The organism is Pedobacter panaciterrae (assembly GCF_013204795.1).
Classification (GTDB): Bacteria; Bacteroidota; Bacteroidia; order Sphingobacteriales; family Sphingobacteriaceae; genus Pedobacter; species Pedobacter panaciterrae.
In genome coordinates this window covers 1-53,623 of record NZ_JABMKW010000014.1, presented here as the reverse complement: position 1 = coordinate 53,623, position 53,623 = coordinate 1, and the positions used below count along the sequence as shown (strand labels likewise).

Here is a 53,623-nt window from a genome sequence, read left to right as displayed (position 1 = left end):
TAAATGCGCCCCTTTTTTATGGATTAAATTTTTAAACAATCTCTGCTCCAAGTACGTCCTTAGAATAGGTTTTTAAATATTTCTTTAAAATCTGACGGGCAACGTGTATTCTTGTTTTTACTGTACCAATTGGAATATTCAGCATTTCAGCAATTTCATGGTATTTATATCCCTCAAAATACTTAACAAATGGAATATGATATTCTGGTTGCAAAGTAGCCAAAGCTTTATTAATGTCGCCTATTACAAACTTACTGTCGCTGGTATTTCTAGAAGCGCTGTAATGAAGATTTGCCGAAGAAATATCATCCGATTTCGTAATTAATGCGTTTGTTTTTACCAAACGGCGATAATTATTAATAAAGGTGTTTTTCATAATGGTAAACAACCATCCTTTAAGGTTTGTTCCTTCTTTAAACTTACTATAGTAAGTTACAGCCTTCAACATAGTATCCTGCACCAAGTCGTTTGCATCTTCAATATCTTTTGTAAAATTTAAAGCGAATGACTGTAAAGAGACCGAGTGGTCATTTAATTTGAGGTTGAATTCATTTTTTGTCATAATGTTTTAAGTTTTGGGTTAAAAAAGCAAACAAACAGAGTTTTATGAGTGGCGCTCACCAGTTTGTTTAATCTTACTCTCCAAAACATATACAACATATGTACCAAAAAATAGATATCCATGTTATGAAATTAATTTTCGATGCCTACAGTATCGAATGGAACGTTGTCACAGAATATTTACTTCTCTTTCTAATTGAACGCCAAACTTGGCATTCACATCATTTATAATTTGTTCTGAAAAACTATACACTTCCGTCCCGGTAGCAGCGCCATGATTAACCAAAACCAATGCCTGATTCTTCCATGTTCCTGTTTGTCCTACAACAATCCCCTTAAATCCACATTGTTCTATTAACCAGCCTGCTGCAAGTTTTATTTTACCATCTGGAGCCGGATAATGAACCACATTCGGATGTTCAGATTTAACTTTTTCAAATTCAACCCAGGTAATAACCGGGTTTTTAAAGAAGCTTCCGGCATTACCAATTGTAGAAGGATCAGGCAGCTTGGCAACCCTTATTTCAGAAACAACATTTGAAATATCTGCAATTGTGGGAACAGCAATGCCTTTACGATTTAACTCTTCCTGTATAGCTCCATATTGGGTATTAATCTTTGCAGATTTAGTTAATCTAAAACTAACAGATGTAATTATATACTGACCTTTCAGTTCATTTTTAAAAACACTATCCCTATATCCAAAATGACAATCTTCAAAATTGAAGATCCTCTTTTCAGAGGTAGTTATTTCATAAGCCACACAAGATTTAAAAACATCTTTTAACTCTACTCCGTAAGCACCTATGTTTTGTATCGGCGATGCTCCCACAGTTCCCGGAATAAGGCTAAGGTTTTCTATACCAGCAAAACCATTTAAAACACAGTACTTTACAAGATCATTCCAAACTACTCCTGCCCCAGCGGTCACAATAATATCATCCCCCTCTTCAACACTTGAAATCCCCGGTATACTAATTTTAACTACCAGGCCATTAAAATCTTTTGTAAACAATACATTGCTCCCCCCACCTAAAACCAATAAATTCTGCTGCTTAATAAGCTCCGATTTCAATACATCCTTAAGGTCTTGTTCAGAAAGGATTTCGGCAAAATAGTTTGCATCTACAGATATACTAAATGTATTGTAAGGTTTTAATGATTTATTCTTTTGCACGTCCAACATACAGGTTTCAACAGATTAAGTAAACACTACAAATGTAATTGATAAGCCCTGTAATAAACATGTTAAAATCAATATTTAAAAATTTTGACTATTTTTCATGAAATTTTACCGCAACAGGCACATTATACGATTATAGGGCGTTGAGGTAAGTTCAAGAACAGTAAGGGAGAACACTAATATTTGTATGGAAAATCAGGATAAGAAAAGAATTTTAATTATTGAAGCTGCGTTAAAAAGGTTTGCTCATTACGGATTATCAAAAACCACAATGACAGAAATTGCCAAAGACATTTCTTTTTCAAAAGCTCTTCTTTATTATTATTTTCCTGATAAGTTAAGCTTGTACGTAAGCTCTATCGAACACCTTATGCAAATCATGAGCAGAGACCTTGTTAAGTCTATTGATAAAACCACAACTGCTACCGAGGGTGTCCTTAAATTACTTCAAAAACGTCAGGCTTACATTCAGAAATACTATAATTTATTTGAGTCGAATCAGGTAATCAGCACAGAACTACCAGAAGGTCTTTATGAAAAATTCCAAAGGGCCCGAACCTTCGAGGCAATTATCATCGGCTCTCTTTTTAGCAGAGGAATAGCGAGCGGTGAATTAGCGATGGAAGATCCTAAATTAGCTACTGATATATTTATCGATGCACTGTCGGGAATCCACTTTAATATTCTGAGCAGAGATAAAATCATGTTCCCCGGAAAAGAGCAGTTCAAGCAAATTTTTGCAAAAGAGAAAATGCTTGCAGAGATTTTTCTGGCTGGTTTAAAGGCCAAATAACCTGATAACCTCCATCTTCACATCACAATTCTTACATCTGTAAAAGACTGTCAACCACAGCTTTCTTTATAGACCATCCTCTTTTTGTCATCATTTTGTCAGTTTAATGAGATTTTAACGCTAAAATTCTTCAAGTAAAATAATGGCAGTATTTTTGACTGTTGAATTAAAAAAGTCAAAAAGTAGAAAAGTAAAATGGTAGAAATTGATAAAAAAAGGGATGCTATAATTGAGGGGGCTATTAAACGTTTTATTCACTATGGTATTAACAAAACCACGATGAATGAGATCGCTGAGGATCTATCAGTATCAAAACCTTCATTATACTATTATTTCCCAGATAAAAACAGTTTGGTATTTGGTGTTATTGATAAGATATTCTCTGATTATTTTGAAATTATCGAAAAAGACAAATCAACCGAGATGTCTATTGAAGAACGCTTAACTGGCTTTATTGAAGTTAAACACCGCTTCTTTCAGAAATACTATATGCTTCACTTATCTGGAGGCAGCCCGGATTCATCCTTAAATTCTGATGAATTAAGAGAACATTTCATGAAAATGAAATTGAAAAATGAACATTTCCATGCCGATATCTTCAGAGCAGCAATGGACAGAGGGGAACTTGCCAAAGACGATGCTGACAAAATTGCAGAATTGTATCTTGAGAGTTTAGCAGGAATAACCTCTCTATGTATTTTACATGGCAACAAGGAGCTGTTCCCAAGTAAAAAAGAAATGAAGGCAATGCTTGAAAAACAAATAAACCTCTCGAATATCTTCCTTAAAGGATTAAAATAAACAGACGACTAATTATATTATATGAACACTATTATTAAACAGATAAAAACAATCCCACTATTATTACTGGGTTTGGTATTATCAAATACGGTTAGTGCACAACAAACGCTTAGCTTAAAAGATGCGTTAAATTACGCCATCCAGAATAGCGCAAATGTGCGAAAAGCAAAACTTGATATTGATGGGGGAAAATATAAAACCCAGGAAGTTAGGGCTCAGGCTTTACCACAAATTACAGGTAATACAGGCTTAACTTACAATCCTATAATCGGCCAGCAGGTGGTTGATTTTGGAGGACAATTACAGACGCTTAAATTCGGTCAAAAATGGAATTCATCTGCGGGAGTCCAACTTTCACAACAACTATTCAATCAACAGGTTTTTACAGGCTTACAGGCTGCAAGATCCAGTGAGGAGTATTATAACCTTACTGCCCAGCTTACAGAAGAGCAGTTAATAGAATTAGTTGCAGGCAATTATTATCAGGTGTTGGTAAACAGACAGCAAATGAATGTAATCGACACCAACATTAAGAATGTAAAAGTTATTGAAAATATCATTTCCAATCAGCACAAAAATGGTTTGGCTAAAAAAATTGACGTTGATCGTATCAAGGTTAACCTTACCAATTTGGAAACACAGCGTTCGCAAACTTTAAATGCTATTACACAATTGGAAAACCAGTTGAAATTTTCAATGGGAATGCCAGTAAGCACCAGCATTACATTGCCTAAAACAGAACTTACTGAAGTAACCCAATTACCTGAACTTGCAGATTCTATTTCTTTAGACAACAGAACAGAAATTAAACTTTTGGATATTCAGGACAAACTTTTATCGCTGCAGCGTAAGGCTTATGTAGCAGAGTATTATCCTAACTTATCTTTAAGTGGAAACTACACTTACTCCAGTCAAAATCAAGGTTTCGACTTCTTAAAGACAAGCAGTAAGGCTATTGGTTACGGTTCCTCAGCTGTGGGTCTAACCTTAAAAATACCAATTTTCAACGGATTCCTGACTCGTTCAAAGGTACGCCAGGCCGACGTAGATATTAAGAAAGCAAAAGAGGACAGAAGAGAGTCAACAAACTCATTAAACTTGGCTTATGAGAATGCTAAAATTCAGTTGCGCAATAACTTAAACACAATTAATGCACAAAAGAAAAATGCAGAACTGGCAGATGAGATTTACAGAAGTACGCAAAACAACTACAACAATGGTTTGGCGAACCTAACTGATCTACTGGACACAGAAAATTCACTTACTGAAGCTCAAAACAGCTACATCCAGGCGCTATTGAATTACAAAATAGCCGAAATACAATTAATCAAATCGAACGGAAATATTAAATCGCTAGCAAAATAGAAATGAAAAGAGTAATTATTATAATTGTTATAATCGTTGTCGCCCTTGGCGCAATAGCTTATGTTTTAAGCAACAATAAGAAGAAAAACGAAGCAAAAACAGCCTTTATTGCAGAAGGCGGTGGTGCTGTTGCTGTTCGAATTGCAAATGTAGATAAGAAAGTAGTTGATCTGGATTTTGCTGCCAATGGAAACTTTGTGCCTAAACAAGAATTAAACTTCCTTTCAGAAAATGCTGGCAGGGTAAGCAAAATTTATGTTGATGAAGGTGATCGTGTAACCAAAGGACAAATTCTAGCTCGCGTTGACGCTGAAATTATCAATACCGACAAAGAAACTGCAGAGGCAAACTATCAAAATGCATTGAGAGATGAGGCCAGATACAAAAGTTCTTACGAAACTGGTGGTGTAACGCAACAGCAGTTAGATCAGGCTAAATTAACAACTCAAAACGCAAAATTACGCTTGCAAGCTTCACAGCGCAAAGTAAGCGATGCAAATCTTAAATCGCCTATCAATGGTATAATTAATAAAAGATATATTGAAGTTGGGGCGTTTGTAAACACACAAGGAACTCAGTTATTTGAAATTGTAGATGTTTCTAAATTAAAGTTAAGAGTAAACGTTAACGAATCCCAAGTTGCTAATCTAAAAATCGGTGATAAAATTGACATCAAATCTTCTGTTTTCCCAACAGAAAAATTCAATGGCAAGGTTACATTCATTGCAGCAAAAGCTGATGCGACTTTAAACTTCCCGATTGAAATTGAAGTAGACAACAATACCAAAAACAGCCTAAAAGCAGGTATGTATGGAACAGCGGTATTTAACTTCCCTAAGCAAGCGCCAAGCATTTTAATCCCGCGTACTTCTTTTGTGGGTAGTGTAAGTAGCAACCAGGTATTTATGTTAGATAAATCAAATAACACTTCTAAAATTCGTAAAGTAGTTGCTGGCCGTATTTTAGGTGATTTTGTTGAAATCCTTGACGGACTAAACGAAGGAGAAACTGTAATTACAAGCGGACAGATTAACTTGGCTGAAGGTACTCCTGTCAGCATAGTAAAATAGGTCAATCCCGGCAGTTAATGATCGCGATATGCCAGTCGCAATAAGCAATAAAAAAAGAAAATGAAGATAACAGACATATCGATAAAAAGGCCCTCCCTGGTAATTGTAGTATTTACTGCACTTACTCTATTAGGGCTATTAAGTTACTTTTCGTTGGGCTATGAGTTATTACCAAAATTCTCAAACAACGTAGTATCTATTTCAACCATTTATCCTGGAGCTTCACCCGCTGAGGTAGAAAATACCGTAACTAAGAAAATTGAGGATGCGGTATCATCAATGGAAAATATCAAAAAAATAAACTCGGTATCATTTGAGAGTTTATCAACAGTTACGATTACTTTAACTGATGCAGCCAACATTGATATTTCATTAAATGATGCTCAACGTAAGGTAAATGCCATCCTTTCAGATTTACCTGAGGATGTGAAAACACCCTCATTAAGTAAATTCTCATTAGATGATTTACCGGTTATCACCATGTCGGCCTCTGCAGATATGGATGATATTAGCTTTTATGATTTAATTGACCAAAGGATTGCTCCGGTTATTTCCAGAGTAAGCGGGATTGCTCAGGTTAACCTAATTGGTGGATCTGAAAGAGAAATCCAGGTTTCTTTAGATGCAGATAAATTACAGGGCTATAATCTTTCTGTGCCTCAGGTACAACAAATGATTTTAAGCTCAAACTTAGACTTCCCTACCGGAAGTGTTAAAACAGAAAATCAGGATGTTTTGATCCGTTTATCTGGAAAATACAGAAACCTTGAGGAGTTAAGAAACCTTGTTTTAACAACATCAAAAGCTGGCGCTCAAATTCGTTTGGGTGACGTTGCCGATGTACAAGATTCTCAAAAAGAAACCGAAAAGCTTGCTCGTATTGATAGAAAAGGTGCTATTGCCATCCAAATTATTAAACAGAGTGATGCAAATGCGGTAGAAGTAAGTAAAGGTGTACATAAAATTATAGAGAAATTAAAAGTAGAATACGCCGCTAATAAACTCAACATTAAAATTGTTAACGACAGCTCCATCTTCACTTTAGAATCTGCAGATGCCGTTATTCACGATTTAATTCTGGCAGTTGTACTGGTAGCATTTGTAATGCTATTCTTCCTGCATAGTTTACGTAATGCATTAATTGTAATGGTATCCATTCCGGCATCATTAATTGCAACATTTATTGGTATAAGTTTATTTGGCTTTACCTTGAACCTGATGTCATTATTAGGTTTGTCGCTCGTGGTAGGTATCCTTGTGGATGACGCGATTGTGGTTCTGGAAAACATCCAGCGACACATGGAGATGGGTAAAAATAAAGTAAGAGCAGCTTCTGATGCGACAAGAGAAATTGGTTTTACAGTTGTATCCATTACCCTGGTAATTGTGGTTGTGTTTTTCCCTATCGCCATTAGTACAGGTCTTGTGTCGAACATTCTACGTCAGTTCTGTGTGGTTGTAATTATTGCAACATTACTTTCGTTGGTTGCTTCATTTACCATTGTACCTCTCCTTTTCTCTAGATACGGTAAATTAGAACATATTGAAGGCAAAAACATATTTGGTCGTTTTATCCTTTGGTTTGAAAAACAATTAAAAAAATTCACATTATGGGTTACAAACATCTTGACCTGGTCGTTAAATCATAAAAGACGCACCATCGCAGCCGTTGTGGTATTGTTTGTAGGGGCAATGTGGTTAGCTGGAGCTGGTTTTATTGGTTCTGAGTTTTTCCCTAAATCTGATAAAGGTGAGTTTTTAATTCAAATTGAATTGCCAAAAGATGCACCTCTGGAACAAACTAACTTTTACACACAAAAAGCGGAAGCATTTTTGGACAAACAGCCGGAAATTACTCAGCTAATTACTACTGTTGGTCAAGCCAGTGGAGATTTCGGTGGAACTCAGGCAACAGCCTATAAATCGGAGATCAATGTAAAGCTGGTTGAGCGTAATGAGCGCGAGGGTGTCTCGTCAGACATTTTCGCAACCAAAATGAGCCGGGCACTTGCTAAAGAATTGGTAGGTGCTAAGGTTAAAACTGTACCAATTAGTATTTTGGGTATTGCAGAAAATGCTCCGATACAATTAGTAGTAATGGGTTCTGACCTGGATAGTGCATTAAAATATGCAGAAGGTGCCCAAAAAGTACTTGCAACGATCCCAGGTGCAACGGAGATCAAATTATCTGTAGAAAAAGGAACTCCCGAAATTAACGTTCAGGTTGATCGTGATAAAATGTCGGCTTTGGGCTTAACATTGCAAACGGTAGGTTCTACCATGCAAACTGCCTTTGCTGGCAACACAGATGGTAAATACAGAAAAGGTGAATACGAATATGACATTAATATCCAATACCAGGATTTCAACAGAAAAAATGTTGACGATGTACGTAACCTTATCTTTGTAAACGCTAATGGCGAGCAAATTAAACTCTCGCAGTTTGCATCAATTACCGAAGGTTCCGGACCAAGTCAGTTAGAGCGTTTAAATAAATCGACCTCAGTATCTGTTAAAGCACAATCTATTGGTAGACCTACAGGAACTGTTGTTGCTGAATTTCAGACAAAACTGGAACAAATGCAAAAAAATGGAAAGTTAAAAGCCCCTATAGGTGTAAGTTATGCATGGGCAGGAGACCAGGAGAATCAGTCCGAAGGCTTTGGTACCCTGGGTATTGCCTTACTCGCTTCTGTTATTCTAGTTTATTTAATTATGGTGGCGCTATATGATAGTTTTGTTTATCCTTTAGTGGTAATGTTCTCTCTCCCACTTGCGTTAATCGGTGCCTTTCTGGCGCTTGCTTTAACAAATAACTCTATCGGTATTTTCACCATTTTAGGTTTAATTATGCTAATGGGTTTGGTGGCGAAGAATGCGATTATACTAGTCGATTTTACCAATCACATGAAAGCAGAGGGAAAGTCTACAATAGAAGCATTAATTTTAGCTAACCATGCACGTTTGCGTCCAATTTTAATGACAACCATAGCCATGATCTTTGGTATGCTTCCAATTGCCCTTGCAAGTGGTGCCGGTGCGGAATGGAAAAATGGACTGGCCTGGGTTATTGTAGGTGGTTTAACCAGTTCGTTATTTTTAACATTAATTGTTGTACCGGTTGTTTACCTGATTTTTGATATGATGTTAGATAAATTAGGCTTTAACAAAAAAGGCAAAACAATAGACGAATTATTGGAAGAGCCATACGAACATAAAGATGTTCTGGAATATGACCTTGCAGAGTAGTATTTCAAATAGATAATAATAAAAAGAGGAACCCTGAAAAGTTCCTCTTTTTGTTTTAATAATTAAAAACAATTATAATTGTTTTGTTGTATTTACAGGGAATATGTTGAAACACATGATATTACTGCTGCTGTTATGCGGCTTTTCATTCGGGATAAAAGCACAGCATCCTCCTGTTTTTGAGGGAATGTTGACTGATACAAGTACTATTGCATTAAATGATTTAAACATCAATCTTGTAAAATATAGTTATGGGAAACCAAAGATCAGTTTCCTTGCTATACATGATGATGAAGACACTGGAGTAAAAGCAGCTTTTGAATACATACAATTTAATGGGGGCAACATCATTGATTGCCAGTATGGCGGTGTAAGGAATTTTAAATTCGCAAAGGATGGCTTTAATTTCCAAACAGATCCTAACAGCATTTATACGCAGGAAGGTATTATTATGGGCCTTGAAAAGTACGGAAATGTAGATAATGATGAAGTTCTAATGCAACTAGAACGAACCGGCAAGCTGATTCTCGACTTTTACAATCCTAAAAAACTTGGGTACATTTTCACCTTACATAATAATGGAGATGGTGCGTTTGGTATTTCGTCGTATCTAGAGGGCTATGAGCTAGAAAGCGCTGCAGATTCTGTGTACATCAATTTCGAAATGGATAATGATGATCTGATTCTAGTAACCGACTTAAAATTATTTAATCGCTTAAAACAAGAAAAGGTAAATGTAATACTCCAATCTCCAGAAGCACCTGATGATGGTTCTTTATCCGTTTATGCTATGGGTAAAAATATTCCTTACATAAATGTAGAAGTACAGCACGGTCATCAGGAAGAAAATTTAAGACTTATTGAAATAGCCATAAAGGTCTTATACGAAACCTATCCAGCTTTAAAAGCAAAGGCCTTAGAATAATCTAAGGCCTTTGCTTTTATAATATGTCATTGCAATTAAATATGTATTGCTCTGTTTTCTGTAGCTGCCATAGCCGCTTCTTTAAGGGCTTCGGTGTATGTTGGGTGTGCGTGACAAATTCTTGCAATATCCTCAGCAGAAGCACGGAATTCCATCGCAACCACCGCTTCAGCAATCATATCAGCAGCACGAGGGCCAATCATATGAACCCCAAGAATCTCGTCGGTTTTAGCATCCGCTAATACTTTCACAAAACCATCAGTATCCATACTTGCTTTAGCTCTTCCACTTGCTTTAAAAGGGAATGAACCTGCTTTATATTGAACACCTTTTTCTTTTAATTGCTCTTCAGTATAACCTACAGATGCAACCTCAGGCCATGTATAAACAACACCAGGGATAAGGTTATAGTTGATATGTGGTTTTTGTCCGGCTAATCTCTCTGCTACATAAACGCCTTCATCTTCTGCTTTATGCGCAAGCATAGCGCCTTTAATTACATCGCCGATGGCATATACTCCAGGTACCGAAGTTTCAAGATGCTCGTTAACTGGAATTTTATTTCCTCTCTCTTCAGTAGTGATGCCAATGTTTTCTAAACCTAAGCCAGCAGTATAAGCGGTACGTCCTACAGCAACAATGCAGTAATCAGCCTCAAGTTTCACTTGCTCGCCTTTAGCATTATCAGCCGTTACAGTAACTTTTTTGCCCTTTGTAGTTGCACCGGTAACTTTATGGCCCATGTAAAACTCCATCCCTAAAGATTTCTTTAACACCCGTTGTAGTTCTTTGCCCAAACCAGCATCCATAGTACCAATAATAGATGGCATAAACTCAACAACTGATACTTTAGTACCCAAACGAGCATATACAGAACCTAACTCCAAACCAATTACCCCACCACCAATAACAATCATTTGTTTAGGCACTTCAGTAATGGTCAAAGCTTCAGTTGAAGTAATGATGCGTTTTTTATCTACAGGTAAAAATGGAAGAGCTGTTGGTTTAGATCCCGATGCGATAATTACATTTTTAGCAGTTATCGTCTCAGATTTACCATCAGCATTGGTAATTTTTATGGTATTCTTATCAACAAATGAACCTACACCTTCAAATGTGTCAATTTTATTTTTCTTGAAAAGATATTGAATCCCTGCAGTATTTTGAGCAACCACATCATTCTTGCGCGCAATCATCTGAGGCATGTCAACCTTTAAATCTTTAAGATCAATACCATGGGTTTTAAAAGTATGAGCAGCATTATGATAATGCTCTGAAGAATCCAACAATGCTTTAGATGGAATACAACCAACATTTAAGCAGGTTCCACCAAAAGTTTTATATTTTTCTATAACTGCCGTTTTTAGGCCTAATTGGGCACATCTTATTGCTCCAACATAACCGCCCGGGCCCGAGCCAATTACAACTACATCGTATTGCATATTAAAGGTTTTTTTTATTAAACAAAGTTAGTAAACCTGAGGCAAAATCTGACACTTATTAGCCTAAAACATTTCCATTTACTATATTTACTATTTATAACTTATTAACCCATAATGGCCCGTATTAAATTCCTTTGGCTTGTTGCTATCCACATTTTTACATTTTCAGCTGTTTTTGCACAGCAATCCGATTCGGCATATGTAAAAGAAAATTACACTAAGATTGAACGTAGTATTACCATGAGAGATGGTGTCAAATTATTTACTTCAATCTATATCCCAAAAGATAAGACAAAAAAGTACCCTTTTCTAATTAATAGAACCCCATACACTGTTGCACCTTACGGAGCAGACAAATACAAAACCAGTTTGGGCAACTTCCCTGCAATGATGAGAGAAGGATTCATATTCGTTTATCAGGATGTGAGAGGCAAGTGGATGAGTGAGGGTACGTTCGATGATATAAGACCACAGGTAGCCAACAAAAAAACTAAAAAAGACATTGATGAGAGCACTGATACCTACGATACCATTGATTGGCTTATAAAAAATATAGAAAACAATAATGGCACAGCTGGTATCTACGGCATTTCTTATCCAGGATTTTACTCTACCACATCTTTACCGGGAGCACATCCTGCTTTAAAGGCTGTTTCTCCACAGGCCCCTGTTACCGATTGGTTCCGTGGCGACGATTTTCACCACAATGGAAGTCTGTTTTTAATGGACGCGTTCAGTTTTATGAGCACATTCGGTGTTCCAAGACCGCAGCCCATCACTCCAGACAAAGGACCTAAAGGTTTCGAATTTCCAATACAAGACAACTATCGTTTTTACCTGGAAGCCGGATCAGTTAAAAACTTAAAAGATAAATACTTTGCCGATAGCATTAAATTCTGGAATGACTTATTTGCCCATCCTAATCTGGATACCTTTTGGCAGGCAAGAAACATCCAGCCGCATTTAGTTAATGTAAAACCTGCCGTTATGGTTGTTGGTGGTTTCTTTGATGCAGAAGATGCCTATGGTACCTTTGCAACCTATAAAAGCATCGAGAAACAAAACCCAAAAGCAAATAACATTCTGGTTATGGGGCCATGGTTCCATGGTGGCTGGGTACGCAGTACCGGAAGCAGCTTTGGTGATATTGAATTCGGACAGCCAACCAGCACATACTATCAGGAAAACTTTGAGCTGCCTTTCTTTAAGCACTACCTTAAAGGTCAGGGTGATTTTAATGCCGCAGAAGCAAACATCTTTGTAACTGGCAGCAACGAATGGAAAAAGTTTAGTACATGGCCGCCTAAAGATACCGAAACTAAAACGCTGTATTTGCAACCCAATGGGAAACTAAGCTTTGAAAAAGTTAAGAGAACAGATAGCTGGGACGAATACGTAACTGACCCTAATAATCCAGTTCCTTATCAGGATGGAGTTCAAGCTAAAAGAACGCGCGAATATATGATTGATGACCAACGTTTCGCTGCCCGCAGACCTGATGTTAAGGTATACCAAACTGATACGTTAACTGAGGATATCACACTAACCGGACCAGTATTGGCTAATCTGGTTGTGTCTACAACCGGCTCAGATGCAGATTATGTGGTAAAACTAATTGATGTTTATCCTGAAAACACTCCAAATCCGACAACAAACCCAAAAAACCTGATTATGGGTGGTTATCAAATGCTGGTACGCGGAGAGATTATGCGTGGGAAATATCGTAATAGCTTTGAGAAACCTGAGGCCATCAATCCAGGCGAAATCACCAAGGTTAATTATGCCCTGCCTGATGTTGCCCACACTTTCAAAAAAGGTCACAGGATTATGATACAGATACAAAATTCATGGTTCCCATTAGCAGATAGAAACCCTCAAAAATTCATGGATATTTACCAGGCTGAGCCAAGTGATTTCCAAAAGGCAACACACCGCATTTTTCACGATGTACACAATTCTTCCTCACTAACCGTAACCGTTCTAAAACAATAATTTAATGAAGAAGCTATTATTCAGTGCGATTGCGTTACTGTGTACAATAAATTTTGCAAAGGCACAATTACTTACCGGAGCCGAAAAATCTTTCAGGGCTGATAGCCTCAGAGGTGCGCTTACCCCGTTAAGAACCTGCTACGACATCAATTACTACCACCTTGATGTTAAAATTAACATCGATAACAAATTCATCAGCGGCAGCAATGAATTTAAATTTACGGCTACTCAAAACTTCAGCAAACTGCAATTTGACCTGTTCGATAACCTTAAGGTTGATAAAATTGTATTTAAAGGTACCGAGCTACCTTACAAGAGAGAATTCAATGCAGTATTTGTAACTTTCCCTACTGAGATTAAAAAAGGTGCTAAGGAAAGCTTTACTGTATATTATTCAGGCAATCCTGTTATAGCAAAGAACCCACCCTGGGATGGAGGCTTTATCTTTACCAAAGATAAGTCTGGAAATCCATGGGTTTCTGTAGCCTGTCAGGGCTTTGGCGCCAGCTGCTGGTGGCCCAACAAAGACCATCAAAGCGATGAGGTGGATAGCATGCTTATTAGTATAACTGTACCGAAAGACCTTCAGGATATTTCAAACGGGCGCTTAAGAAGCACTGTTCAAAAACCAGATGGCTACACGCAATACAACTGGTTTGTAGCCAACCCAATAAACAACTACAACGTAACCTTTTACATTGGCAAATACGCGCATTGGTCTGATCAGTATCAGGGCGAAAAAGGCAAATTATCTCTTGATTACTGGGCACTTAAAGAGGACAGTTTAAAAGCCCATCCCCATTGGGATACGGATGTGAAACCCATGCTAAAATCTTTTGAGCATTGGTTTGGCCCCTACCCTTTTTATGAAGACGGCTATAAGCTTGTTCAGGCACCACATCTTGGCATGGAGCATCAGAGTGCCGTTGCATATGGTAATCAGTTTAAAATGGGCTACCTTGGAAAAGACTTGTCCGCCTCAGGCTGGGGTTTAAAGTTCGACTTCATTATTGTTCACGAAAGCGGGCATGAATGGTTTGGGAACAATATCACCTCAAAAGATATAGCCGACATGTGGATCCATGAAGCCTTCACAAACTACTCTGAAACCCTGTTCACAGAATCAGAACATGGAAAACAAGCTGCATCAGATTATGTTGTGGGGATAAGACATAACATCCAGAACGATATTCCAATTATTGGACAATATGATGTCAATAAAGAAGGATCTGGTGATATGTATTACAAAGGTGCAAACATGATCCACATTATCCGTCAGCTGATCAATAATGATGAGAAATTCAGAAGCATATTAAGGGGATTAAATAAAACATTCTATCATAAAACTGTTACCACTCAAGAAGTTGAGAATTATATAGCAAAGAAAAGTGGTTTAAAACTGGATAAGGTATTTGACCAATACCTTCGTTATGCGAATATTCCAACTTTAGAGTATAAAATTGTAGGCTCAAAACTATCATACAGATGGCTTGCCGATGTAAAGAATTTTGATATGCCGGTTAAGGTAAGCCTAAAAGAAGACACCTTTTCCCTCCTCCACCCAACTACTCAATGGAAAACAGCTGAATTGGGCAAAGGCGTAACGGCAAATACTTTCAAAGCAGACCGGAACTTTTATATTAAACTTAAAAAATCATAGATTTTTTTTTAAGATGGTGCAACTAATTGAAGTTCTGTGCGTCATATAGAAAAACCTAAACAAAATGAAAAAAATAAGTTCAATATTAATCCTTGCATTCCTGGCATTGGGAACAGCAAGCCAAGCTTCCAATCTAAGCAGCAAATCGACATATTACTCAAATCAACAGAGACAAGTAAGCAATTTTACAGGTATCGAGATTGGTGGTTCTATTAATGCAAAAGTTAAGCTCGGCAATACAGAAAGTCTTAGATTAGAAGGAGATCAAGAGGCCATAGATAACCTTATTACCGAGGTAAAAAATGGCGTGCTCACCATTAAACCAAAAACAAAATGGAACGATTGGTTTAAAAAATTCAAAAACGCAAAAATCACAGCCTATATTACCGCAAAAAAGATCACGTCATTAGGATTGGGCGGCTCCGGAAGTATAGATGTTGAAGGAATGATCAATTCTTCTTCATTGAGTGTTGCCGTAAGCGGTTCTGGCAATATCAAAGCATCAGCAAGTGTAAATAATTTCGAAGGCGCAATCAGCGGTTCTGGTGGGTTGTCAATTAGTGGAAAAGCCAAGAGTTCAGAAGTTGCCATTAGTGGATCAGGTACATTCTCTGGAAAGGATTTCTCAGTAGAAACCATTTCAGCACATGTAAGCGGCTCTGGAAATATTTATATTGATGCACAAAAAAGCATTGATGCAGCGATAAGCGGGTCAGGAAATATAAGCTACTCAGGCAATCCTACAGTTCAAAAAACTGTATCAGGATCTGGTGGCGTAAGAAAAATATAAACACACACAAATAAATAAAAAACCCCAATGCTTAAAAACATTGGGGTTTTTCTATATAGTTTAAGCTATTAAACGCCTAACAATAATCTGGCTGGGTCTTCTAGCAATTGTTTAACCCTTACAAGGAAGCCTACCGACTCTCTTCCATCAATAATTCTGTGGTCGTAAGATAAAGCCACATACATCATCGGACGAATTACAACCTCTCCTTTTTCAGCAATCGGGCGCTCAATGATATTGTGCATACCTAAAATTGCAGACTGAGGAGCATTAATAATTGGAGTAGACATCATAGATCCAAACACACCCCCGTTAGTTATAGTGAATGTACCACCAGTCATTTCCTCAATAGTCAATTTGCTATCGCGTGCTTTAGTAGCAAGTTCAATAACAGTTTTCTCGATCTGAGCAAGGCTCATGCTTTCTGCATTTCTAATGATCGGAACAACCAATCCTTTAGGAGCAGATACAGCGATAGAGATATCAGCAAAATCATTATAAACTATTTCCTCACCATCAATTTTAGCATTTACGGCAGGGAAATCTTTTAATGCCTCACAAACAGCTTTAGTAAAGAAACTCATAAAGCCTAAGCCTACACCAAATTTCTCTTTGAACTGATCTTTATACTTGCCTCTCAAATCCATTATCGGCTTCATATTAACTTCGTTAAACGTAGTTAACATTGCAGTCTCGTTTTTAACCGTTACCAATCTCTTAGCAACCGTTTTACGCAATGGCGACATTTTCTCTCTGCGCTCATTTCTAGAACCTGCAACAGCAGTAACCGCAGGAGTAGCTTTAGCAGCAGGAGCCGCAGCTTTTGGTTGAGATTTCTCTGCAGCAACAGCATCTTCCTTAGTAATTCTTCCATCAACACCTGTTCCTTTTACAGAAGCAGGATCAACGCCTTTTTCAGCAAGGATTTTTCCGGCAGCAGGAGAAGGAGTTCCTGTAGCATAATTCTCACCACTTTTTTCGGCAACCGGGGCAGCAGCCTTATCTGCAGCTGCAGCAGGTTTTTCTTCCTTAGCTGGTTCTTCTTTAGCTTTAGGTGCAGCGCCACCATCTTCAATTTTGCAAACTACAGCACCAATGGCAAGTGTATCGCCTTCGGCAGCTACTGTTTTTAAAGTTCCGGCTTGTTCTGCAGTTAATTCAAACGTTGCCTTATCAGATTCCAATTCAGCAATTACTTCGTCCATCTCAACTACATCCCCATCGTTTTTTACCCAACGTGATAAAACAACTTCGGTTATCGACTCGCCTACTGGCGGAACTTTTATTTCTATACTCATAACTGATGTATTATTTTTTCTAATCTACATTATAAACTTTATTCACTGATTTTTTAGCAATCTTTTTCTCTGTTTCAGTAACAGGAGCTTCAAAAGCTTTAGCTAAAATATAAGCCTGCTGATCTGCGTGTTGTCTTGCAAATCCTGTGGCAGTACTACTGCTTTCTTTTCTTGAAATCAGTTCAATATCACTAAAGATAGTTCTTCTTAATTTACGCAACAAATATGGCCATGCGCCCATATTCTCAGGTTCTTCCTGTACCCAAACTGCTTCTTTAGCATTTTTGTATTTCCCATATACAGTTTCCATTTGCTCCAATGGAGTTGGATAAAGCTGCTCAACACGAACAATAGCAACATCCTTGATCTGATCTTTCTGTTGTTTTTCTAACAACTCATAATAGATCTTACCAGAACAGAACAATACTCTTCTAACATCAGCTGCTTTAACATTTTCATCATTAATAACCTCCTGGAATTTACCATCAGTAAACTCAGTAAGTTTCGAAACACACTGAGGGTGACGCAATAAACTCTTAGGCGTAAACACTACCAAAGGTTTTCTGAAATCACGTTTAAACTGTCTGCGTAATGCGTGGAAAAAGTTAGCCGGAGTAGTACAGTTGGTTATCTGCATGTTGTAATCAGCACAAAGTTCCATAAAACGCTCAATCCTTGCTGATGAGTGTTCCGGACCTTGTCCTTCATAACCATGAGGCAATAACATTACCAAACCGTTCTCACGTTGCCATTTCGTTTCAGCACTTGCAATATACTGATCTACCACTATCTGCGCTCCGTTAAAGAAATCACCAAACTGAGCTTCCCAAATGGTAAGCGCATTAGGATTAGCCATTGCATAACCATATTCAAAACCTAGTACACCGTACTCAGATAAATGCGAATTGTAAATATCAAATGGAGCTTGTTGGTCAGAAATGTTTGCCAATGGGATATATTCTTCCTCAGAATCTTCAAGAGTTATAACCGCATGTCTGTGAGAGAATGTTCCACGCTCTACATCCTGTCCGCTTAAACGTACTCTTTTTCCCTCAGCAAGGATAGTACCATATGCCAATTGCTCACCCATTGCCCAATCGAACACATGAGTAGTATTTGCCATTTTACTACGTTCTTCAAAAAGCTTCTCTATTTTCTTAAAGAACTTTTTATTTGATGGAAGCGTACTTATTCTTTTAGCTACCTCAAGCAGCGTTGATTTTTTAACAGAAGTATTTGGAGAAGTTTCAAAATCTTTAGGTGTAGCTAAACGCATGTCTGACCATGCACCGCCAAATTTCACCTCATGATAAGTAGAAGTTATTTCTTTAGCTTCATTCAAACGTTCCTGTAATATACCACGGAACTCTTTTTCCATTTCCTTGGCTAAACTTGCTTCAAGCTTACCCTCACCAATCAGCTGCTGAATATAAATATCGCGTGGATTAGCATGCTTCTCTATGCTTTTGTATAGAAGCGGTTGAGTAAACTTAGGCTCATCGGCCTCGTTATGGCCAAATCTGCGGTAACATAAAATATCAATGAACACATCATTTTTATATTTCTGACGATATTCCATTGCCAAATTAATAGCATAAACTAAAGCCTCAGGATCGTCACCATTCACATGGAATACTGGCGACAATGTTACTTTAGCAATATCAGTACAATAAGTACTGGTACGGCCATCTTTATAATTGGTAGTAAAACCAATCTGGTTGTTTATAATCAAGTGAATTGTTCCACCGGTTTTATAACCATCCAGACCAGCCATCTGAATTACTTCATAAACAATACCCTGTCCTGCAACAGAAGCATCACCATGTATCAAAATTGGAGCAATGCGTGCGTTGTCGCCACCATATTTAAAATCAATTTTAGATCTGGTCATACCCTCTACTACCCCATTCACTGTTTCCAGGTGAGAAGGGTTAGGGCATAAACTCAAATGCACACTGTTACCATTATTCGTAGTAACATCAGTTGAGTAACCCAGATGGTATTTCACGTCACCTCCAAAAGGAGATTCCGCACTATAACCCTTGCCTTCAAATTCAGCAAAGATGTCCTTATAGGTTTTCTGCATGATATTGGCAAGAACGTTTAAACGTCCTCTGTGTGCCATACCAATTACAAACTCTTCAATTCCAAGTTCCGCTCCTTTTTCAATTACCGAATCCAGGGCAGGAATTAAAGCTTCAGCACCTTCAAGAGAAAAACGCTTCTGACCAAGAAACTTAGTTCCAAGGAAATTCTCAAAGCTAACCGCTTCATTCAATTTCTTTAATATCCTTCTTTTCTCATCAATAGAGAAGTTTGGAGTATTACGTGCGCTTTCCATTTTCTCTTCAATCCATGAAAGGATTTCAGGCGTACGTACATATTTATATTCTGCACCAATAGAGCGACAATAAGTTTGTTTTAAAAAAGCAATTATATCACTAAGCTTAGCTGCTCCAATACCAATCTCAATTCCAGAGTTAAATACAGTGTCCAGGTCTGCCTTTGTTAATCCAAAGTTTTCCATGTCCAAAGTAGGCAAATGATGACGTCTTTCTCTTACCGGATTGGTTTGGGTAAATAAGTGGCCACGCTGACGATAGCCATTGATTAAATTAAGAACATTAATTTCCTTTAAAAAATGCTCAGGAGTCTCTGAACTAACCGATGTTCCGGAAGACCCTCTTCCAAAATCAAAGCCTTCAAAAAACTTTTGCCAACCAAACTCAACAGAATTAGGATCTTGTTTATAAGACTGATATACGGATTCTATGTATTCGGCATTTGCGCCGTTGAGATAAGATAAATTATCCATTATGTGTGAATTGCTATAAGTGTTGCAAAATTAGGTTTTTTTACCTTAATAAACAGGTAAATTTCCTTATAAATCTTCAAGAAATTCAACCATATCACAAACATTTTTCAATGGTGTCAGTTGATCCTTCACAAGAATATCAAATTCTGATATCAAACTCCCTGCCACTAACAACGGCACGTTCAAATTATCCATCACCTTTCCTACAACTTTATTAATATCCTTGCCTAAATTTAAGGAGGTTAGCACAATAAACGAATAATCTGGTTTATACGCTGCAACAATTTTTTTCAGATCAGAATATGGTATCTCCGAACCAAGATAAAGAGTTTCCTGCCCACAGCTTTTCAATAAATATCGGGCAAATAACAAACCTGCTTCATGCATCTCTGCCTCAGGCAAAAAAAGCAGAAATCGTTTCGGCTCTTCTCTATGTGGTTTTTCAACTTTATCAATCTCAACAATTATACGATCCCTTATCAGGTTAGAAGCAAAATGCTCATGAGAAGGATCGATTGCGCCCGTTTGCCAAAGCATCCCAACCTTCTTCATAAAAGGGAACAGCACAAGATCCATGGTTTTAATCAATCCCATTTCATCAATGCAGCCTGCTAAAGTATTAGAAAAAACTTCTTCATCGTAATCGATAGTCGCGTTAGAAAGACTAAGCATCTGAACCGAATCATTGTTCCAATCTGCCTTAAGCTGAGTAACCAGATCAGAAATCTGCTTCTTACTCATTTTAGCTATTTTGCTAATCTTGTAGCCATTCTCATTAAGCGCAACAATATTTAAAAGGGACTTCAAATCCTCCTCGTCGTAATACCTGATGTTGGTTAATGTCCGCTTAGGCGGTACAAGATTGTACCGGATTTCCCACGCCCTGATGGTGTGCGCCTTTATGCCTATAAGGCCTTCTATATCACTAATTGAGAATTTTTTCACACTATATTGAACAACAAATGTTAAACAAGTTTGTTTAAAAAACAATTTTTGTTTAACATTTTTTTTATTAACTGTCCAAAAGCAGCATTTATTAAACAAGAATATCAGACAAGAGAGGCAGCATCAGGAGATACTACATCCAGAATTTTCATTTGTTTATCAAGGTCAAATGTGTTCTTTGATTTAAGGTCAAGACCAGCGCCTGCAACATTTGCCCAATTACCCCAGTTACTCGCAGGAGCATAATCCACTAGCTTTTCTTCAAAATATGCAGCCCCAATTGTCCAATGAATTTTTAAAACATGAATCAGAAAAGTAGCAACAACTAAGCGGCCTGCATGAGGAATAAATCCAGAGTCATTTAGCTCTTTCATGTATTTATCAACAAGCAAATGCCCCGTCTCCCCATCTTTCCATTTTTTCACCAAAGTCTCATCAACCTCAACAGGCGATAAAATCAGTTCTTCAAAATCTGGCTCCTGGAAAAACTTAATCCCATGTTTTTTAAACATAAATCTAAAGTAATCGCGCCAAAGCAAGCCCAATAAGATCTGATTAAAATTAGGATTGGCACCAAAGCTCGCCTCGGCCTCTTTAACCATCCAATAAACCTTTCTTGGCGAAAGACAACCGAACGAGAGCCATCCCGAAATCCTAGAAGAAAACCCCTGTTTATCCGCCGCAACTTTTGAGCTATATTTGATATAAATATCTGATCCGGGTTCAAGTAACTTTGTTAGATGTTCCAGTCCATCTAATTCCCCCCCTTTAGCCTCATCATCAAAGTTCACAAACCCAGCCTCAGCAAATCCTAACTCCAATAACGACGGCAGCGCACCCCAATTTTCATTTTCAACAAAATCAATCTCTAAAGGAGATTCATGACAGGATTTCACAATCGCATCACGCTCTGTTTTCTTTTTAAACTGAGTAAATACATCTGGAATATCTTTAATTGGAAAAGGCAAATCTTCCTTATTATAAAGTGTATGCCCAATAAAATGTTTAAGATTAATCCTTTGTTTCCACAAGGCATCCTCTACATAAGTAGATATTATAGTTTCTTCCGGACCAACTTCTCGGTGATGATAAACCTCAGAAATTTCTAACTGCTCAACAATAGCCGGTATATGCTCTTCAGGTTTACCCTGTATCAGCAATATGTCCCCACCTAATTTTTGAAATGCTGTTCTTAATGATGAAACACTTTCTAACAAAAACTGCGCTCTGCGTGCTCCTGTTTTTTCTGTTTCGAACGAAGTACTCTCAAAATGTCGGGGATCAAAAAAATAAATAGGTAAAATACAGTCCGATTTAGCAATTGCTTCAACTAACATTTCATTATCATGTAAGCGAAGGTCATTCCTGAACCACACCAATATTTTCTTAGACTTCATTAACTTGCAACTGAGTTTTGTGTACTATTTACAAAAATATACGATTTTTTATCCGAATAAGAATCACAACCCCAATATTTACACTAGCGAAACAAATCAAAGGCATAAAAAGCGCTTTTCGCAAAACTTAAAGTTAAAACAATAGGTTATTGAAGTATGAAGAACCAAATCTTGATTACAGGAGCTACCGGTATGCTAGGCAAAAAACTAATAAATGCGCTACATGAATCCGGGCATAGAGTTTCTGTGCTAACAAGGAAAGCCACCAGCATAAAAAACGCAACTGTTTATTTATGGGATGTTTACAAACAGACTATAGATCCAAACTGCCTGCAAGGCATAGATACCATTATTCATTTGGCAGGCGAAAACATTGCAGAAAAGAAATGGACAAAAGAACGTAAACAACAAATTATAGATAGTAGGGTAATGTCTGCCCAATTGCTTTATAAAACCATTAAAGAAACACAGGCCCCTGTAAAAACCTTTATTTCAGCCTCGGCCATCGGTTATTACGGAAACCGCGGAGATGAAATATTAACTGAAGAATCTGGAAGCAGCACAGGATTTCTTTCCAGGTGTTGTAAATTATGGGAAGAGGCAGTTGATGAAGGCGCCTCACCAGATCTGCGAATAGTTAAATTCAGAATTGGTTTTGTTCTTGGTAAATCAGAAGGCGGTCTGGCAGCATTAGAAAGGCCCATCCGCTATTTTGTTGGCGCCCCCTTAGGTAGCGGGAAGCAATGGACCCCATGGGTACACATTGATGATATTGTAAATATGTTTCTTACGGCAGCAGAGAATCCATCATACCAGGGTGCTTACAACGCTTGTGCGCCTTTTCCGGTTACCAACGAAACTTTAACAAAAGCGATAGCAAAAACAATAAAACGTCCGGTATGGCCAATACATGTACCGGAAAAAGTACTGGAAATGATTCTCGGAAAAATGAGTATCCTCCCGCTCATAAGCACAAATACATCTGCACAAAAACTTCTGGATGCAGGTTTTATATTTAAATATACCCACCTGGAAGATGCATTAACCGATATTTACAAGTAGTGAAAGAAGAAATAAGCGTTTGCTGGTTCAGAAGAGATTTAAGGTTAGACGACAATGCAGCACTTTACGAGGCGTTAAGAGGGCCATACCCCGTCCTGCCTCTTTTTATTTTTGACACAAAGATTCTCAAAAAACTTTCAAACCGGGAAGATCCAAGAGTAACCTTTATACATCACACCTTACAGGAAATTCATTCCGAACTTGCAACACAGGGATCTACCATAGCAGTTGAATATGGCACGCCTGAAGAGGTATTGATTCAAATTTTAAAAAACTACAATGTAAAAGCTGTTTATACCAACCATGATTACGAACCCAATGCAATTGAAAGAGATGATGCACTGGCAGAATATCTTGCATCTGAACAAATTGAGTTTAAAACATTCAAAGACCAGGTCATCTTTGAAAAGAACGAGATTTTAAAGGCCGACGGAAAGCCTTACACCGTTTTCACTCCCTATTTCAACCAATGGCGGGCAAAGCTTAATGAATTTTACATTAAGTCATATCCCATAAACAACTACTTCAACAATCTTCTTAAAATAGCCTCTCTTCCATTACCTACTTTAGCAGAAATCGGATTCAAAGAGTCGAGCCAAAAGTTCCCCTCAAAACGTTTCGGCAGCAAACTTACCGATTATGAAGACAAGAGAGATTTCCCAGCTGTTGATGCCACTACACATATCGGCATGCATCTTCGCTTCGGCACAATAAGTATCCGCGAGGCTGCACAACAAGCATTAAAACAAAGAGCAAACAAGTGGCTATCCGAACTTGCCTGGAGAGATTTTTACATGATGATCCTCTGGCACTTCCCCAGAATCGTGCATCAGTCCTTTAAACCTGCTTACGACAACATCCAATGGCTAAACAATGAATCAGATTTCGAAGCCTGGTGTGAGGGTAAAACCGGCTACCCACTGGTAGATGCAGGAATGAGACAACTCAATCAAACCGGCTATATGCATAACCGGGTACGCATGGTAGTAGCCTCTTTTTTAACTAAGCATCTATTAATAGACTGGCGCTGGGGCGAAGCCTATTTTGCAGAGAAATTATTGGATTACGAAATGGCCAGCAATATTGGAGGATGGCAATGGTCGTGCGGATGTGGAAACGATGCCGCACCATACTTCCGGGTATTTAATCCGGAACTTCAGGCCAAAAAATTTGATCCGGATCAGGCTTATATCAACCATTGGCTACCTGAATATAAACAACAAAAGCATGTACAACCTATTGTTGAACATGCTTTTGCAAGAGAAAGAGTGTTAAAAGTTTTTAAGGATGCCCTAAATGAATAGACACCAAATTAGTTGGTAACATCAACAATTTCAATATCAAAATCTAAACAGGCATTAGGAGGGATAGTTCCAGTTGAGCTACCGGCAGTTCCATAAGCCTCTGAAGATGGAATGAAAATCCTAACTTTTGCGCCCTTTGTAAATTTCGTCAACACTTCCCAACCAGAAATAACTTGCAGTAGTGTGGTTGAAAATGTTCCATCAGTATTAGAATCAAATGAGGTTCCATCAAATGTGCGACCTGTATACTTGGCTTTCAAAGTAGTATTAAGATCAATAACTTCGGTACCTGTACCGGCCTGTATAACTGAATAGTAAACTCCGGTAGATGGGTCTTTTGTAGCGGTTAAACCTTTTGATTGTATGAACTCTCTGATTCTTCTATCATCCAATAACCTTTGAGACTTTTCAGGGTAAGTAGTAACAGTGAATTCAATATTTTCATTTGATGGAATATTTAAAACAGTTGTTCCGTTTTTACCAAAGGCCAGGTATGAAGGCAATAAAATTCTAGCAACACCACCCGGCTTAAGGGTCTGCAATACTTTTCTTAAACTTGGAAGCTGGATGCCCACAGATCCAACACTAGTACCGCCAGAATAAGAAAAAGAACTGGCATACCCTACATATGTTCCTAAGTTAGAGATAGCGGGTGTAGTGTGATAATTAGTACCGTTCAATAACGATTTTACAGATACAGAATACAAAACAGAATCGGTAGTCTTAAAAAGCTCTCCGGTTCCTTGTGTCTTAATCTGATAATAAAATCCTGTTTTATCAGGATCTTCTATTGCATCGGTGATATTATTGCTCGAGATGTAATCTTTTATTTTAGTATCATCTATACTTTGAATGGACTCATATTCCTTTTTACAAGAATTTAGAAGAATCAAACCCACTAGAAGAAAGGTATATGAGGTAATTTTTTTTAACATACTATTTTTGTTTATCTACTTTTTTAGCAACTTTTTTATAATCAATAATAAAATATAATACAGAATTTGCCGGTACTCCGGGAGTAGGGTAATTCTTATATGCCAGTTTTGAAGGCACCAGTAACTCTATCCGTCCACCTGGCTTAATTAAAGACAAACCTATTCTCCAGCCCGGCATTACACTTTCCCGAATAAACTTAAACGGATTATCAGCGGTAGCCCGACTAAAAACTGAATCGGTCATTAAGCGGCCTTCATACTCTACAGTTAAAGTATCAGTCGGGGCACGATCGTCGGCTCCTGTACCAGCAGAATCAATTCTGTAATAAAGCCCGCTCGTATCTTTTGTTAAAGTAACCTTATTTGCCACTGCCCAGTCCTTAATTATCGTTTCATCAATCTCAAACTGAGCTTTTTCATCATAGACTTCAGGTTTTGTACACGCGGCTAAAACACCAACAATGATAGCTATCCCTAATAAAAGCCTATTTCTTAACATAATGCACAAAAATAGTCTTTTATTGGCGATAGAACAATTTTTAACCAATTTTAACAATTGACATAAAAAACGCCCCTAATATTTTAGGGGCGCCCAGTTTATTTATGAAATGTTACTCCTAGTATAAAATAAGTTAGTAACAGTACCTATTTGCAGCTATTAGCTGCTGTGCCACACTTTGGCGAACATTTTTAACATTAAACGGCTCTGCTTTAGTAAATCTGCGCAAGCCAACCATCATCATCCTCAGTTCATCGCCTTCGGCAAACGCCCATAGCGCTTCTTTACCAGCCTTTTGAACCGCATCAACCGCTTCCACAAAGTAGATGCGCATTAAATTCAACTGCCCCTCACATTGCTTTTCACCTCTGATACTTACCAGTTTCTCCGTTCTCAACATTGCCGATTCAGCTACATACACATAGCTGGCCATATCAGCAATATTCATCAGAATCTCTTGCTCTTTAGACAAGCTCATCATCAACTTCTGAACCGCAGCACCAGCAACCATTAAAGTAGCCTTTTTAAGGTTTTTAATGATTTTCTTTTCTGTAGCAAACAAAGTATCATCCTCTTCACCAAAATCAGGGATGGACATTAATTCACCTGCAACAGCAGTTGCCGGAGTCATCAAATCCAGTTCGCCCTTCATTGCACGTTTCAGCATCATATCAACAGTAAGCAATCTGTTTATCTCGTTAGTGCCCTCAAATATCCTGTTAATCCGCGCATCCCGATAAGCCCTGTCCATAGGTGCCTCGGCCGAGAATCCCATACCACCATAAATCTGCACACCTTCATCAACAACATAATCCAACGCTTCAGATCCCCATACCTTCAAAATGGCGCACTCAACTGCAAACTGTTCTGTAGATTTTAATTTCGCCTTACCGGCATCCATGCCACCCGCAACCAGGGTATCATATGCATCATCGATATTCTGACCTGCACGGTAATTAGCCGACTCCACAGCATAAACTTTAGAAGCCATCTCGGCCAGTTTATGACGAATAGCTCCATATTTAGAGATAGGTCTTTCAAACTGAATACGCTCATTCGAATAATTAATAGCCGTATCTATTACAGATTTAGAGGCACCAATAGCCGCAGCTGCCAGTTTAATCCTTCCAATGTTTAAGATATTTACAGCAATTTTAAACCCGTTTTCGCGCTCAGATAACATGTTTTCAACAGGTACAGGGCAGTCGTTAAAAAACACCTGTCTGGTCGAAGAACCTTTAATACCCATTTTATGCTCTTCAGGGTTCATGGTAATGCCACCAAACTCACGCTCAACAATAAATGCGGTTAGGTTTTTATCGTCATCAATCTTGGCAAACACAATAAACACATTAGCGAAACCACCATTAGTGATCCACATTTTCTGACCATTGATCAAATAATGTTTACCGTCAGCACTTAGTTTGGCTTTTGTTTTACCAGAGTTGGCGTCAGAACCAGAATTTGGTTCAGTTAAGCAGTAAGCTGCTTTCCATTCGCCAGTTGCCAGCTTAGGAATATATTTATCTTTTTGAGCAGCATTTCCATAATACAGAATAGGCAGAGTACCAATTCCGGTATGTGCAGAAAGCGCAACAGCAAAAGAGTGACCGGCACCAATAACATCAGCTACCAGCATCGAAGTATTAAAATTCTTCCCAAAACCGCCGTATTCTTCAGGTATAGATACACCCAGAATCCCCAGCTCTCCTGCTTTATCCATTAGCGAAGGCATTAATCCTTCCTCCTGCGTATCAATACGATCAAGATTTGGATATACCTCTGCAGCAAGGAAATCACGACAAGTCTGCGCAATCATTTTTTGCTCTTCATCAAATTCTTCAGGAATAAATACATCCTGATAAGCGGTTTCTGTTATCAAAAACTCTCCGCCCTTAATAGTCTTTTTGTCTGTAGTTTCCATAATACCTATAAGATTAAAGCATTTCAAAAATACCGGCCGCACCTTGTCCGCTACCCACACACATAGTTACCATACCGTATTTTTGTTTTCTTCTTTTTAATTCATTAAACAACTGCACAGATAGCTTGGCACCAGTACACCCTAGTGGGTGACCAAGTGCAATAGCACCTCCGTTAACGTTTAAAATATCTTTATTGATACCCAATTCTCTAACAACCGCAAGCGACTGAGAAGCAAAGGCCTCATTCAATTCAATCAATTCAACCTGATCAAGCGTCATACCCGCTTGTTTCAAAGCTTTAGGGATGGCATAGATAGGCCCAATTCCCATGATACGCGGCGGAACACCAGCTATACCATAGCTAACCAAACGTGCAATAGGCTCAACACCCAGCTCTTTCATTTTCTTTTCAGAAACCACCAAAACAAACGCAGCACCATCTGATGTTTGCGAAGAATTACCGGCAGTAATACAACCATCAGCTGCAAATACAGGTTTTAATTTAGCCAGCTTCTCTATCGAAGTATCGGCCCTTGGCCCTTCATCAGTATCCACCACATAACTTCTGGTTTTCTTTTTCATATCAGCATCCAGATAGTTTTCATTTACCGTAATTGGTAAAAGCCCATCTTTCAGATGACCATTTTTAATCGCTTCAACAGCCTTCTGATGCGACTGATAAGAAAATTCATCCTGATCTTCCCTGCTCACATTATACTCACGCGCAACCGCCTCAGCTGTTAAGCCCATCCCCCAATACCAATCCGGATTAACCCTGGCAACCTCGGCATTCGGAACAACTTTCCAACCACCAAAAGGCATACCCGACATCACTTCAACCCCACCGGCAATAATGCAATCGGCCATACCGCTTTTAATTTTAGCAACCGCCGTGGCAATAGTTTCCAGGCCTGAAGCACAATATCTGTTAATGGTAACACCCGGTACTTTATCCGTATCTAAACCCATCAGCGATATCATACGACCAATATTTAGTCCCTGTTCTGCTTCAGGCGTAGCATTACCTACAATCACATCATCAATTTGCTCATTATCCAGATTGGGTATGGATGCCACCAAATGTCTGATTACTTCAGCTGCCAGATCATCTGCCCTCGTAAAACGAAATACACCACGAGGGGCTTTGCCTACTGCGGTACGATATCCTGCTATAATATATGCTTCTTGCATGTCTTAGTCTTTTTTAATCAAAAAATTAATTTCTTAATGGCTTGCCTTTAGTTACAATACTTTGGATACGTTCAAGCGTTTTCCTTTCACCGCAAAGCGATAAAAACACTTCCCTTTCCAAATCCAGTAAATACTGTTCGGTTACTTCTGTTGGCGATGAAAGATCACCTCCACACATCACCCAACCTAATTTTTCAGAGATCTTTTTATCATGCTCGGAGATGTAATGGCCCGAATACATGGTATTAGCACCTGCGTAAACAATACCTAAACCCTGTTTACCCAATACCTTAATATCTTTTCGTCTAACTGGCTGGGTATAACCCGCATCGGCAAGTTCAATTGCCTTAGCCTTAGCATCAGCAATTAGCCTGCTCCTGTTCATAGAAATAGAATATTTACCTTTTTGCAAGTAACCCAGCTCAAAAGCCTCAACAGCCGAGGTAGAAACCTTAGCCATACCGATAGTTAAAAACCTATCCTTAAGCACATTCTGAACAATCTGATCATCATTATATTCATCAGATGCCCTTAAAGCAAATTCTTTGGTACCGCCCCCACCGGGTATAACTCCTACACCAAACTCAACCAAACCCATATAGGTTTCGGCATTAAGCTGCACATGATCGGCATGTAAGCTGAACTCGCAACCACCACCAAGTGTAAGGTTATGTGGCGCGACAACTACCGGAATAGAAGAATACCTGATGCGCATAGAAGTATTCTGGAACGTCCTTATCGCCATATTCAACTCATCCCACTCCTGCTCAACCGCCATCATAAAGATCATCCCTACGTTGGCACCGGCCGAGAAGTTTGCACCATCATTTCCAATCACCACCCCTCTGTAATCCTTCTCTGCCATATCAATTGCTTTATTAATGGCCTGCAAAGTATCGCCACCAATGGTATTCATTTTAGAATGAAACTCTACGTTGATAATTCCATCGCCCAAATCAATAATCGATGCACCGGAGTTTTTCCAGATCACCTTGCTGCCCCTTAAATTATCAAGAATAATGAACGCCTCTGTACCCGGAACTGCTTTATAGCTTTTGGTAGGGATATCGTAATATTTTCGAACCCCATCCTCTACCTTGTAAAACGATGTATTACCGGCAGCAAGCATCTCATGAACCCAGGCCGCAGCCTCGTGTCCATATTTTTTCATGCCCTCAATAGATTCTGCTATGCCTACAGCGTCCCAAACCTCAAACGGACCTAAATCCCATCCAAAACCGGCACGCATGGCATCATCAATTCTGTATAGTTCATCAGATATCTCCGGAATCCTGTCAGAAACATATTCGAACAAACCAAAAAACGAAGCTCTGAAAAGCTCGCCCGCTTTGTCTTTACCTGCAGCAAACACTTTCATCCTGTCTCTTACGTTCTCAATCGGTTTGGTCAAATCCAGTGTAGCCGATTTAACTTTTACCTGCGGTCTGTATTCCAGTGTTTTTAAATCAAGGGCAAGAATCTCTGTTTTGCCATCTGCAGTCTTTGTTTTTTTATAAAAACCCTGGTTGGTTTTATCACCAAGCCATTTATTGGCTTCCATCTTTTCTACATAAGCCGGAAGCTTAAAAAGATCGTGTGCTTTATCATCCGGACAATTATCATAAAGTCCTTTGGCAACTTTAATCATGGTATCTAGCCCTACTACATCGGTAGTACGGAACGTTGCCGATTTTGGTCGGCCCAAAGCCGGACCAGTATATTTATCTACCTCTTCTACCGTCAGCTCCATCTTTTCAACCAGATGTAGCAACGCCATAATAGAATACACACCAACCCTGTTTGCTATAAATGCAGGCGTATCTTTACATAAAACGGTGGTTTTACCTAAAAACTTATCGCCATAATGCATCAGAAAATCTACCAGTTCAGGTTTGGTATGTGGAGTAGGTATAATTTCAAGTAACCTTAAATAACGAGGAGGATTAAAGAAATGCGTGCCGCAGAAATTCGCTTTAAAATCGTCACTTCTGCCCTCGGCCATCATATGAATAGGAATTCCAGAAGTATTGGAAGTAACCAAAGTACCCGGTTTACGGTGCTGTTCTACCTGCTCAAATACTTTTTTCTTAATATCCAGATTCTCTACAACAACCTCTATTATCCAATCGCAACCTGCAATTTTAGACATATCATCATCAAAATTACCAGTAGTAATTTTGTTAAGTACTTTTTTGGAATAAACTGGCGAGGGATTGGTTTTTACAGCGGTTTGTAAGGCTGTATCAACTATACCATTTCTTGGCCCCTCCTTTGGCACAATATCTAACAACAAGACCTCAACACCTATATTTGCAAAGTGACAGGCAATACGCGACCCCATAATTCCGGATCCCAATACCGCTACCTTATTTATCTTTTTGTTTATCATTTCCATCAGTATATTTTTACTTTTAATGATTGTCAAGCTGTTACCTGGCTAGCCTTTATTTTCCCTGTTTTCTTCAGGTATTTTATAAGCTAAAGTCAGTTTATTTAATTTCTGTAAGGATAGTATCAAATTGTTCTTCTCGTGAGAGTTTAGGTTTTCATTTAAATACTCATTAAATGAAATCACAACCCCTTTTGCCAGCTGTCTTTTCTCGCGGCCAAAATCAGTAAGATAAACTTTAACCGATCGCTTATCCCCGGCAGAAGTTTCCCTGTATATTAACCCCAGTTCTTCCATATTGTTTAGCATCCTGGACAAACTCGTTGCCTTGACCCCAAGCAGACCTGCAAGCTGAGACACCGCCGTCCCCTCTTTGTCTATATTAATTAATACATAACCAATTGCCTGCGTTATTCCGAATCCGGATGCGATCTGGTTATAGGTGTTGGCCATGTTTTGCCACACTACCTTTAAAAAATAGTCTATTGTCTCCTGTTGTTTCATTAAATACTATGCTTGCATAACAAAGCTATTGAAATAATAATTAGTTTGCAAGTATAATTTACAAAATATTATATCATAAAAAACCCCACTCTAAAACAATAGAGTGGGGTTTTTAAACTTAATACTGTTTCAGACTAGTAAAGCGTAAACTCTACCCTTCTGTTTTTCTGACGGCCTGCTGCAGTTTTGTTGCTTGCAATAGGCTGACTCTCGCCATATCCAGTTGCCTCAATACGAGAAGCATTTGCTCCCTGAGACACTAAATAAGCTTTTACAGATTCCGCTCTATCTTTAGATAATCTCATATTTAAAGCATCAGATCCTGTATTATCAGTATGGCCTGCTAATTTCAAACTAAAGTTTTTCTCAACCAACAGTGCCGCAACACGATTCAATGTAGCATATGATTTAGATCTGATTGTAGCTTTACCCAAATCAAATTCTAAGTTTTTAATTGCATCAGCAACAACCTTACGATCTGCTTCTGTAATAACAACTTTTTCAACCGGTGCCGGTACTTTTAACGGACATCCAGATCCATCAACTACAGTTCCTGAAGGAGTATCCGGACATTTATCCAATTTATCGGCAACACCATCACCATCTGTATCTTTCAACAGATCGTTCATTTCGCCTCTTAATTTCTGGTTCTCAGCTTTCTGAGCTTCAAGATCGCCTTTCAAAGCATTGGCAGTTTGCTTAGCCTGTAAAGCCTCATCATAAGTTAAAGCTACAGGATTATGCCATGCAAGTTGTTTCTGACCGCTACCCAAAGCAAATTCCAAACCACCATAAGCGTATGAGTATTTATCATTGCTTCCACGGAAGTAACCATCAAGATCGTCATTATCAAGATAGTTCATAGTCCATCCCAAATCAAGGTTTATCCTGTCAGACAGTTTAAATTTAGCACCAACACCAACCGGAATAACCAGTTCATTAAGTGTTTCACCATTTTTGTAGTCGGTTAAACCAGCACTACCGGTAGAGGTTTTAACCTTGTAACCAGCAACACCAGCACCAGCTGATGCATATAACTGCAATGCATTGTTTTTATTGAACATATCAATATTAAACAAATTCACTACAGCATTTAAGCTTGCTGAATAATCCAGAGTAGTTTCGAAAGCACTGATAGGACTATCATTTACTGCACCACTTTTGTATGGTTCTGAATTATCACCAGTCAATTTACCTCTTACCCCATCTAAACGCAATGAGAAATATGGCGTAAATTGTTTTTTAATATATAATCCGTAACCGAAGTTGCTTTTCCAGTTAGAGAAATCATTTTTTCCTCCCAAAGGAGAAATTGGAGCTAATGCACCGCCATTTATACCAATAGACCACGTATTTAATTTATTTGCATCGCTAGTTGTTACCCTTGTAGAATCCTGAGCCTGGGCTACACCACCAACAAGCAGTGCTGCAACAGCTACGGGTAAACATTTAAATAGTCTTAGTTTCATAGATCGAGTTTTTAAATAATTATCAGAATCTTTTTAATTCCTGTTCAATTATTCAATACTCAGGCCAAACAGCCAAAACCACCTTTAACAATGTTTAAGAGGTAAAGCCACTGTGCTATATACTATACAAAACTACCATGCTGCAATGCTGTCATCGCCGCGGGGGTCGGCACCACCCTGATAATATCCCCACTTGGTTTTCAATATCGCATCCACCCTGCCAATTGGGCCGCGAGGGATAATATTATACCCTTTAGCCTTAAGTTTTAACATAGTTAAACTATCGAGTGTGTTTTCTTCAGTATAAACCTCATCGGGCAACCATTGGTGATGAAACTTTTTAGCCGATACCGCCTGTTGCATACTTTTATCAAACTCTATTACATTTAATATCGTTTGAAAAACCGAAGTAATAATAGTAGAACCACCAGGTGTGCCTACAACCATAAATAGTTTACCATCTTTTTCAATAATAGTTGGGGTCATAGAGCTTAGCATCCGCTTGCCTGGTGCAATGGCATTGGCTTCGCCACCAACTAACCCATACATATTAGGTGTTCCGGGCTTTACGGAGAAATCGTCCATTTCGTTGTTCAACAAGAAACCCGCTCCTTTTACAACTACAGCCGCACCATACGACCCGTTTAATGTGGTAGTTATAGATACCGCATTTCCATCCCTGTCTACAATAGAGAAGTGTGTGGTTTCCTCATGCTCCCTGCCATTTAAATTCCCTTCTTTAACTTCTGCACTTGGGGTAGCCTTGTTCCAGCTAAAATTGCTCATCCTGTTTTTGATGTAAGCATTATCTAAAAGCTGCTGTTCCGGCACTTTAAAAAAATCAGGATCTCCAAGATAGGCAGCCCTATCGGCATATACCCTGCGTTCGGCCTCAACCACCAATTGAACTGTGGAATCAGCATTTAAACCCCATCTTTTTAAAGGATAAGTCTCTACCGATTTAAGCAACTGCAACAAAGCAATGCCACCACTTGATGGCGGAGGCATTGTAATAATTTTATATTCTTTGTAGTTACCTATGGTGGGCTTACGCCAAACTGCCTTGTAGTTTTTAAGGTCTTCTTTAGAGATAATGCCTTGTCCGCGTTGCATTTCGGCTATTAAACTATCGGCAACAGCACCTTCATAAAACCCGGCGCGACCATGATCTCTAATCTGCTCCAAAGTATTGGCCAGCTCTTGCTGCTGTAAAACATCACCTTCTGTCCAATCGCCTGCTTTCAAAAATGCGGTACCATCTGGATTGAACTCGGTAAACGTTTCCTTTAATCCGTTAAGCTCTCTGGCTTGTCTGGCACTTACTTTAAAACCGTTTCTTGCCAATTCTATAGATGGCTCAATTAAATCAGCCCATTTCAGTTTACCATATTTTTGATGTGCTTCGACCATTCCGGCTACAGAGCCCGGAACACCGGCAGCCAGGTGGCCGTATAAACTTTTATCGGTAATGGCATTACCGGCAGAATCCAAATACATGTCTCTTGATGACAATGCCGCTGCTTTTTCTCTAAAATCTAAACTATTGGTTTCTCCAGAAGCAGCGCGATAAACCATAAAACCCCCGCCACCAAGATTACCGGCATTCGGATAAACTACTGCCAGGGCAAACTGTACGGCAACCGCAGCATCAACCGCGTTACCACCTTTTTTTAAAATACCCAGGCCAACCTTAGAGGCAAGCGGACTTGCAGAAACCACCATTCCGTTTCTATACTCGTTGCTGTTATACTTTCCAAGCTGTCCTCCAACACACCCAGATAGCATTAACCCTGTAATTAAAGCTAATACAATGTTCCTATGCGTGTTTCTCTTCTTTGTAATTCTCTGCGTCGGCATAAATTTTTTCTATAATATCTTTATTCTTTTCCAGAATAACTTTCCTTTTCAAACTAAGCTTAGGGGTAAGCTCACCACCATCAATACTCCATTGTTTTGCCAGCAAGGCGAAGCGCTTAACCTGCTCCCACTTACCAAATTCTTTACCAGACAGCTCTACAATTTGCTGGAACTTTTCTACTACGTTCGGATCCTTTGCCATTTCAGCATCGGTGGTATAGCCAATTCCCTTTTTCGCTGCCCAGGCCTTTAACGCCACAAAATTAGGAACAATTAAGGCAGATGGAAACTTACGATTTTCGCCCAATACCATCACCTGCTCCACCAAAGGTGTTTCCTTAAATTTATTTTCTATCATTTGAGGTGCCACATACTTGCCGCCTGCAGTTTTAAATATCTCTTTTTTACGGTCTGTGATTTTCAAAAACTTGCCACCCACAAGCTCGCCAATATCTCCGGTATGGAACCAACCATCTTTATCTATCGTTTCGGCAGTCAGGTCATCGCGCATATAATAGCCTTTCATAATGTCGTGGCCACGCGCCAAAACTTCTCCGTCTTCGGCAATCTTTACTTCTACCCCTTTAATTGAGGGCCCCACAGTACCAAACATGGTATTACCAAAGTGGTTTACTGTAATTACCGGTGATGTTTCCGTTAATCCGTAACCTTCAAATACTGGCATATCCGCAGCCCAAAAGATTCTTGCCAATCGCGGATTTAATGCCGCACCGCCCGAAACAATAACGATAATGTTGCCCCCCAAGGCTTCCTGCCATTTTTTAAATACGAGTTTTCTGGCAATGCCTAATTTAAAATTATAGAACCAACCGCTTTCAATTTCATACTTCTCTGCCAGGGCTACCGACCAAAAGAAGATTCCCCTTTTAATACCGGTAAGCGCTTTACCCTTTTCCATGATCTTTTCGTATACCTTTTCCAATAATCTTGGAACGGTAGAGAAAACCGTAGGTTTTACAAACTGAATATCGGCCACAATGGTATCCATACTCTCGGCATAATAAACAGATGTGTTGGTATACATGTACAGGTAAACAACCATTCGCTCAAAAATATGAGACAGGGGCAGGAAGCTCAAACCCGTTGTAATTCCTTCTGGCAAAAGCACCGCGGAGTTCTCGAAATTTTTAACCAGGTTATCGTGCGTAAGCATCACTCCTTTGGGCGTTCCGGTTGTTCCCGAAGTATAAATAAGAGTTAAAATATCTTCTGGTTTTATTTGATTTCGATACTCATCAAGATTATGAGTTTGTTTTGCACCATCATCTAACAATGCAGACCAATTATTGGCACCCGGCACGTCATTAAACGTATATACTTTTATATCAGTAGCCAGTTCTGCACATACGTTTTTTAATTTTTTATAAAGGGCTTCATCGGCTGCAAACACAACCGTAACGGCTGCATTTTCAAGAATAAATTTGATATCGTGTTCTGCAAGCGTTGGGTAAAGTGGTATCTGATAGGCGCCTATTTGCATAATAGCGAAATCGGTGATGTTCCACTCAGGTCTGTTTGGCGAAATCACTGCCACTCTGGATTCTTTTCCCAACCCGATACCAATTAATCCGCGGCTCAATGCATCCACAGTATCACAAAACTTTTGGGTACTGTATTTTACCCACTTTCCGTTTATTTTACCACTAACAAATTCTTCCTTTGGAAATTTCTCTAAATTGTATTGAAGCAAGTCGAATACTCTTGTTATCGTTACAGCCATGGTACTTCGCTTAATATTTATATTATAGGAATTTGGTTCACAAAGGATATGCCCATATATTCTCCCTCTACGCCCCTTGTTTTCCAAACTTAACTAAAAATAATCAATATTATTTTACAATTGCAGTGTGATTTGGGTCATTTTTAGGAGGCGGATAAAGAACAATTCATGATTAGAGCAGCTCTCAACATTCTTCCCAATTCAGACCGCACTGTTATCTCTCTGCTCGTTCGCGATGTCGGAGTATGATATAAATCATTCAAGATCATCTGATAGATTTCTCCAAATTTTCTTTTCCTGAGCTAAACATCGCCGGCAAATCAAAGTAGAAAAGACTGTAGTTATCGTATAGCAATGCCATCAGTCCTACATTTAAATCTCCGTATGATAAGGACAATTTGCTCTTTTTATAAAACAACCTCACTGAAAACCAGTATTTATAATCTGAATGTCATGCCGTGGCACAATAGTTGTTATGATGCTTTCATCTAATAAAAAGTTAAAAACAGACATTATGAAAAAATTAATCTTTACTCTATTTTGTTGCACTGCATTGCTAGCATTAACATCAAATGTGGCTAATGCTCAAAGTTATAAAACTGCACTAGGTATGCGTATTGACGCTGGCGACGGTTCAACCGGTGTTGGTTTTAATGTAAAACACTTCTTCTCTAGAAACGGTGCAGTTGATGCCAACCTTATCTTTTTTGACGGAAACGTTGTTGGTTTAGGTGCAGAATTTCAATATCAGGCTCCAATTGCAGGTGCAAGAGGATTAGACTGGTACTTAGGTGTTGGTCCGAATTTCTTGTTTGGAAAACACTCAACTGCAGTTCAACTTAGACCTACCGCTGGTTTAGATTTTAAAATCCCAAATGCACCAATTGACTTTGCATTTGACTGGCGCCCAATGTTTACCCTTAATCAAGGAACAGAATTTACCGCAGCGCGTTTCGGCATTTCATTACGTTACGCGTTTTAGATAAAACTACACTTCTTCCGTATTGAAAAACAGCAAGGGCTGCGAATATGAATTCGCAGCCCTTGCTTTTATATGTAATTAAACAGGAGTCTCTCGACCAAGAAGTAGCGACGAAACGATTCACATAATCAAGAGATCTCTCCTGTCGTCGAGGACGGGGATGTGCTCCATATTATGCGCCCAATTCCCTTAAAAAATGCTTGCTAAGAAGAGGTCTAGGAATCATTGCGCTTTTTCAGCGCATTTATTCCAGACGCTGAATAGTAAGTGTTTTTTAACCTTTCTTTCCCAAAAGCCAACGATTTCTTACAGCCTTTTCTCCTTCGCTTGGATTCTCATTAACCGTAGTTATCAATTTAACATTCGGATTAGCCTTTAAGGTAAGTTTAATATCCCTTACCAAACCATCTCTTCTAATAGTAACGGTAATCACATCGCCAACATTTTTACTGGTAACTACCGGCATTTTCTCAATAGCAACCTCAACAGGCACGCCATCAACAGTTACAATCTGATCATTCACATTTAAGCCACCATCCCAGGCAGCAGAATTACGCGAAACAGCCGATACAATAATATCACCCTCCACCTTTTTAGATGCCACACCTAAATACGGAATAATTTTACCTTCATTTTCGTCTACAACACTAATACCCGCATAGCCAAAGTATTTTTTGTACTCAATAGCATCCGTTCCATTTACATATCTGGCCCAGAAATCAGTAAAGCTGATGCCGCTAATTTTCTCTACCATAGCCTTAAATTCAGCATCAGTATAACCTCTGCCTAATTTTTTATAGTACTCATGGTACATGCTTTTCATTACATCATCCAAACTCTTGGCTCCTTTAGTAGCATGGGCAATTTCAATGTCCATAAGCATACCAACAACCTCACCTTTACTGTAATAAGAAATGGTGGCGTTGTTAGAGTTTTCATTAGGACGATATGCTTTAATCCATGCATCGTAACTCGCTTCGGCGGCCGACTGAACTTTTGCGCCCGGTGTGTTTACCACATTGGCAATAGCTGTTGCTAGCGCCTGTGCGGTCTCATCAACAGTAAAAAAGCCAGCACGATGCGTTAGTTTATTCTCATAGTACGATGTAAAACCTTCGGCAACCCAAAGGTTTGTAGTGTAATTTTCATTGTCGTAGTCAAATGGACCCAGGGCTACCGGACGTAAGCGTTTTACGTTCCAAAGGTGATAATACTCGTGTGCAACAAGATTTAAAAAATCTTTATATCCTTTTGGATCAGCATATTTATCTCTGGATGCGCCAAGTACGGTAGAATTTAAATGCTCCAGACCACCACCTCCAACGGAGCGGTTGTGTACTATAAAAGTATAGTGTTTATTCGGGTTCTCGCCATAAATAGCGGTTCCCTGCTCAACAACCTTAGCCATATCAACCTGTAGCTTTTCCTTGTCGTAATTACCACCTCCATACATAGCCACTTCATGTTTAACACCAGATGCAGTGAATTCAAAAACATCCTGGTTACCTACTTCAATAGGGCTATCGAACAAAAGATCGAAGTTCGATGCCGTATAAGTAAACGGTTTTCCGCTTACCGGCTCTAAGCCTGTAGATACCTTTTCCCAACCTTTAAACGGGTTCACTTTAACAGTGCTTGGTAAGTTTAGCATGCCATCAGGATACATAAATATTCCGGTGCTTGATAAAAAAGCATGACTTTCATCAACAAAAGAGGTACGTACAGATACTTCAAAAGCATACACGCGGTATTTGATTTTTATGTTTTTTGCTTTAGCGGAATAAATTCTCCAGGCGTTTTTTCTTACTTTCTCGAACTTAACAGGCTTATCGTTTGCAGTAGCCGAAAAGCCCTCTACATTTTTTGCAAATTCGCGAACCAAGTATGATCCTGGTGCCCATACAGGCATTTTAACGTCTACATAATCCTTAGTTAATCCTGAAATGTTCATTTCCATTTCAACGTAATGTGCCTGTGGTTCAGTGAAATTTACCTCGAACCCAATCTTTACCTGCGACTTAGCTGTCATACTTATTGATAGTAATACGATTAATCCTGCTAATGATGTTTTCATCAAAAATTCTTTATTAATATAAGTTAGTTGTTTTTGCTGTGCCAAACTTAGATAAAAGTGCTTAAAATAGTGTATATTTTACCTACCGTTTAATATGCTCGTAAGTAAAATATTACGTTAATGGAGCTGTAACATCCTTAATACAAGCCTTGTGAGGCGCCATATTTGAATATTTTTGTACGCTAACAAAGTCAACACAGCCAATATGAAGCTCAAGTATATCGTTTATGCCCTAATTGTTTTAGGGTTTCTTTATTTTATTTATTACAGGATTTCGGCCAATAAGGCGATCGAAAATTCAGGTGGCGGAAAAGGCGGAGGCAAGGGAGCCAAAGGCGGCGCGCCAACAATGAATGTGAATGGCGTAGTAGTAAATGCTGCTGCTTTTAACAATGATCTTGAAATAACAGGGGCTGTTGAGGCCAACGAGGCTGTTACTTTAAAAAGTGAGGTATCTGGATTGGTTACCGCAATTAATTTTAAGGAAGGTACTAACGTAAGTAAAGGTACGCTGCTGGTAAAAATTAACGACAGGGATATACAGGCTCAGTTACAAGACGCACTTACTAAAGAACGATTATCGGCTACTAACGAAGCCCGGGCAAAACAGCTTTTGCAAAAGGGAGCAATTAGTCAGGAAGAGTATGATACCTCGCTTGCAGATTTGCAGTCGCTTAAATCGCAAACGCAATTGGTCCGTGCACAATTGGCAAAAACATCTATATATGCCCCTTTTAGCGGGAAAATTGGGTTGCGCTCTATTTCGGTTGGAGAGTATATTACCCCTGCCAGTGTTATTGCAAACCTGCTTAGCATAGATCCTATTAAAATAAACTTCGCGGTTCCTGAAAAGTATGTAGGCCAGATCAAATTACACTCTGAGATCTCATTTAGAACAGATGGATCTGCAAAATCTTACATCGGGAAGGTATTTGCTATTGAACCGGGAATAAATTCACAAACAAGAACATTACAGATTAAAGCATTGGCGGCTAACCCGAATAACGAGTTGCTGCCGGGTGCTTTTGCAAGGATTAAATTAGCGCTTACCACTTTAAACGATGCTATTTTAATTCCTAATGAGGCTATAATTCCTGTACTTGATGGGAAAACGGTATTTGTAAGTAAGGGCGGACAGGCACAGCAGATTTCTGTTGAGGCGGGTACGCGTACGGCAAAAGCTATCGTGATTACTTCGGGACTAAAAGTTGGAGATACAGTTTTAACCACAGGTGCCATGGCTCTTAAAACAGGGACGCCGGTACATGTAACAGTTACTAAAAACTAAGAGCGACAGGATGAGTATTTCAACCACGAGTATAAAAAGGCCGGTTTTGGCCATTGTAATGAACCTGATGATCCTTTTGTTTGGGGTTATCGGCTATAACTTTTTAGGAGTTAGGGAGTTCCCTAATATTGACCCTACGGTGGTTTCTGTGCGAACTTCTTATCCGGGTGCCAACTCTGATATTATTGAATCGCAGATCACTGAACCGCTTGAAAAATCTATTAATGGGATTGACGGGATCAGGAATATTTCTTCATCAAGTAATCAGGGTAGTAGTAATATTACCATAGAGTTTAATCTGGATAAAAATATAGACGATGCAGCCAATGATGTGCGCGATAAGGTTTCGCAGGCGGCAAGAAGTTTGCCTAAAGATATCGATGGCAATCCGGTTGTAAGTAAGGCTGATGCCAACTCTGATGCGGTAATTACGATGACGGTGCAAAGCGATAAGCGGAATGTAATGCAGCTAAGTGATTACGCTGAAAACGTGATTTCTGATAGGCTGCAAACCATAACCGGGGTTAGTAGTATACAGATACAGGGGCAAAGGAAATATGCCATGCGTATTCGTATAGACCCTAATAAACTGGCTGCCTATGGCTTAACATCGCAAGATATTGTTACTGCGTTAGACAGGGAAAACGTAGAGTTGCCATCTGGTAAAATTACGGGTGCAAGTACGGAACTGGTGATAAAAACCTTAGGTAAATTAACTGACGAAGATGAATTTAACAACCTGATTCTGAAAAATGATTCGGACAATGTAGTGCAGTTAAAAGATGTTGGCTACGCGGTTCTGGGTTCTGAAAACGAAGAAACTGTTTTAAGGGAATCTGGAAAGCCTATGGTTGCTGTTGGCTTGGTTCCGCAGCCGGGAGCTAACTACCTTGACATTTCTAAAGAGTTTTACAAGCGGTTTGAGCAGCTGCAAAAAGATATTCCACAGGATATAAAACTTAATGTTTCGTTGGATACAACCAGGTTTATCCAGAGCTCTGTTACTGAGGTTGCGGAAACGATTATCTTGTCGCTGATTCTGGTTATTCTGATCATTTACCTATTCTTTAGGGATTGGGCAATTGCAATGAGGCCGCTGATAGATATTCCGGTATCGCTGGTGTTTACGTTTTTTATCATGTACATTTTTGGGTTCTCGATTAATGTATTGTCGCTGCTGGCAATTGTACTGGCAACGGGTTTGGTGGTTGATGATGGTATTGTGGTTACAGAAAATATCTTTAAAAAGGTAGAAGAGGGCTACTCCCCTTTTGAGGCCGCAATTAAAGGTTCTAACGAGATCTTTTTTGCTGTTATTTCAATTTCAGTAACCTTAGCTGCAGTGTTTTTACCGGTTATATTTTTGCAGGGCTTTGTAGGCCGGCTGTTTAGGGAGTTTGGGGTGGTAATTGGGGCCGCCGTGCTCATATCGGCATTTGTATCGCTTACTTTAACACCGATGCTAAATGCTTACCTGATGAAAAAAAGCGGGCACAAAAAATCCAAATTCTACGACATGACGGAGCCATACTTTGTGGCCATGAATGATTGGTACGAAGAAAAACTAAACAAGTTTTTGGACAGAAGGTGGTTGGCAATTCCTATTATTTTGGTTTGTTTGGGTCTTATTGTTTTGTTTTGGAAGATATTGCCTAAAGAAACCGCTCCTTATGACGACAGAAGCGCGATTAACATGAACCTTACTCTACCTGAAGGCTCTTCTTTTGCCTATACTGATGATTTTGTGGGTAAGGTTTCCCAAATGGTTCAGGATTCTGTGCCTGAAAAGAAAGTGGCTATTACGGTTACCTCGCCGGGCTTTGGTGGTTCGGCATCTACAAATAGCGGGTTCGTAAGAATGGGCTTAAGTGACCCGGGAGAAAGGCAACGTTCTCAGGCTGATATTACTAATGCTTTAACCAAGATTACCAGAAAATATACTGAAGGAAAAGTGGTTGTAACGCAACAGCCTACTATTTCGGTTGGTCGTAGGGGTGGTTTGCCTATCAATTATATTATACAGGCTCAGAATTTTGAAAAGCTAAGAGAAAAAGTGCCTTTGTTTATGGATGAGGTGGCTAAGGATCCTACTTTTACAACTTCTGATGTGAATTTGAAGTTTAATAAGCCCGAAATTGACTTAACTATTGACAGGGCTAAGGCCAAAAACCTGGGGGTTTCTGTTGCAGATATTGGTTCTGCTTTACAATTGGGCTTAAGCGGTCAGCGCTTTTCTTACTTCTTTATGAACGGAAAGCAGTATCAGGTTATTGGTCAGTTTGAGGTTGGCGACAGGAAAGATCCACTTGATCTTAGTTCTGTATATGTTAGAAACGATAAAGGTGAGTTGATTCAGATTGACAACCTGGTTTCGAGTAAAGAAGAGAGCAGTCCGCCACAGCTATTCCGAAATAACCGCTTTACCGCAGCAACTGTTTCGGCGGGGTTGGCTCCGGGCAAAAGTATTGGAGAAGGTCTGGATGCAATGGACAGGATATCGGCTAAAATACTTGACGAAACGTTTTCTACAGATTTAGGCGGTGAGTCGAGAGATTTTAGAGAGAGTTCATCTAATACTTCTTTTGCCTTTGGCCTTGCGTTATTGTTGGTTTACCTCATTCTTGCAGCACAGTTCGAAAGTTTTAAAGACCCTATTATCATTATATTAACGGTACCGATGGCTGTAGCCGGTGCATTTTTATCCCTCTGGTTGTTTGGCCAAAGCTGGAATATATTTAGCCAGATTGGCACCATTATGCTGATCGGACTGGTAACTAAGAATGGTATTTTGATTGTTGAATTTGCCAATCAGCTTAAAGAAAAGGGCAAGAGCGTTCATGATGCAATCAGAGAGGCTTCGGTATCGAGGTTAAGACCTATTTTGATGACCAGTTTGGCTATTGCCATTGGTGCGCTTCCTATTGCAATGGCATTAGGTGCCGCTGCAAAAAGCAGGATGGGTATGGGTATTGTGATTGTTGGTGGTACTATATTCGCGCTGATTCTTACGCTGTTTGTTATCCCTGCTATTTATTCGTTCTGGTCTAAAGAACACAAGGAAAATTCAGAACTAAAAGAGTCTTTAATAGCTGCGTTGAAAACGGAAAATGTATAAGTGGCCATTTACAAAGAGAAACATGAAAAAGCTTAATTTTATTTTGATCATACTTCTTGCAGCCTTTGTACAAAATGCAGCTGCCCAGGAGAAACTAACGCTTCAACAGGCAATTACCATCGCTCTGCAAAATAATTACGACATAAAATTGGTTAACAATGATTTGCAGATTGCAAAGAACAACACCAATATTGGCAATGCCGGTTTTTTACCTGGGGTTACAGGGAGTTTTGCAACGGACGGGAGTAGACAAAATACAGTACAAACCACTTCTACTGGTGCTGAGAGAGTTGCCGATGGTGTTAGGAATACAAGCATGAACTACGGTGTTGCGCTGGATTGGACCATTTTTGACGGCTTTAAGATGTTTGCTACTTATGATAAATTAAAGGAGTTGCAAAAACAGGGCGAGGTAAATGCAAAAGCCGCTATATTAACTACAATTGCTGATGTAATTAATTCATATTATGCAGTGGTAAAACAGCAACAGCTTGTTGTTGCCAATGACAGTGCATTGGATATTTCGAGATTTAGATTAACCATTGCTGATAACAAACTGCAGCTGGGTAAGGGTTCGAAACTTGATGTTTTAGCTGCTCAGGTTGACTACAATACCGATACATCTGCCTATTTACAGCAAAAAAACCTTTTGCAAACATCAATGATTACGCTTAATCAGGTTATGGCCAGGGCTATTGATACTAAATTTACTGCGGAAGAGGATATGGACATTGATTACAAACTGAATTATACCCTGTTGCAGGAGCAAACGTTACAGTTGAATCCTGATCTACAGAATGCTTTTATTAATAAAAAGGTGGCTGAACTTAGTTTAAAAGAGGTAAAGGGACAGCGTTATCCGGTAGTTGGTGTAAATGGTGGTTATGCATTTTCGAGAAGCGCCAACCCTACTGGGTTTAACCAGAAATTTAGAGGTCAGGGTATCTCTTATGGCTTAACGGCAAGCATGAATATCTTTAATGGTTTTTTACAGCGTCAGAATGAAAGAAATGCTAAGGTGCAGATCAATTCATCTGAAGTGGAGCTTGAAAAAACCAAGCAAACTATTAACGCCCAGCTGCTAACTGCTTTCGAGAATTATAAAACAAGCCTGGATTTGTTAAAGGTTGAGACTAAAAATGTTGACATTGCCAAGCAAAATCTAGATATCACTTTAGCAAAGTACAGGCTAGGAAGCATTGCCCCTCTGGAACTTAGAGAGGCCCAAAGAAACGCTATAAACGCAATCACCAGGTTTTTAGATGCTCAATATCAGGCAAAACTTACAGAAATCAGTTTAAAAGAGATAAGTGGCACTTTAAATATCCAATAAGATTAGTATTTTTATCGCATGATTCTAGTAGCAGACAGTGGTTCTTCTAAGACCGATTGGATGGGTTACAGCCCCAATGAAAAAATCAACTTTAGTACGCAAGGAATAAACCCTTATTTCTTAAATGCACATGATATTTTCAAATTGTTTTCAAAGAAGAAAGAAATTGCCCCTTACGCTGATAAGGTTAAAGAAATCTATTTCTTTGGTGCAGGCTGCTCGTCGCCTGATAAAATTGAGGTGATCTCTAACGGGATTTCTTCTTTCTTTACCAAGGCTTATGTGTCAGTTGAGCATGATTTAATTGGTTCGGCATACGCCACTTGTGGTGATAAAAAAGGACTGACTTGTATTTTGGGTACTGGCTCTAATATTTCTTATTACGACGGTAAAGAAGTTCATAACGGGGCACATGGCTTGGGTTATGCTCTTGGTGATGAAGGCTCAGGCACCTATTTTGGTCGCAAACTGATCACAAGCTATCTATATCATCAGATGCCTGCTGATCTTGCTGTTGAATTTGCCGATACTTATCAAATTGACAAGGAATCTGTTATTACCAATCTTTATCAAAAACCAGCACCAAATATCTACCTGGCCTCGATAAGTCGTTTTATGGCTTCTCATCCTGATCATCCTTTTATTATTAATATTTTACGTGAGGGTTTCCAGGAATTTGTAGATTCCAACATTAAGGATTACCCTAATTATAAAAGCCTTGATACTCACTTTGTAGGCTCTATTGCATTTTACTATCAGGATATTTTAAGAGAGGTTTGTATTGAGAATCAGGTAAAAGTTGGTAAGATATATCAAAAACCTATTGAGGGTATTTACAACTACATCTTAAGAAAAGAAGGCATCATGGTTTAAGCTGCGCTTTATCCTTTTTACATCATAGACGGCTCCTGCCGCAGGCAGTAAACCGAACTCGCATCACTGGTACTTCGGGATCATCTTCTTAGGCCGTAGCAGTGCCGGTTGAAATGATTAACATGATTATAAACGCCTATTTCCTCATATGGATTCAAGTCTATATAGATTATTTACCACTGACAAATTTCTTTAATTAACCGAATATTGGTTTCATAGACAGCATCTTTACGAAAATTTACGAGGAGTTACATGAACGTTTGATCGGGCCTGCCATTTACACGCATTCTATCTCTCTTTCTATTTAGAGGAACTTCGGCACAATTCCTGTTGAAGGGATACAATTACAGGGAGAAGATCACAACTGACAAAAGCAAAGTAACTGATGCCATTTTTCTGCTTATAAGGATCTTGTAAATTCCCCAGTGTTAATAGGACCTGATGATGACTTGAAACATGGTAGTGAATATTGCGGAAACAAAATACAAACCATGGAGGGCAAAGACCTAAATTTTTTATCTGAGCATCCTCTCACCGGACTAATGAAGCGAAGACAGTGCGTCCCTAAGTAGTGTAGATACAATTTTGGAAATCTATATATTCTGCATAAACCCGACCAACTATTTGGACAGATTTAGATGATTATCATTCCGGGCTGTATAGGAAGAATTAAGCCACTTCATACACCGCTATTCGCTTGTCCATTTCGGCAGTTACCATGGAGGCTATCCAATCCAATTTTTTCTGTTCGGTTGAACTAAAGTCTCTATGTTGACTATCTACAATACAAATTGAACCCACATTAAGTCCTCCTTTAGTCGTGATAACAGCCGAAGCAAAAAATTGTATCCCAAGTTCACCAAGCATCATTGGATTTAAAATTAACCCAGGTTTTTTTGTGATGGTTTCAAATTTCACAAGACTATCATTCTGTATTGCAATTGAACATATATTGTTAGCTTGATCGGTATCCAGATCAGCAGACTCTGATTGTTCTGACATACCCCAGACTTTATAGTTGTCTACAAAATTGATCATCGCTAAAGGAACATTTAACATCTTTGCCGATACTGCTACTAGTTTATCAAACACTGGCTCCGGCTTAGTATGCAAAATTTTATATTGCTTTAAGTTTTCCAGGCAAGGATATTCATTTGGTGAAATTACATTGATTCCAATCATACTTACAATTCGCAAAACAATTAAACTTAATTTATCCCATAGCACTTGCAATCAAGGTATTGCATAGCAGCTAATATGTCGGTTACATGGCAATTACCATACCCGATTTGTTATTGTGCTTTAAAAAATTGCTTTTTTATGGCTAACGACAAATAAATGTATCTTCTATTATTAATTGAAGGGGATTTACGATTGAGGATGAAAAACGAGGGATCAGGATTATGTGCGACAAAAGCTACAATTCAGAAAAAGTAAAGAGGGGTAAACCTTCCTCAAACTGGATTCATTTCCCCAATATTTACAGATAAGGTTAAAAAAACAGGCCTTCAAAAATAAAATTCTGAAGGCCTGTTAACAGACGGGTATTCGTATTTTATTTCTTTGTAACCTTGAATTCAGTTCTCCTGTTAAGGGCACGACCTTCAGGATTATCTTTGCCATTAGGTAGTTCATTAGGAGCTACTGGTTTTGTTTCACCATAGCCTCTGCTTGTCATTCTTGAAATCGGTATTCCTTTTGAAACTAAATAGTCTACGCAAGATTTCGCTCTTCTCACTGACAGGTCCATATTATAAGCATCTGAACCTTTGCTATCTGTATGCGCACTTAGCTCGATTTCAATCTTAGGGTTATCCTCCATGATTGAAAATAAATGATCCAGCTTACCTTTTGAATCTTCAGTTAATGTTGCTTTATCAAATTCATATAGCACATCCTTAAGTACTATAGGTTTGTCAATTTCGTAAGGAGTTAAACAAATATCAGGACTAAACAATGTATCTTTTTTTGCTAAATCATCATAACTGAAGTTTAAAATTTTAGAGAAGTACTTATCTTTTTCTGCTGTAAGTTTTAGCTTACGATTAGAATTTACTTTGAAAGTGTACTCTCCGGCTTGATTTGTAACTGTTCTAAGTGTTTGCAATGAATCAACAAGTATAATAGTGGCATCTTGTAAGGGCTGTTTTGTATCACAATCGTATACAATACCTTTAACGGTAAGGTATTCACGTTTTACATTAAAAACCTCCAGACAGCAAAGAGATTCACGGTCTGAACTAATATAGCCTTCGGTATCTGAATTATCAGAAGGAGTATAATAGATATCGTCTTTTGATGAGTTAAATGGATAACCAACATTGCGAGGGTCTGACCAATTAGTGAAATCGCCCTCACTTTCATAAAAATCAAATCCACCCATCCCTATTCTGCCATTACTACTGAAAAGCAATTTATTGGTTTGAGCATTATAGTAGGGAGCCTGATCATCTTCAGGGGAGTTTATCTTATTACCTAAATTTATCGCTTGTCCTAATGACCCATCAGTTCTCAAAGGGCAATACCATAAATCATACTTACCTTGTCCACCAGGTCTGTTAGACGAGAAGATTAAGTATTTGCCATCTTTAGTTACAAAGGGCTGAATAGCATTAAATCCTTTTACATTTACCTGGCTTCCTAACTCAACGGGATCGCTCCAACCTTTATCTGATGAAGCTAGTTGGTAGATCTTTTTGTCGCCCTGAGCTGTCCAGCTGGTAATATAAATGGCCTTTCCGTTTGGATGAAAAGCCGGAGCAGCTGCTTCTTTGTTTAAACTGTTTAATGCTACCTTTTTAATTGTGATGCCTCCCGTTAAAGGATTACCTGGAGTTTCATATACTGCATTCAAATATGGGGTCTCTTTTTTTGACACTTTCGCATTACTTTGATCAGTTAAGATTTCCTTTTTGCCTGCATCACCTACTGGTCTGGAAGATGTAAAGTAAAATTTACTGTCTTTTATAACCGGTGTATAGTTTGATCCTTTCTGGTTAATATCGTTTTGAAGCTTGGTTAACTTAAACAATCTCGGATAGCGCAATTCAAATAATGCAAACTGGCAAGAAGCTATTTCAGATTTTGTTTTTGCGGCATACGCATCATTAAGTTTATACTTGCCGACAAATTCATTGAAAGCCGTAACTGCTTCTTCAAATTTTTGATTTGCCCTCAGTGATTCGGCATACCAAAATGTAGCAAGTACATATTTCGGATCCTTAAATTCCTTTGCCAAAGCATACCATTTCTCTGCGTCAGTAAAGTTTTTATAAAGCCTTAACGATTCAGCCAATTGAAATACGCTGTATTCGTAATCTTCCTTTTTAGGGTTATCTTGTTTAATCTTATTTGCAAAACCATAAGGCACTACAAACCCAGCACTATCTGCGGAGGATAGTTGCAGTGATCTTTTATAATATTCTGCGGCTGCGTAATACTCTTTATTTTGAAAATAGACATCCGCTACTCTCTTACTATTGGTTACAAATTGCGCATTTGCAGCAGTTGTGAATAAGCACAGGATCAGTAATGTTTTAAGCAGTTTCATCTGTAAATGATTTATTTATGTTTAGGTGGTCAGATGGAGCTCGCATGATGAATCATGCTAGGTTCATATCGCGTTAGTTTATAATCTTGGACAAAAGAAGTTAGGGCCTGTAATTCCCTTTCTACTGGTAAATGAAATGGATAACTCTAACCCTCCCTGATTACGTGTAGCTCTACTTAAACTTGAAGTGTTAAAATCATAACTTACCCCAAAGACCATATTTTTTAGGTGTAACCCGAAGAAAGCTATCGCAGAATCATCAACCCTATAATTAGACCCGAAAAGCAAATCTGATTCCTGATTAAGCATAAACTGTGCATAAGCCCCGATTGCTATTTCGCGTGCATTACCCTGTTTCATGTATAACCCATTTGGTGTAATATCAAGAACTTCTGACATTTTGATTCTAGCACCTCCATGAGCTGCATATCTAATTGGCATACGAACGCTATTCCCTAAAAACTTATCGACTGGCCTGGTAATATGCCCTGCCATTGCACCTCCGAACACGTTAACTCTTTGTCCTGGATTTCCATCGAAATACATAAATCCTGCATTCACATCTGGCACTAATGTGTTAGATGAAGCAAAGGATTCGTTTATTCCAAAATTGGGATCATAACCCGTTATTGGATTGAATTGTGCACCCAGGGTGATCTTTGATGGATCAAAGCTTTTATTAAGAATACCAGCCTGCAAACCAAAGTTTATCATGTTTAAACCGATCTTTCCAAAGTGGATACGATAAGCTCCTGAAACCATAGCGCTTAGGTGATTATAACTAATATCTCCAGCATTCTGATTCAAAACCATTGCACCGAATGCTAAGTTTTTAACCGGGGCCATGTCAAATGACGCCCCCCCGGTTAAAAATGAATTTGAAATAGTTCCCCACTGTTGTTTGGCATTCAAAGAAACCCGGTATTCACCGTCCGTTACCCCGGTTAGTGCTGGGTTTAGCCATAGCGGGTGAGCGTAGTATTGAGAGAAGTGCGGATCAATCTGTGCAACCACCCTTACAGCTCCCAAACTTAAAAACGCTCCTAGTGCTATTATTTTTATTAGTTTCTTCATAACAAATTTGTTTTTCGAGTTTTTAGGTAAATGATTAATATTAACTGGAAACATCTTTTATCTTAATAGGGTTATTGTGCCTTTTTTAGTGGTTTTAGTCCCGTCATTAAATTCCGCTTCCAGGAAATACACATACACACCGTTCGGCTGTATATCACCTTTATACGTTCCATCCCATCCATTTTGAATGTTTAATGATTCGTAAATAAATTGTCCCCATTGATTGTATACACGCAACTTCATTTTTGCAATTGTATTTCCGTACACGTACAGAATATCATTTTTACCATCATTATTTGGTGTAAATGTATTAGGGACAAAAATTGTGTTTCCTAGAGGATTATCGCTCTTAGCAGTTAAGCTGGTTGCGTCACTCAGTTGACAGTCAAGCTGACCTTTAGCCCTAACTCTTATTGTTACACTTTGATCAGGTTTCAAACCAGCTACCAGATAAGTAGTTCCAGTCGCTCCACCTGTAGGTGCAACCCATGTTAGTCCATTATCTAATGAAACTTCGTAAGCAGTTGCTCCTGGTATTGGATTCCACTGGAATGTTATTTCTGTTGCTTTGTTCTCTTTAACAGTAACCACTGGTGCCTCAAGTTTACCTAGTACAGTTACCACAACTGATGTGCGTGTTGTACTTGAGCATCCTGTTGCATTGCTACTTTCCACATAATAAGTTGTGGTTGTTGTTAGAGCCGGTGTAGTAAATGTTACACCCTGAGCAATTGAAGTTCCTCCGGTTGCTGCAGTATACCAGCTATAAGTAAGCGCTGCATCTGGATTGGTTACTGAAAGTGTAGCAGTTGTACCTGAACACAATGGCCCTTCAGCTCCTGATATTGCAGGTGGCGCTGTAGGAATTGGTGAAGCGTTTACTTTAACTGCTGTACGACCCGTACTTACACAAGATGCTGTTGAAGCTTCAACATAATATGTAGTAGTTGTTGTGATTGCAGGCGTAGTAAAGCTTGTGCCTGTACCAACAGCTGTTCCAGCAATTGGAGTAGTATACCATTTGTAGGTTACTCCATTAGTTTGAGGACTTGAAACACTCAATACAGCCGGAGTTCCTATACAGGCATCTACAACTGCTGAAACTACAATCGGTGTTTGTGGTTTTGGTGAAACAGTTACTGTTACTTTAGTTCTACCAGTTGCATTTCCACAACCTGAAGCACTTACTGCCAATACGTAGTAATCTGTATTAGTAGTTAAGGTTGGTGTGGTAAATTCTTCACCAGTAAATAATAATGTTCCTCCTGCTAACTCACTGTACCATTGGTACAAGATCCCTGCCTCAGCATTAGCTACTTTTAACACAGTTGATTCGCCGCTGCATATACTTGTTCCTGCACTAGCAACATCTGGTGTTTCTGGTAAAGGATTAACTGTAATTGTAACCACTTTTGCTGTTGCGGCAGTGTTCTCGCATTTATTAGCAGCCCTAACAGTTACATAGTAAGTTGTAGTTGCTGTTAACACCGGAGTAGTAAACTCTGCCCCGGTAAACAATGCATTGGTTAATGCTGCATCACTGTACCAGGTAAACACCGGATTAGTAGCGGTTGTACTGCTTGCTGTAAGCGTGGCAGTTGTGCCTGCACAGAATGGTGAGCCTGCTCCTGCTATAACAATGTCAGCTGCTGTGGCTGGTGGATTAACCGTTACGGTAACAACCTTAGCTGTGGCTGCTGTATTGTCGCATCTGTTATCGCCTCTTACTGTCACATAATAAGTAGTGGTTGCTGTTAATACTGGAGTAGTAAATTCTGCTCCGGTAAATGCTACATCGGTTAGCGCAGCATCTTTATACCAGGTGAATATTGGGTTTGTTACTGTTGTACTGCTTGCGGTTAGCTTAGCAGTTGCACCTGCACAGAATGGTGAGCCCGCTCCTGCTACAGCAATATCAGCTGCTGTGGCCGGTGGATTAACCGTTACAGTAACAGTCTTAGCTGTAGCAGCTGTGTTTTCACATCTGTTGTCGCCGCTTACAGTTACATAGTAAGTTTTGGTGGCAGTTAGTAATGGTGTATTAAATTCTGCTCCGGTAAATACTGCATTGGTTAAGGCGGCATCACTGTACCAGGTAAATACTGGATTAGTTACCGTTACACTGCTTGCAGTTAACTTAGCTGAAGTACCTGCACAGAATGGAGAATCGGC

37 protein-coding genes are annotated in these 53,623 nt (G+C 39.0%); 16 read left to right on the top strand and 21 right to left on the bottom strand.

Going from position 1 to position 53,623, the window contains the following annotated elements; genetic code table 11:
• Window positions 1-31 precede the first annotated feature (31 nt).
• Together HQN86_RS07905 and murB are read right to left on the bottom strand one after the other, a co-directional pair.
• A complete protein-coding gene (locus HQN86_RS07905) occupies window positions 32-562 on the bottom strand; it encodes an RNA polymerase sigma factor (protein WP_048906458.1) in 531 nt (176 codons plus the stop codon).
• A gap of 168 nt (window positions 563-730) precedes the next feature.
• Window positions 731-1,747, bottom strand: coding sequence for a UDP-N-acetylmuramate dehydrogenase (murB, locus tag HQN86_RS07900; protein WP_172660478.1), 1,017 nt, complete (start codon window positions 1,745-1,747; stop codon window positions 731-733).
• Window positions 1,748-1,931: 184 nt separating this feature from the next.
• On the opposite strand from murB, the gene HQN86_RS07895 reads away from it, so the two are divergent.
• From HQN86_RS07895 to HQN86_RS07870, 6 genes are all read left to right on the top strand, one after another.
• Window positions 1,932-2,537: a TetR/AcrR family transcriptional regulator gene (locus HQN86_RS07895; RefSeq protein WP_172660477.1), complete on the top strand. Its 606-nt coding sequence runs from the start codon at window positions 1,932-1,934 to the stop codon at window positions 2,535-2,537.
• A gap of 195 nt (window positions 2,538-2,732) precedes the next feature.
• Window positions 2,733-3,338: a TetR/AcrR family transcriptional regulator gene (locus HQN86_RS07890; protein WP_172660476.1), complete on the top strand. Its 606-nt coding sequence runs from the start codon at window positions 2,733-2,735 to the stop codon at window positions 3,336-3,338.
• 21 nt (window positions 3,339-3,359) lie between these two features.
• On the top strand, window positions 3,360-4,703 hold the full coding sequence (locus HQN86_RS07885) for a TolC family protein (RefSeq protein ID WP_172660475.1): 1,344 nt from the start codon (window positions 3,360-3,362) through the stop codon (window positions 4,701-4,703).
• A gap of 2 nt (window positions 4,704-4,705) precedes the next feature.
• Window positions 4,706-5,773 carry an efflux RND transporter periplasmic adaptor subunit gene (locus HQN86_RS07880; RefSeq protein WP_172660474.1) on the top strand — a complete coding sequence of 356 codons (1,068 nt, stop codon included), beginning with the start codon at window positions 4,706-4,708 and terminating at the stop codon, window positions 5,771-5,773.
• Between the two features lie 60 nt (window positions 5,774-5,833).
• The gene (locus tag HQN86_RS07875; RefSeq protein WP_172660473.1) at window positions 5,834-9,022 is read left to right on the top strand and encodes an efflux RND transporter permease subunit; all 3,189 of its coding nucleotides are present in this window, start codon (window positions 5,834-5,836) and stop codon (window positions 9,020-9,022) included.
• 115 nt (window positions 9,023-9,137) lie between these two features.
• Complete coding sequence (locus HQN86_RS07870) at window positions 9,138-9,947, top strand: hypothetical protein (protein ID WP_246269507.1); 810 nt, start codon at window positions 9,138-9,140, stop codon at window positions 9,945-9,947.
• A 35-nt stretch (window positions 9,948-9,982) separates the two neighbouring features.
• Here the strand turns inward: HQN86_RS07870 and lpdA are convergent, their stop codons facing one another.
• The gene (lpdA, locus tag HQN86_RS07865; RefSeq protein WP_172660471.1) at window positions 9,983-11,389 is read right to left on the bottom strand and encodes a dihydrolipoyl dehydrogenase; all 1,407 of its coding nucleotides are present in this window, start codon (window positions 11,387-11,389) and stop codon (window positions 9,983-9,985) included.
• Between the two features lie 114 nt (window positions 11,390-11,503).
• Here lpdA and HQN86_RS07860 point away from each other — a divergent pair, with 114 nt between their 5' ends.
• The 3 genes from HQN86_RS07860 (at window position 11,504) to HQN86_RS07850 (ending at window position 15,831) form a co-directional block, all read left to right on the top strand.
• Window positions 11,504-13,381, top strand: a complete 1,878-nt coding sequence (locus HQN86_RS07860) for a CocE/NonD family hydrolase (RefSeq protein ID WP_172660470.1) — start codon at window positions 11,504-11,506, stop codon at window positions 13,379-13,381.
• 4 nt (window positions 13,382-13,385) lie between these two features.
• The gene (locus tag HQN86_RS07855; RefSeq protein ID WP_172660469.1) at window positions 13,386-15,041 is read left to right on the top strand and encodes a M1 family metallopeptidase; all 1,656 of its coding nucleotides are present in this window, start codon (window positions 13,386-13,388) and stop codon (window positions 15,039-15,041) included.
• Between the two features lie 64 nt (window positions 15,042-15,105).
• A complete protein-coding gene (locus tag HQN86_RS07850; RefSeq protein ID WP_172660468.1) occupies window positions 15,106-15,831 on the top strand; it encodes a head GIN domain-containing protein in 726 nt (241 codons plus the stop codon).
• A gap of 68 nt (window positions 15,832-15,899) precedes the next feature.
• On the opposite strand, the gene odhB is transcribed toward HQN86_RS07850, so the two are convergent.
• The 4 genes from odhB to HQN86_RS07830 form a co-directional block, all read right to left on the bottom strand.
• A complete protein-coding gene (gene odhB / locus HQN86_RS07845) occupies window positions 15,900-17,129 on the bottom strand; it encodes a 2-oxoglutarate dehydrogenase complex dihydrolipoyllysine-residue succinyltransferase (protein ID WP_172660467.1) in 1,230 nt (409 codons plus the stop codon).
• Window positions 17,130-17,148: 19 nt separating this feature from the next.
• Entirely contained in the window at window positions 17,149-19,944 is a 2,796-nt protein-coding gene (locus tag HQN86_RS07840; RefSeq protein WP_172660466.1) for a 2-oxoglutarate dehydrogenase E1 component, read from the bottom strand.
• 66 nt (window positions 19,945-20,010) lie between these two features.
• Window positions 20,011-20,889 (bottom strand): MerR family transcriptional regulator, encoded by an 879-nt coding sequence (locus HQN86_RS07835; protein WP_172660465.1) that lies wholly within the window; start codon window positions 20,887-20,889, stop codon window positions 20,011-20,013.
• 104 nt (window positions 20,890-20,993) lie between these two features.
• Entirely contained in the window at window positions 20,994-22,286 is a 1,293-nt protein-coding gene (locus tag HQN86_RS07830; RefSeq protein ID WP_172660464.1) for a DASH family cryptochrome, read from the bottom strand.
• 156 nt (window positions 22,287-22,442) lie between these two features.
• Between HQN86_RS07830 and HQN86_RS07825 the strand changes: the two genes are divergently transcribed.
• The gene (locus tag HQN86_RS07825; RefSeq protein ID WP_172660463.1) at window positions 22,443-23,348 is read left to right on the top strand and encodes a TIGR01777 family oxidoreductase; all 906 of its coding nucleotides are present in this window, start codon (window positions 22,443-22,445) and stop codon (window positions 23,346-23,348) included.
• Entirely contained in the window at window positions 23,348-24,652 is a 1,305-nt protein-coding gene (locus HQN86_RS07820) for a cryptochrome/photolyase family protein (protein ID WP_172660462.1), read from the top strand. Before HQN86_RS07825 ends, HQN86_RS07820 begins: the two co-directional genes overlap by 1 nt.
• An 8-nt stretch (window positions 24,653-24,660) precedes the next feature.
• On the opposite strand, the gene HQN86_RS07815 is transcribed toward HQN86_RS07820, so the two are convergent.
• The 9 genes from HQN86_RS07815 to HQN86_RS07775 all read right to left on the bottom strand — a co-directional run bounded on the left by HQN86_RS07815 (window position 24,661) and on the right by HQN86_RS07775 (window position 37,162).
• Window positions 24,661-25,587, bottom strand: coding sequence for an FKBP-type peptidyl-prolyl cis-trans isomerase (locus tag HQN86_RS07815; RefSeq protein WP_172660461.1), 927 nt, complete (start codon window positions 25,585-25,587; stop codon window positions 24,661-24,663).
• Window position 25,588: 1 nt separating this feature from the next.
• Window positions 25,589-26,086, bottom strand: coding sequence for an FKBP-type peptidyl-prolyl cis-trans isomerase (locus HQN86_RS07810; RefSeq protein WP_172660460.1), 498 nt, complete (start codon window positions 26,084-26,086; stop codon window positions 25,589-25,591).
• A 133-nt stretch (window positions 26,087-26,219) separates the two neighbouring features.
• A complete protein-coding gene (locus HQN86_RS07805; protein ID WP_172660459.1) occupies window positions 26,220-28,010 on the bottom strand; it encodes an acyl-CoA dehydrogenase family protein in 1,791 nt (596 codons plus the stop codon).
• A gap of 13 nt (window positions 28,011-28,023) precedes the next feature.
• Complete coding sequence (locus HQN86_RS07800; RefSeq protein ID WP_172660458.1) at window positions 28,024-29,202, bottom strand: acetyl-CoA C-acyltransferase; 1,179 nt, start codon at window positions 29,200-29,202, stop codon at window positions 28,024-28,026.
• Between the two features lie 25 nt (window positions 29,203-29,227).
• On the bottom strand, window positions 29,228-31,591 hold the full coding sequence (locus HQN86_RS07795; protein ID WP_172660481.1) for a 3-hydroxyacyl-CoA dehydrogenase/enoyl-CoA hydratase family protein: 2,364 nt from the start codon (window positions 31,589-31,591) through the stop codon (window positions 29,228-29,230).
• 48 nt (window positions 31,592-31,639) lie between these two features.
• On the bottom strand, window positions 31,640-32,095 hold the full coding sequence (locus tag HQN86_RS07790; RefSeq protein WP_172660457.1) for a MarR family winged helix-turn-helix transcriptional regulator: 456 nt from the start codon (window positions 32,093-32,095) through the stop codon (window positions 31,640-31,642).
• A gap of 134 nt (window positions 32,096-32,229) precedes the next feature.
• Window positions 32,230-33,564 (bottom strand): DUF6089 family protein, encoded by a 1,335-nt coding sequence (locus HQN86_RS07785; RefSeq protein WP_172660456.1) that lies wholly within the window; start codon window positions 33,562-33,564, stop codon window positions 32,230-32,232.
• 132 nt (window positions 33,565-33,696) lie between these two features.
• Entirely contained in the window at window positions 33,697-35,421 is a 1,725-nt protein-coding gene (gene ggt / locus HQN86_RS07780; RefSeq protein WP_246269505.1) for a gamma-glutamyltransferase, read from the bottom strand.
• A complete protein-coding gene (locus HQN86_RS07775) occupies window positions 35,381-37,162 on the bottom strand; it encodes an AMP-dependent synthetase/ligase (protein ID WP_172660455.1) in 1,782 nt (593 codons plus the stop codon). Before HQN86_RS07775 ends, ggt begins: the two co-directional genes overlap by 41 nt.
• Window positions 37,163-37,676: 514 nt before the next feature.
• Here HQN86_RS07775 and HQN86_RS07770 point away from each other — a divergent pair.
• The gene (locus HQN86_RS07770) at window positions 37,677-38,144 is read left to right on the top strand and encodes a hypothetical protein (RefSeq protein ID WP_099439747.1); all 468 of its coding nucleotides are present in this window, start codon (window positions 37,677-37,679) and stop codon (window positions 38,142-38,144) included.
• 274 nt (window positions 38,145-38,418) lie between these two features.
• On the opposite strand, the gene HQN86_RS07765 is transcribed toward HQN86_RS07770, so the two are convergent.
• Complete coding sequence (locus HQN86_RS07765; protein ID WP_246269504.1) at window positions 38,419-40,218, bottom strand: M61 family metallopeptidase; 1,800 nt, start codon at window positions 40,216-40,218, stop codon at window positions 38,419-38,421.
• Between the two features lie 205 nt (window positions 40,219-40,423).
• Between HQN86_RS07765 and HQN86_RS07760 the strand changes: the two genes are divergently transcribed.
• The 4 genes from HQN86_RS07760 to HQN86_RS07745 are packed head-to-tail and all read left to right on the top strand — an operon-like array spanning window position 40,424 to window position 46,827.
• Window positions 40,424-41,506, top strand: a complete 1,083-nt coding sequence (locus HQN86_RS07760) for an efflux RND transporter periplasmic adaptor subunit (RefSeq protein WP_172660454.1) — start codon at window positions 40,424-40,426, stop codon at window positions 41,504-41,506.
• A gap of 10 nt (window positions 41,507-41,516) precedes the next feature.
• Window positions 41,517-44,621: an efflux RND transporter permease subunit gene (locus HQN86_RS07755; protein WP_172660453.1), complete on the top strand. Its 3,105-nt coding sequence runs from the start codon at window positions 41,517-41,519 to the stop codon at window positions 44,619-44,621.
• 22 nt (window positions 44,622-44,643) lie between these two features.
• The gene (locus tag HQN86_RS07750) at window positions 44,644-45,954 is read left to right on the top strand and encodes a TolC family protein (protein WP_172660452.1); all 1,311 of its coding nucleotides are present in this window, start codon (window positions 44,644-44,646) and stop codon (window positions 45,952-45,954) included.
• 18 nt (window positions 45,955-45,972) lie between these two features.
• Window positions 45,973-46,827, top strand: a complete 855-nt coding sequence (locus HQN86_RS07745) for an N-acetylglucosamine kinase (protein ID WP_172660451.1) — start codon at window positions 45,973-45,975, stop codon at window positions 46,825-46,827.
• Window positions 46,828-47,496: 669 nt separating this feature from the next.
• Here HQN86_RS07745 and HQN86_RS07740 read toward each other — a convergent pair.
• From HQN86_RS07740 to HQN86_RS07725, 4 genes are all read right to left on the bottom strand, one after another.
• Window positions 47,497-48,009, bottom strand: coding sequence for a GAF domain-containing protein (locus HQN86_RS07740; protein ID WP_172660450.1), 513 nt, complete (start codon window positions 48,007-48,009; stop codon window positions 47,497-47,499).
• Between the two features lie 373 nt (window positions 48,010-48,382).
• A complete protein-coding gene (locus tag HQN86_RS07735; protein ID WP_172660449.1) occupies window positions 48,383-50,377 on the bottom strand; it encodes an OmpA family protein in 1,995 nt (664 codons plus the stop codon).
• Window positions 50,378-50,455: 78 nt separating this feature from the next.
• Window positions 50,456-51,451, bottom strand: coding sequence for a PorP/SprF family type IX secretion system membrane protein (locus HQN86_RS07730; RefSeq protein WP_172660448.1), 996 nt, complete (start codon window positions 51,449-51,451; stop codon window positions 50,456-50,458).
• Between the two features lie 57 nt (window positions 51,452-51,508).
• A partial coding sequence (locus tag HQN86_RS07725; RefSeq protein ID WP_172660447.1) for an Ig-like domain-containing protein occupies window positions 51,509-53,623 on the bottom strand: 2,115 nt, incomplete at its 5' end.

What these genes read in the sequence shown, in the direction of transcription:
- ggt (WP_246269505.1), bottom strand. Translation starts at nt 35,421, where the DNA reads ATGCCGACGCAGAGAATTACAAAGAAGAGAAACACGCATAGGAACATT.
- HQN86_RS07790 (WP_172660457.1), bottom strand. Translation starts at nt 32,095, where the DNA reads ATGAAACAACAGGAGACAATAGACTATTTTTTAAAGGTAGTGTGGCAA.
- HQN86_RS07905 (WP_048906458.1), bottom strand. Translation starts at nt 562, where the DNA reads ATGACAAAAAATGAATTCAACCTCAAATTAAATGACCACTCGGTCTCT.
- HQN86_RS07880 (WP_172660474.1), top strand. Translation starts at nt 4,706, where the DNA reads ATGAAAAGAGTAATTATTATAATTGTTATAATCGTTGTCGCCCTTGGC.
- HQN86_RS07860 (WP_172660470.1), top strand. Translation starts at nt 11,504, where the DNA reads ATGGCCCGTATTAAATTCCTTTGGCTTGTTGCTATCCACATTTTTACA.
- HQN86_RS07795 (WP_172660481.1), bottom strand. Translation starts at nt 31,591, where the DNA reads ATGATAAACAAAAAGATAAATAAGGTAGCGGTATTGGGATCCGGAATT.
- HQN86_RS07815 (WP_172660461.1), bottom strand. Translation starts at nt 25,587, where the DNA reads ATGTTAAAAAAAATTACCTCATATACCTTTCTTCTAGTGGGTTTGATT.
- lpdA (WP_172660471.1), bottom strand. Translation starts at nt 11,389, where the DNA reads ATGCAATACGATGTAGTTGTAATTGGCTCGGGCCCGGGCGGTTATGTT.
- HQN86_RS07850 (WP_172660468.1), top strand. Translation starts at nt 15,106, where the DNA reads ATGAAAAAAATAAGTTCAATATTAATCCTTGCATTCCTGGCATTGGGA.
- HQN86_RS07760 (WP_172660454.1), top strand. Translation starts at nt 40,424, where the DNA reads ATGAAGCTCAAGTATATCGTTTATGCCCTAATTGTTTTAGGGTTTCTT.
- HQN86_RS07875 (WP_172660473.1), top strand. Translation starts at nt 5,834, where the DNA reads ATGAAGATAACAGACATATCGATAAAAAGGCCCTCCCTGGTAATTGTA.
- HQN86_RS07755 (WP_172660453.1), top strand. Translation starts at nt 41,517, where the DNA reads ATGAGTATTTCAACCACGAGTATAAAAAGGCCGGTTTTGGCCATTGTA.
- HQN86_RS07855 (WP_172660469.1), top strand. Translation starts at nt 13,386, where the DNA reads ATGAAGAAGCTATTATTCAGTGCGATTGCGTTACTGTGTACAATAAAT.
- HQN86_RS07730 (WP_172660448.1), bottom strand. Translation starts at nt 51,451, where the DNA reads ATGAAGAAACTAATAAAAATAATAGCACTAGGAGCGTTTTTAAGTTTG.
- HQN86_RS07810 (WP_172660460.1), bottom strand. Translation starts at nt 26,086, where the DNA reads ATGTTAAGAAATAGGCTTTTATTAGGGATAGCTATCATTGTTGGTGTT.
- murB (WP_172660478.1), bottom strand. Translation starts at nt 1,747, where the DNA reads ATGTTGGACGTGCAAAAGAATAAATCATTAAAACCTTACAATACATTT.
- HQN86_RS07735 (WP_172660449.1), bottom strand. Translation starts at nt 50,377, where the DNA reads ATGAAACTGCTTAAAACATTACTGATCCTGTGCTTATTCACAACTGCT.
- HQN86_RS07745 (WP_172660451.1), top strand. Translation starts at nt 45,973, where the DNA reads ATGATTCTAGTAGCAGACAGTGGTTCTTCTAAGACCGATTGGATGGGT.
- odhB (WP_172660467.1), bottom strand. Translation starts at nt 17,129, where the DNA reads ATGAGTATAGAAATAAAAGTTCCGCCAGTAGGCGAGTCGATAACCGAA.
- HQN86_RS07885 (WP_172660475.1), top strand. Translation starts at nt 3,360, where the DNA reads ATGAACACTATTATTAAACAGATAAAAACAATCCCACTATTATTACTG.
- HQN86_RS07775 (WP_172660455.1), bottom strand. Translation starts at nt 37,162, where the DNA reads ATGGCTGTAACGATAACAAGAGTATTCGACTTGCTTCAATACAATTTA.
- HQN86_RS07870 (WP_246269507.1), top strand. Translation starts at nt 9,138, where the DNA reads ATGATATTACTGCTGCTGTTATGCGGCTTTTCATTCGGGATAAAAGCA.
- HQN86_RS07890 (WP_172660476.1), top strand. Translation starts at nt 2,733, where the DNA reads ATGGTAGAAATTGATAAAAAAAGGGATGCTATAATTGAGGGGGCTATT.
- HQN86_RS07765 (WP_246269504.1), bottom strand. Translation starts at nt 40,218, where the DNA reads ATGAAAACATCATTAGCAGGATTAATCGTATTACTATCAATAAGTATG.
- HQN86_RS07825 (WP_172660463.1), top strand. Translation starts at nt 22,443, where the DNA reads ATGAAGAACCAAATCTTGATTACAGGAGCTACCGGTATGCTAGGCAAA.
- HQN86_RS07800 (WP_172660458.1), bottom strand. Translation starts at nt 29,202, where the DNA reads ATGCAAGAAGCATATATTATAGCAGGATATCGTACCGCAGTAGGCAAA.
- HQN86_RS07840 (WP_172660466.1), bottom strand. Translation starts at nt 19,944, where the DNA reads ATGGATAATTTATCTTATCTCAACGGCGCAAATGCCGAATACATAGAA.
- HQN86_RS07740 (WP_172660450.1), bottom strand. Translation starts at nt 48,009, where the DNA reads ATGATTGGAATCAATGTAATTTCACCAAATGAATATCCTTGCCTGGAA.
- HQN86_RS07770 (WP_099439747.1), top strand. Translation starts at nt 37,677, where the DNA reads ATGAAAAAATTAATCTTTACTCTATTTTGTTGCACTGCATTGCTAGCA.
- HQN86_RS07830 (WP_172660464.1), bottom strand. Translation starts at nt 22,286, where the DNA reads ATGAAGTCTAAGAAAATATTGGTGTGGTTCAGGAATGACCTTCGCTTA.
- HQN86_RS07785 (WP_172660456.1), bottom strand. Translation starts at nt 33,564, where the DNA reads ATGAAACTAAGACTATTTAAATGTTTACCCGTAGCTGTTGCAGCACTG.
- HQN86_RS07895 (WP_172660477.1), top strand. Translation starts at nt 1,932, where the DNA reads ATGGAAAATCAGGATAAGAAAAGAATTTTAATTATTGAAGCTGCGTTA.
- HQN86_RS07805 (WP_172660459.1), bottom strand. Translation starts at nt 28,010, where the DNA reads ATGGAAACTACAGACAAAAAGACTATTAAGGGCGGAGAGTTTTTGATA.
- HQN86_RS07750 (WP_172660452.1), top strand. Translation starts at nt 44,644, where the DNA reads ATGAAAAAGCTTAATTTTATTTTGATCATACTTCTTGCAGCCTTTGTA.